Origin of the sequence: Undibacterium sp. CY21W, assembly GCF_014284265.1 — a bacterium.
Lineage (GTDB): Bacteria > Pseudomonadota > Gammaproteobacteria > Burkholderiales > Burkholderiaceae_D > Undibacterium > Undibacterium aquatile.
This window is the reverse complement of sequence record NZ_JACOGE010000003.1, coordinates 461,372-517,871: the sequence shown is the minus strand read 5'-3', so window position 1 is coordinate 517,871 and position 56,500 is coordinate 461,372. Positions and strand designations below refer to the sequence as shown.

The 56,500-nt window shown below is 48.8% G+C and carries 51 protein-coding genes (1 of these 51 only partly in view); 33 read left to right on the top strand and 18 right to left on the bottom strand.

The window, feature by feature from the left end; all coding sequences use genetic code 11:
• The first annotated feature begins 216 nt into the window (after positions 1 to 216).
• The 3 genes from H8K29_RS10285 to H8K29_RS10275 all read left to right on the top strand — a co-directional run bounded on the left by H8K29_RS10285 (position 217) and on the right by H8K29_RS10275 (position 4,281).
• On the top strand, positions 217 to 999 hold the full coding sequence (locus H8K29_RS10285; protein WP_186897500.1) for a hypothetical protein: 783 nt from the start codon (positions 217 to 219) through the stop codon (positions 997 to 999).
• Between the two features lie 218 nt (positions 1,000 to 1,217).
• Entirely contained in the window at positions 1,218 to 3,128 is a 1,911-nt protein-coding gene (locus tag H8K29_RS10280) for a lipopolysaccharide assembly protein LapB (RefSeq protein ID WP_186897499.1), read from the top strand.
• A gap of 145 nt (positions 3,129 to 3,273) precedes the next feature.
• On the top strand, positions 3,274 to 4,281 hold the full coding sequence (locus H8K29_RS10275; protein ID WP_186897498.1) for a DUF3883 domain-containing protein: 1,008 nt from the start codon (positions 3,274 to 3,276) through the stop codon (positions 4,279 to 4,281).
• A 227-nt stretch (positions 4,282 to 4,508) separates the two neighbouring features.
• Here the strand turns inward: H8K29_RS10275 and H8K29_RS10270 are convergent, their stop codons facing one another.
• Complete coding sequence (locus H8K29_RS10270; protein WP_186897497.1) at positions 4,509 to 4,907, bottom strand: hypothetical protein; 399 nt, start codon at positions 4,905 to 4,907, stop codon at positions 4,509 to 4,511.
• A 477-nt stretch (positions 4,908 to 5,384) separates the two neighbouring features.
• Here H8K29_RS10270 and H8K29_RS10265 point away from each other — a divergent pair, with 477 nt between their 5' ends.
• The gene (locus H8K29_RS10265; protein ID WP_186897496.1) at positions 5,385 to 7,571 is read left to right on the top strand and encodes a DUF262 domain-containing protein; all 2,187 of its coding nucleotides are present in this window, start codon (positions 5,385 to 5,387) and stop codon (positions 7,569 to 7,571) included.
• A gap of 513 nt (positions 7,572 to 8,084) precedes the next feature.
• Positions 8,085 to 8,231, top strand: a complete 147-nt coding sequence (locus H8K29_RS18200; protein WP_370527166.1) for an Arm DNA-binding domain-containing protein — start codon at positions 8,085 to 8,087, stop codon at positions 8,229 to 8,231.
• A gap of 594 nt (positions 8,232 to 8,825) precedes the next feature.
• On the opposite strand, the gene H8K29_RS10255 is transcribed toward H8K29_RS18200, so the two are convergent.
• From H8K29_RS10255 to H8K29_RS10245, 3 genes are read right to left on the bottom strand one after another with little or no spacing between them, the layout of a single operon-like run.
• A complete protein-coding gene (locus H8K29_RS10255) occupies positions 8,826 to 9,686 on the bottom strand; it encodes a polysaccharide deacetylase family protein (protein ID WP_186897494.1) in 861 nt (286 codons plus the stop codon).
• 10 nt (positions 9,687 to 9,696) lie between these two features.
• Complete coding sequence (locus H8K29_RS10250) at positions 9,697 to 10,416, bottom strand: SDR family oxidoreductase (protein WP_186897493.1); 720 nt, start codon at positions 10,414 to 10,416, stop codon at positions 9,697 to 9,699.
• A gap of 28 nt (positions 10,417 to 10,444) precedes the next feature.
• Positions 10,445 to 10,990 (bottom strand): ester cyclase, encoded by a 546-nt coding sequence (locus H8K29_RS10245; protein ID WP_186897492.1) that lies wholly within the window; start codon positions 10,988 to 10,990, stop codon positions 10,445 to 10,447.
• A 132-nt stretch (positions 10,991 to 11,122) separates the two neighbouring features.
• Here H8K29_RS10245 and H8K29_RS10240 point away from each other — a divergent pair, with 132 nt between their 5' ends.
• Positions 11,123 to 12,025 carry a LysR family transcriptional regulator gene (locus H8K29_RS10240; RefSeq protein ID WP_186897491.1) on the top strand — a complete coding sequence of 301 codons (903 nt, stop codon included), beginning with the start codon at positions 11,123 to 11,125 and terminating at the stop codon, positions 12,023 to 12,025.
• Positions 12,026 to 12,460: 435 nt separating this feature from the next.
• Here the strand turns inward: H8K29_RS10240 and H8K29_RS10235 are convergent, their stop codons facing one another.
• Positions 12,461 to 13,402, bottom strand: a complete 942-nt coding sequence (locus H8K29_RS10235; RefSeq protein ID WP_186897490.1) for an alpha/beta fold hydrolase — start codon at positions 13,400 to 13,402, stop codon at positions 12,461 to 12,463.
• A gap of 123 nt (positions 13,403 to 13,525) precedes the next feature.
• Between H8K29_RS10235 and H8K29_RS10230 the strand changes: the two genes are divergently transcribed.
• Positions 13,526 to 14,374, top strand: coding sequence for an AraC family transcriptional regulator (locus tag H8K29_RS10230; protein ID WP_186897489.1), 849 nt, complete (start codon positions 13,526 to 13,528; stop codon positions 14,372 to 14,374).
• Positions 14,375 to 15,257: 883 nt separating this feature from the next.
• Here the strand turns inward: H8K29_RS10230 and H8K29_RS10225 are convergent.
• Genes H8K29_RS10225 through wrbA form a run of 4 tightly spaced genes read right to left on the bottom strand, consistent with a single transcriptional unit; the run spans position 15,258 to position 18,112 of the window.
• Positions 15,258 to 15,707 carry a DUF4124 domain-containing protein gene (locus tag H8K29_RS10225; protein WP_186897488.1) on the bottom strand — a complete coding sequence of 150 codons (450 nt, stop codon included), beginning with the start codon at positions 15,705 to 15,707 and terminating at the stop codon, positions 15,258 to 15,260.
• 14 nt (positions 15,708 to 15,721) lie between these two features.
• Positions 15,722 to 17,128 (bottom strand): FAD-binding oxidoreductase, encoded by a 1,407-nt coding sequence (locus tag H8K29_RS10220; RefSeq protein WP_186897487.1) that lies wholly within the window; start codon positions 17,126 to 17,128, stop codon positions 15,722 to 15,724.
• On the bottom strand, positions 17,121 to 17,504 hold the full coding sequence (locus H8K29_RS10215) for a DUF2069 domain-containing protein (RefSeq protein WP_186883475.1): 384 nt from the start codon (positions 17,502 to 17,504) through the stop codon (positions 17,121 to 17,123). The genes H8K29_RS10220 and H8K29_RS10215 overlap by 8 nt, the downstream gene beginning before the upstream one ends.
• The gene (gene wrbA / locus H8K29_RS10210; protein ID WP_186897486.1) at positions 17,501 to 18,112 is read right to left on the bottom strand and encodes an NAD(P)H:quinone oxidoreductase; all 612 of its coding nucleotides are present in this window, start codon (positions 18,110 to 18,112) and stop codon (positions 17,501 to 17,503) included. The genes H8K29_RS10215 and wrbA overlap by 4 nt, the downstream gene beginning before the upstream one ends.
• Positions 18,113 to 18,187: 75 nt before the next feature.
• Here wrbA and H8K29_RS10205 point away from each other — a divergent pair, with 75 nt between their 5' ends.
• Positions 18,188 to 19,447: a YihY family inner membrane protein gene (locus tag H8K29_RS10205; protein WP_186897485.1), complete on the top strand. Its 1,260-nt coding sequence runs from the start codon at positions 18,188 to 18,190 to the stop codon at positions 19,445 to 19,447.
• Positions 19,437 to 20,492 carry a GNAT family N-acetyltransferase gene (locus tag H8K29_RS10200; RefSeq protein ID WP_186897484.1) on the top strand — a complete coding sequence of 352 codons (1,056 nt, stop codon included), beginning with the start codon at positions 19,437 to 19,439 and terminating at the stop codon, positions 20,490 to 20,492. Before H8K29_RS10205 ends, H8K29_RS10200 begins: the two co-directional genes overlap by 11 nt.
• 17 nt (positions 20,493 to 20,509) lie before the next feature.
• Here H8K29_RS10200 and H8K29_RS10195 read toward each other — a convergent pair whose 3' ends face one another.
• Positions 20,510 to 21,928, bottom strand: a complete 1,419-nt coding sequence (locus H8K29_RS10195) for an undecaprenyl-phosphate glucose phosphotransferase (protein ID WP_186897483.1) — start codon at positions 21,926 to 21,928, stop codon at positions 20,510 to 20,512.
• Positions 21,929 to 21,943: 15 nt separating this feature from the next.
• On the bottom strand, positions 21,944 to 22,903 hold the full coding sequence (locus H8K29_RS10190; RefSeq protein ID WP_186897482.1) for a glycosyltransferase family 2 protein: 960 nt from the start codon (positions 22,901 to 22,903) through the stop codon (positions 21,944 to 21,946).
• Positions 22,904 to 23,115: 212 nt separating this feature from the next.
• Between H8K29_RS10190 and H8K29_RS10185 the strand changes: the two genes are divergently transcribed.
• Genes H8K29_RS10185 through H8K29_RS10165 form a run of 5 tightly spaced genes read left to right on the top strand, consistent with a single transcriptional unit; the run spans position 23,116 to position 28,491 of the window.
• Positions 23,116 to 24,069 carry an SLBB domain-containing protein gene (locus tag H8K29_RS10185; RefSeq protein ID WP_186897481.1) on the top strand — a complete coding sequence of 318 codons (954 nt, stop codon included), beginning with the start codon at positions 23,116 to 23,118 and terminating at the stop codon, positions 24,067 to 24,069.
• Complete coding sequence (locus tag H8K29_RS10180) at positions 24,069 to 25,520, top strand: Wzz/FepE/Etk N-terminal domain-containing protein (protein WP_186897480.1); 1,452 nt, start codon at positions 24,069 to 24,071, stop codon at positions 25,518 to 25,520. The genes H8K29_RS10185 and H8K29_RS10180 overlap by 1 nt, the downstream gene beginning before the upstream one ends.
• The gene (locus H8K29_RS10175) at positions 25,513 to 26,454 is read left to right on the top strand and encodes a polysaccharide biosynthesis tyrosine autokinase (RefSeq protein ID WP_186883467.1); all 942 of its coding nucleotides are present in this window, start codon (positions 25,513 to 25,515) and stop codon (positions 26,452 to 26,454) included. The genes H8K29_RS10180 and H8K29_RS10175 overlap by 8 nt, the downstream gene beginning before the upstream one ends.
• Positions 26,455 to 26,475: 21 nt before the next feature.
• On the top strand, positions 26,476 to 27,414 hold the full coding sequence (locus tag H8K29_RS10170; protein ID WP_186897479.1) for a glycosyltransferase family 2 protein: 939 nt from the start codon (positions 26,476 to 26,478) through the stop codon (positions 27,412 to 27,414).
• Between the two features lie 27 nt (positions 27,415 to 27,441).
• Positions 27,442 to 28,491 (top strand): acyltransferase, encoded by a 1,050-nt coding sequence (locus tag H8K29_RS10165; RefSeq protein ID WP_186897478.1) that lies wholly within the window; start codon positions 27,442 to 27,444, stop codon positions 28,489 to 28,491.
• Here the strand turns inward: H8K29_RS10165 and H8K29_RS10160 are convergent.
• Positions 28,488 to 29,831: an O-antigen ligase gene (locus H8K29_RS10160; RefSeq protein WP_186897477.1), complete on the bottom strand. Its 1,344-nt coding sequence runs from the start codon at positions 29,829 to 29,831 to the stop codon at positions 28,488 to 28,490. The genes H8K29_RS10165 and H8K29_RS10160 overlap by 4 nt on opposite strands.
• A 68-nt stretch (positions 29,832 to 29,899) precedes the next feature.
• Here H8K29_RS10160 and H8K29_RS10155 point away from each other — a divergent pair, with 68 nt between their 5' ends.
• Positions 29,900 to 32,323, top strand: coding sequence for a cellulase family glycosylhydrolase (locus H8K29_RS10155; RefSeq protein ID WP_186897476.1), 2,424 nt, complete (start codon positions 29,900 to 29,902; stop codon positions 32,321 to 32,323).
• Positions 32,324 to 32,381: 58 nt separating this feature from the next.
• On the opposite strand, the gene H8K29_RS10150 is transcribed toward H8K29_RS10155, so the two are convergent.
• Both H8K29_RS10150 and H8K29_RS10145 read right to left on the bottom strand, forming a co-directional pair.
• A complete protein-coding gene (locus tag H8K29_RS10150; protein WP_186897475.1) occupies positions 32,382 to 32,867 on the bottom strand; it encodes a hypothetical protein in 486 nt (161 codons plus the stop codon).
• A 429-nt stretch (positions 32,868 to 33,296) separates the two neighbouring features.
• A complete protein-coding gene (locus H8K29_RS10145; protein WP_186897474.1) occupies positions 33,297 to 33,515 on the bottom strand; it encodes a DUF6500 family protein in 219 nt (72 codons plus the stop codon).
• 398 nt (positions 33,516 to 33,913) lie between these two features.
• Between H8K29_RS10145 and aceA the strand changes: the two genes are divergently transcribed.
• Positions 33,914 to 35,215: an isocitrate lyase gene (gene aceA / locus H8K29_RS10140; protein ID WP_186897473.1), complete on the top strand. Its 1,302-nt coding sequence runs from the start codon at positions 33,914 to 33,916 to the stop codon at positions 35,213 to 35,215.
• Between the two features lie 126 nt (positions 35,216 to 35,341).
• Here aceA and H8K29_RS10135 read toward each other — a convergent pair whose 3' ends face one another.
• The gene (locus H8K29_RS10135) at positions 35,342 to 36,142 is read right to left on the bottom strand and encodes a WecB/TagA/CpsF family glycosyltransferase (RefSeq protein ID WP_255423326.1); all 801 of its coding nucleotides are present in this window, start codon (positions 36,140 to 36,142) and stop codon (positions 35,342 to 35,344) included.
• Positions 36,143 to 36,263: 121 nt separating this feature from the next.
• Here H8K29_RS10135 and H8K29_RS10130 point away from each other — a divergent pair, with 121 nt between their 5' ends.
• The 16 genes from H8K29_RS10130 (at position 36,264) to bamC (ending at position 53,802) form a co-directional block, all read left to right on the top strand.
• Positions 36,264 to 36,947, top strand: a complete 684-nt coding sequence (locus H8K29_RS10130; protein ID WP_186897527.1) for a phosphoribosylanthranilate isomerase — start codon at positions 36,264 to 36,266, stop codon at positions 36,945 to 36,947.
• A gap of 150 nt (positions 36,948 to 37,097) precedes the next feature.
• On the top strand, positions 37,098 to 38,366 hold the full coding sequence (gene trpB, locus H8K29_RS10125; RefSeq protein WP_186897472.1) for a tryptophan synthase subunit beta: 1,269 nt from the start codon (positions 37,098 to 37,100) through the stop codon (positions 38,364 to 38,366).
• Between the two features lie 249 nt (positions 38,367 to 38,615).
• Positions 38,616 to 39,413, top strand: a complete 798-nt coding sequence (gene trpA, locus H8K29_RS10120) for a tryptophan synthase subunit alpha (RefSeq protein WP_186897471.1) — start codon at positions 38,616 to 38,618, stop codon at positions 39,411 to 39,413.
• A 103-nt stretch (positions 39,414 to 39,516) separates the two neighbouring features.
• Positions 39,517 to 40,389 carry an acetyl-CoA carboxylase, carboxyltransferase subunit beta gene (gene accD / locus H8K29_RS10115; RefSeq protein ID WP_186897470.1) on the top strand — a complete coding sequence of 291 codons (873 nt, stop codon included), beginning with the start codon at positions 39,517 to 39,519 and terminating at the stop codon, positions 40,387 to 40,389.
• Between the two features lie 57 nt (positions 40,390 to 40,446).
• Positions 40,447 to 41,736, top strand: coding sequence for a bifunctional tetrahydrofolate synthase/dihydrofolate synthase (gene folC / locus H8K29_RS10110; RefSeq protein WP_186897469.1), 1,290 nt, complete (start codon positions 40,447 to 40,449; stop codon positions 41,734 to 41,736).
• A 66-nt stretch (positions 41,737 to 41,802) separates the two neighbouring features.
• Positions 41,803 to 42,852: an SPOR domain-containing protein gene (locus H8K29_RS10105; protein WP_186897468.1), complete on the top strand. Its 1,050-nt coding sequence runs from the start codon at positions 41,803 to 41,805 to the stop codon at positions 42,850 to 42,852.
• Positions 42,853 to 42,866: 14 nt separating this feature from the next.
• Entirely contained in the window at positions 42,867 to 43,355 is a 489-nt protein-coding gene (locus H8K29_RS10100; RefSeq protein WP_186883454.1) for a CvpA family protein, read from the top strand.
• A gap of 22 nt (positions 43,356 to 43,377) precedes the next feature.
• A complete protein-coding gene (gene purF, locus H8K29_RS10095; RefSeq protein ID WP_186883453.1) occupies positions 43,378 to 44,898 on the top strand; it encodes an amidophosphoribosyltransferase in 1,521 nt (506 codons plus the stop codon).
• Between the two features lie 363 nt (positions 44,899 to 45,261).
• A complete protein-coding gene (locus H8K29_RS10090) occupies positions 45,262 to 47,673 on the top strand; it encodes a TonB-dependent siderophore receptor (protein ID WP_255423325.1) in 2,412 nt (803 codons plus the stop codon).
• A 128-nt stretch (positions 47,674 to 47,801) separates the two neighbouring features.
• Positions 47,802 to 48,656: a 3',5'-nucleoside bisphosphate phosphatase gene (locus H8K29_RS10085; protein ID WP_186897467.1), complete on the top strand. Its 855-nt coding sequence runs from the start codon at positions 47,802 to 47,804 to the stop codon at positions 48,654 to 48,656.
• Between the two features lie 64 nt (positions 48,657 to 48,720).
• Positions 48,721 to 49,596 carry a protease HtpX gene (gene htpX / locus H8K29_RS10080; RefSeq protein ID WP_186897466.1) on the top strand — a complete coding sequence of 292 codons (876 nt, stop codon included), beginning with the start codon at positions 48,721 to 48,723 and terminating at the stop codon, positions 49,594 to 49,596.
• 52 nt (positions 49,597 to 49,648) lie between these two features.
• Positions 49,649 to 50,272 (top strand): L-threonylcarbamoyladenylate synthase, encoded by a 624-nt coding sequence (locus H8K29_RS10075; protein ID WP_186897465.1) that lies wholly within the window; start codon positions 49,649 to 49,651, stop codon positions 50,270 to 50,272.
• A gap of 57 nt (positions 50,273 to 50,329) precedes the next feature.
• On the top strand, positions 50,330 to 50,992 hold the full coding sequence (locus H8K29_RS10070) for a site-2 protease family protein (RefSeq protein ID WP_186883448.1): 663 nt from the start codon (positions 50,330 to 50,332) through the stop codon (positions 50,990 to 50,992).
• 19 nt (positions 50,993 to 51,011) lie between these two features.
• On the top strand, positions 51,012 to 51,584 hold the full coding sequence (locus H8K29_RS10065) for a bifunctional 2-polyprenyl-6-hydroxyphenol methylase/3-demethylubiquinol 3-O-methyltransferase UbiG (protein ID WP_186897464.1): 573 nt from the start codon (positions 51,012 to 51,014) through the stop codon (positions 51,582 to 51,584).
• A 92-nt stretch (positions 51,585 to 51,676) separates the two neighbouring features.
• Positions 51,677 to 52,561, top strand: a complete 885-nt coding sequence (gene dapA / locus H8K29_RS10060; RefSeq protein ID WP_186883446.1) for a 4-hydroxy-tetrahydrodipicolinate synthase — start codon at positions 51,677 to 51,679, stop codon at positions 52,559 to 52,561.
• Positions 52,562 to 52,641: 80 nt separating this feature from the next.
• A complete protein-coding gene (bamC, locus tag H8K29_RS10055) occupies positions 52,642 to 53,802 on the top strand; it encodes an outer membrane protein assembly factor BamC (RefSeq protein ID WP_186897463.1) in 1,161 nt (386 codons plus the stop codon).
• Between the two features lie 119 nt (positions 53,803 to 53,921).
• Here the strand turns inward: bamC and H8K29_RS18195 are convergent, their stop codons facing one another.
• On the bottom strand, positions 53,922 to 54,140 hold the full coding sequence (locus tag H8K29_RS18195) for a hypothetical protein (protein WP_370527162.1): 219 nt from the start codon (positions 54,138 to 54,140) through the stop codon (positions 53,922 to 53,924).
• A 284-nt stretch (positions 54,141 to 54,424) separates the two neighbouring features.
• A complete protein-coding gene (locus H8K29_RS10045) occupies positions 54,425 to 55,558 on the bottom strand; it encodes a cupin domain-containing protein (protein ID WP_186897461.1) in 1,134 nt (377 codons plus the stop codon).
• Between the two features lie 78 nt (positions 55,559 to 55,636).
• Here H8K29_RS10045 and H8K29_RS10040 point away from each other — a divergent pair, with 78 nt between their 5' ends.
• Positions 55,637 to 56,170, top strand: a complete 534-nt coding sequence (locus H8K29_RS10040) for a peptidylprolyl isomerase (protein ID WP_186883443.1) — start codon at positions 55,637 to 55,639, stop codon at positions 56,168 to 56,170.
• Between the two features lie 71 nt (positions 56,171 to 56,241).
• Here H8K29_RS10040 and mutS read toward each other — a convergent pair whose 3' ends face one another.
• On the bottom strand, positions 56,242 to 56,500 hold the end of the coding sequence (mutS, locus tag H8K29_RS10035) for a DNA mismatch repair protein MutS (RefSeq protein ID WP_186897460.1). The gene runs 2,381 nt beyond the window's last position; 259 of the gene's 2,640 nt are visible here — the last part of the coding sequence; its start codon lies beyond the right edge, outside the window; it ends in the stop codon at positions 56,242 to 56,244.

The window sequence follows — 56,500 nt, the reverse complement described above, 5'->3', positions numbered from 1 at the left end:
GTGTCGTCTTGCTTACTCAAAAGTAAGTGATGGCATAAAAATGATGAAAAGTGCCGCTCAGCAAGCAGAGGACAGATATTTTTTGCAGTAAGCAGTACAGAGGGCATCGTTGATAAGCTAACGCTGACGCGGCACACACAAAAAAGGTGTGCAAATGTTATCTCAAGAATTTATGACTACGCCGGCATCTGTTGCCCGGCATTCTGAACTTGTAGAATGATCGAAACAAGTGCAGCAAAAAAGATTGAAATACGGAAGAAGATAAATAAAAACAAAAAGAAATCTCGATCTACCATCACAGAACAAAGTCGATATGCGAAGCTTAATCATTTGAAAGCTGTCGCAGTAACGTTGACTTACTCAGATAGAAACGAATACTCAACGAAGAATATCACTGCATTTATAAATAATTTGCGTCGAATTCTTAAAAACTATGGATGCAGTTTGCCTTATTTATGGACTTTGGAGTCTGCAAGCCATTTGCACTATCACCTTATTTTGTGGCTTCCACGTTATTTCAAGTTGGAGAAAGAGAGATTGTCGAAGTGGTGGAAATGGGGGGGTACGTGGATCGAAAGCTGTAAAAGCCCCATTGGATGGGGGCGCTATATCTCGAAGTTTGATTGTTTAGAAAAATTACCAAACGGAGCCAGATCTTTTGGAAGTGACGGGCTCGATGAAGTGGGAAAAATAGCGGTAGCAAGAGCGAAGTTGCCACAATGGTTGATCAAGCTATTACCAGAGGGAAAGTACGCTGTTCCTTGCTCAGGTGGCGGTTACGTCAACCCATCGACAGGAGAAATTTTCAGCTCCCCTTATGTCTGGACGCCGCGTGGTTGTGTTCTGCGAAAATCTATCAAGAAAGATGGTGACAGTGGAGGAGAGGAACTTGGGCATAGGAAGATGAATTCACTGGAGTTAGTTTCGCGGCCCAGCGCAAAAAAAACTATGTCCCGCAATATGCACGCGTGCTTCCAGAGTGCATTTGCATTTCTGTGATGTTGGGCGTCACTTTAAAATGAAATCTTACATTACGCCTGTGGTGCGGAAAACGCAGAAGAATAGCTCGCAGCATCTGCCGACGTAAATCGGCCAACGGTGGATTGCCACGTCCAGTTCAATGTTGTTTTGCTAATCAATTCATGGCACGATGCCGAAGTAATATTTGATGAGCAACTTCCGTGGCAGTTCTAAGAATTTAACTAGGTAATCGTGGTATGAACATTCTGAAAAAACTTTTTGGCGGCAACAAGGTTCTGAAATCCAGAGCTTCCAATATATCGGAGCCGCCAACAACAACCCCCGCTGACGACCCGAACCTGATTCGAGTATACGACGCTTATGATCGCGAGATGTTCATCACGCGGCAGCAGTGGCATGACAACGTCCTATTAGGCGCAATTGAAAAGCACTGGGACGACGCCGATAAACTTGCTGGGTTTATCATGCAGTCGCTGCATGATAAATTTTTTGAAGAAATGATCAAGCCTGCTGAACGATTGCTCGAATTGGAACGAGATGCCGAGCGCAGTGTTGTATTGCTCGCTATTGTTTACCTCAAGATTGGGCGCCTGGACGATTCTGAACGAGTTTTGCAACAATACATTTCCAGAAACGGGGAGAGTGGGATCGTCTTTACTAATCTTGCCAAGGTTTATGCTGAACGTGGAGACGAAGAGAAGGCGCTTGCAACACTATGGCATGCGCTGGAACTGGACCCTAACCAGGACAACGGTCTTGGTTGGTACGAAGTGATTCATCGCGAAAAAGGTGGCGAAACAGCTGGTATTGACGCACTACGCCGTATCGCGTCAATACCGAGTAGTTGGCGTGCGCAACTCTGGTTAGCGCGAGGCGAATTACGCTCGCAGCATTTGGGTGCAGCGCAAACTCTCTATCGCGAATGTCTTGCACGCGCCGGTAAACCCGCTCCGACGGATATGCTGGTGATGATAAGTGGTGACCTCGGCAACGCTGGTCATCTATCCCAGATATTTGAACTGGTTGAACCCGCATTCGAGCCAGCTGTGCATGGTATCGAAGTGGGCAATAATCTTATTAAGGCCCATGTCACTGTAGGTCAACTAGAGGATGCTCGAAAGATTCTAGACCAACTATACATTTTGAAACGTCCCGACTGGAAAGATGCCCTTGGTTTCTGGGACACAGAAATCGCAAGGACGAAAGTCGCAAAGGTCAACGCTAACAACGTTAAGGAAGAAAAAATAGAGATTGGTCTAATGGTTGATGCCGGTCCTGTCTGGTTGAATTACGACTCTCCGGCTGGAAGTTTATTTCCCGCAAAGGCTGTCGATAGTCCAGTGGTGTCCTTTCTCGGCAGCACTGCCGAAGTTGCTCGTGCCCCTGACCATGTCGAGCAACAACTAGCCGACCCGCCTGGGCGCATGAGCCGCGCTCTACCATTGTTTTTGGCCGAACAAATTGAATTTCGCTCTCACGCACGCTCTCAAACATTGATACCTTGGGTCACCGTTCCAAATGGCGGTTTTGTTCTTGGTGGTGAGGCATGGGAAGATGCTGCGGCGGTGACGATGACCCAGAATTGCGAACAAAAAGCCGACTATTTAGTCGTCACACATCTCAATACCACGACCGACGAGTGGGTCGTAGACCTACGCCTGTTGTGCACAAAGGATGGTCAATGCATTGGTCGAGTTTTTGAATCCTTTTCTTTGGCTGATCCATCGCGAGCTGTGCGGTGTCTCGCAGACAAGCTGCTGGAGTTGCTAAATACCAAAGCCGGTATTGAGATACATGCTGCGACCAATAAATACATACTCACTGAATCCAACTACTTTCCAGCATACCTGCTGCGCCTCGAGCAGCTTCTGGCTGTAAGGTGTAGCAGCATAGACAAAGTCGATAGCAGGTTTCTTAACGGCGAACGCGAAATCCTGGAAGGTAATTTGCTTCAATGTCTTGATGCGCCGACCAGTGTTAATACGCGACTACTCTTTGCGCAAACTCTCCGGGCGATGAAGCGAGCCCGACCAGACATTCTTCCAGAGTTTTCCGAGCGTGTGGCCTTACTGCAGAAAGAGCATCCATTAGCGGCACCTGTACAAAGGGTGGTGCAGGAAATATTTGATGAGGCATTGGCGTTATGAGTGGTATAGCTCAAGGTGCCTTTACGACTAGGCTCACGAACGGGTAGTCGATTTTGGTTGAAGAAAATCTCCAATATCCCTTGTAATCGGGATAGCCCATAATTTAAACATGCACATTGGTGCATATGCAAAAGGAATCATGGTTATGAAGAAAGTTTTATGGGTTAAATTCGGGTGGTCAGAATATTACCGCGGTGGTTCGGTTGATGGTAATTTTGCATGGTTGCACGATAATAAAGAAAAAGGTAGCGAGAGGCGTGGACATGAGGCGTTCAACTTCAATCCAGGACCTGATGGACAATATTATTGTTACGTTCCACCTCAAAAAGGGCAGTATGCACCCTCACACGAGGATCCCCATGGCTGGACAGTAATCTGTCTTGCAAAGAACCCAAAACATACTGGCGTCCACGTCGTCGGATGGTATGAAGATGCCACTCTGCACGGAAAATGGAATGAGCCGCCGCACGGCACTATCAAGAAGCGAGGAGATACCATACACCCAGCTTACGATTGGTCATATTGCATTTCTAGCAAAACCGCATATTTTATTTCACCTGAAGATCGTACCATGCCCTTTTCAGATAGTTCTATCAGACAAGGAAAATATTCATTCCTCGAAGGGCCAAACGTAAATGTCAATGAATCTAAGAAGCGGGTACTCAAACTTTTAGAGGAGCGTTTGAAAGCTCTTCTTCCTTTTGCAATAAAAAATCCGGATGAAAATAAGTTACCCGATCCAGAGTTAGACGCAACTGATCCATTTAAAGGGTTTGGTACGCCGGAGCATCGGAAAAAGGTCGAAATAGCAGCGGAGAAAGCGGTAATCGAATATTACAAAAAGAAAGGATTTGTGCACGAGCGGGTAACTAATCTTCCCTGTGGTTATGATTTCATTTTTAAAAAAGGAAAATTAGAATTTCATGTGGAGGTTAAAGGCACTGCCAGTACTTCACCGAAGTTTTATTTAACACGAAATGAACATGTAAAAGGTCTGCAATCAAACCCCAATTGGCGCCTAGTTATGGTAACTGCAGCGCTGAGCGCAAACCCTGTCATAGCTGAATATAACGCTGCTGAACTGACACGTACCTTTGATCTCGAACCCTATGTTTTTATGGGAACATTTGTTCCTATCCCACATAGTACATAATTACAAAAAAGATCACCTTTTGACAGTATGGGGCCATAGACGAGCTCGAAGATTGTAAGGTTAGTTAGGGTTGGATTGCCAAAGACGTTGCTTTTAAATTTTTCAGTCAAATTAAAAAACACTAATATGGAAATTAAATCTGAAATCTTTGCTGTGTCAATATTCAAGCCTTGGCTACCTTACTCGATTGACGCCTCCAGCTGTAAAATCTCATCCCAATAATTGTTCTACAATCGCAAACGGCTACATTGAACATACTGCAGATGTTCAGCACAGCGTGTAGCAATAATGTTATCAATATTTCTTGTCACTCCAGGCCGACCACAAATGTCACAGATTCGGCTTGATAATGATTCCGCAAGTAAAATTTTACCTCGCTGATTTTCAGAGACTTTACCCACGTAAAACCTTAACGTTCCTAACTTTTCTTTTACTTGCCTCACCGAAATTTGTGGCGATCCATTGTTTTCGATGTCAAGCTGAAGCGCTTCACAAAGCCCGTCAATCAAATCAAACCATCCATCTCCACACGCAAGACCTTCGGACATCCGCGAGTCAGGCGAAGTGTGCAGCCTAAAAATGCTCGGATAGCGCTTGAACAATAAATTACTTAATTGTGGATTCATTGGTATCACCTTGAGCTAGGAAAAATGCAAATAGAAATTACAACTTATCCTGATTAAGAGCCTCACATTTTTAATCGAGTATTCGCATTTCCTCCCAAATTTGAATCATTGTCGCTCAATGCTGCGACAAATAACGTCGCATGTAATATTCAAAATATTGCTTTATATCTGTTTGGCGTTACTGAAAAATAGTCAGTGGATATTTCCTTCATCGATAGTAGTGACGATAAAAGTCAGATCTGTATCGCACGACCCAATATCTTTACACCGATGATCTTGAAGAATACATTCGCCAGTAACTTGTTTTTTTTTGATGTAAGTTTGTTACCGAGAATTAGTTATGGTTTCTGCCTTTAATTTCTATTTCAGCAATAAATTCATTTTTGACTTACGATCTTAAAGTGATCGAGGGAAATATAAGTTATCTTTTTTTTTCTTAAATTAGTTGGTCTCGTACCTAGAAACGAAGGACGTGCAATGATGTTACACGATGAAAAAATTGCCAAATTATTCTCTGGCAATAAAACAGTTGACGCTCTTCGTATTGATGAGTACCTACACTGGGCTGCAAATCTCCAAAGTTATGCATGCGTCTTAGCGATGCCCCCCATACAGCGTGGGTTTGTCTGGAAAGCAAAACAGATTCAAGATTTATGGGATTCAATATTAAGAGGAATGCCTATTGGCAGTATCCTGTTAAAAGCAGAAAAGGCAAATAAACCAGCGTCTGGTATAGACCCTTCTAAACGAAAAATCGAGATAAATATAAAGCCTAGTTTTCATTTAATGGATGGTCAGCAACGTACCTTAGCGATGCTGCTCGGTTTTCCTGGTACCGAAGGGGCAGAGCACAAACTTTGGGTTGATTTCAGCGAGGCGGGAAAAAATGGCTCTTTATTTCAATTACGAGTAACTACGGCAGCTCAACCATTTGGTTTCAATCCGGACGGTAGTCGTTTTTCTGCAGAAGAGCGACGTAAAGCGCGCGACAAGTGGAATTGCGGGGAGGAAAGTAATGAAAAAAAATCAAATTCTGAAATTTTCAAAGATGAAAAAACGAGGCCATGGAAAACTAATGGAAAAAAACAAGAATTTATCTTTGAGATAAAGAGTTTGTGGCAAGAGATTGAGGCGAATGGTCAGCCGATTGAAAACATGAAGGCTATTCAAGAATGTCAGAATTACGAAAAAGAATCTAACGAAGAAATTTATGTTCGTGTTAAAAAATTTAGGTCAGCATTAATCAAGCTAAAGAGTCAATGGCTTGCCTTTATCAAGATACCGGATATTGATGTTCAAGAAAATATTGAGGATCCTAGTCATGATTATTTAACGATGTTGTTTGATCGAATTTCTTCAGGAGGAACTCGATTAAGTCCCGACGATTTATTGTTTTCAATGATAAAACAGAGTTGGCCGGAGGCACATAATGTTGTTTACGCACTGCAACAAAAGGTAGGTGCTCTGATGAAGCCTACTGATTTCGTCATGACGGCATTTAGATTGGCAGCGTTACAAGTTGGTAGTCCAGGTAGCAATGATCCTGAATTAAATGCTAAAACATTTCATAAGCAACTTGGTGGTTTACTTGAGGATGGCTATGGAAAATTGGCAGAGATGCTTGGAGAAAAAGGGGATCTTGTCTGGGCGTTTGAACAGCTTATCGATTTAATTAAATATAGTGATAACAATCAATATGGTATTCCAGTTGCAATGTTTCCCTATTTAGATAATTCAACATTACAAGTTGTTTTATATTGGATCATCATCAATAAAGAAAAAAATTTTAGATTGGATGAGTCCAGAAATGAAATTTTGCGTTTCATCTTATTTTCCTTCGTTTGCCATCAAGGCGCCGAATCTTTAAAAAAAGCCAGTAGGTTGGCAATAGCGAAAATTGCGGAAATTGTGAATATAGAAAAACTTTTTCCTGGTAAAGTTTTATATAAAGAGCTGACTGAACGTTGTGAAAGTCGGGATTTACCTATTTTTTATCCATTAATTAACCCTGTTGAAAAAGAATTAAATATAAATCAATTTCAAAGTAAATTAGAACGTGAAAAATATTACTTTGGAGATAGAGGTGCTTCTTTATATGCAAATTTCACGACAAGAAAAGGATTGTTGCTTTGGTTTCAACGTCACTTCATAAATGCTGAATTTGCAAATGATTTTCAACCAACGGCTGGGCAGGATGACGATAATGTCCCATATGATTTTGATCACCTAGTGCCACAATCGAATTGGTCTTCACTTGCTGGGCTAAACAGGGAGGAGATAAAAGATAAAGGGAATAAAGCGATATTTGAAAATCTATGGCATCGACGTGCACTCGGCAATTCAATAGGTAACTATCGAATTACTAGTAGTTCAAAAAACCGAAGCCGTGGAGATAAACCTCTTGAAGCAGAATTTTGTGATGAAAAGGTAAACTGGATTGACTATGCATTAAATTTGGAAAATGAGCTTGAATTTATAAACTGGATACTTGCTTCACCTGCAAACTGTGAACAGAATCCTGGAAATCAGCAGTGGGAGTGGAATGATCAACGTTTGCTTGCATTTCAGTATGCAGTTGAATCCCGAGTTCTGTATTTATATGAATACTATTTCAATAAGCTCGGATTTGAGGATTGGGTTATAAGTGAAACAACCACAATATAATAAAATTAGCACCAGTGCGAAGCCCGCTTGCCACAGCAATCTTTTTCAAGATATCCAATGACGGCTGCGCTTCACCTGCTTCATGACGGTTGATTTGCGTAATGAGAAAACCAAAACCCGAAACCTGTGCCAAGTTGCTGTTGACACGTTGACCAAACAAAGCGTACAGTACAAAAAATGGTACAAAAAGTCGGTACAAAGGCAAGTTTTGATATGTTGTAAGTCATTGATTTTAAACGTTTTTATTTTGTAAAATAACCTCTCACAGCTTCCGCCAAAAAACATGTAAAAAGGGGTGAAATCAAGTAGGATTTCACCCCTTTTTCTTTGTGTAATCAACCTCTTAGCGTTATGTTTCGCAAACTGACGTAAAGCTATGTAAAAGGTAGGGAGTAGGTAAAAAGTAGGTAACTTAAAAAAGTTACCTACTTTTGCCATGGCACTGACAGCAAAGCAGATTGACGCTGCAAAACCCAAGGACAAGCCCTATAAAATTCGCGACATCGAGGGGTTATATCTCTATATATCTATATCTCTGTCGCCGGATCAAAATCATGGAAGTGCGATGGTAATGTTGATGGCCGGCGCACGACGATCACGTATGGGAAATATCCCGATCTTTCTCTTGCTGATGCCCGCCTGAAAAATCTTGAGCGTTAAAAAGCCCCGGTTGAGCGCGTAAAGATGGCGCCGACATTTCGCGAGGTTGCCCAGGAGTGGCTTGAAAAGAAGGTTCCTTCGCTCTCCAATCCAAAACGTCAGCATCAGACCGTCACATCGCTTGAGCAATTTATTTCTAAAGTTGGTGATCTGGCGATCGATAAGATGCCGCTGGCCGTGCGAATGATGCACTCGATCGCGTACTCGCAACAACACCGAAAGCAAAAAATCGATGCTCATTGAGCAGCCTCTCCATCGCCTTCACACCTCAACTAACGACTCCTGCGTCCGTAGCTTTACTGTTTCCCGCACTAGTGGCTGGAGATCCATTGATAGCCAATAGGTCGAATAAGTAGAAAGGTTTACTATCCACTCGGCGACATTCCACCGTGGGCTATCTCAGCCTAGTTCAGTTTGAAAATCTAAAGTGCGCCTGGCGGAAGTATCTGTGACGTCGGGAAAGGCCAGTTTCAGCATCAACGCAGCTGGGCTGTATGTTATTTATCGTGATTTTATGCAGACCTTGTTAACGTGCGCAGCGCGAAGTTGCCGCTGCGCCTTATTTTGCACGAACACCTTTAAACAGTAGACGACTTAACCGCGATAGACACGTTCTGGTACGTTGGGCAAGGTGAGAGCGAGGTCGGCAATTTGGTCCTTGCGCAGAAAGACGACTCCAGGATGGCTCTTGACGTAGGTGATGAAGTCGTCCAGAGCTTTGACGCGGCCTGGCGTGCCGGCGATGCGGTCGTGGGTGGATATCGACATCATCCGACGCCGGCTGGCAGATTCTGAGTAGAGCTGGTCGAACTCATCACGGAGCTCTTGCCCGAATGCAGCAGCGGTGAGCGGGCCCTCAGCGCCGAAGCGAGCAATATCGTTCATGCGCAGTGTGTAGGGTACGATGGCGAAGGGTAGACCATTGATCTGGGTGCGCATAGGTTCGTCTCGCGACAGATCATCGATGTGGTAGCGAAAGCCGAGTGAGGCAAGGATGCTCAGCGTGTTTGGGGTGCCGCGTAGCCAAAACGCATTGAAGCCAGTAGGACGTGTGCCAGTGGCGGCTTCAATGGCAGCAATATTGGCTTCGTAGGAAGCACGTTCGGTCGCTTGGTCCATTGTCCAATGTGGAGTCCAGGTTTGCCCGTGTGCGGCCGCTTCGTGGCCGCGGGCGACGATTTCGTGCGCTAGTTCAGGATGTTTTCGCACCGCTTCACCCACCATGTGCGAGGTGACTTTAATGTTGTGTTTGTCCCATAAGTTGAGCAGGCGCGGGATACCTTCATAGATGCCGTAGTCGAACCATGTCCGTGCGGGTAGATCTGGCAGGCTTTGCTCCATGGCTGGGAACGGTGAGCCATTGTTGTGTTCGCTTTGGGCGCCTGCTTCGAACTGCATGGAGACGGAAATTACTAGCCGGATGTTATCGGGCCAAAAGGTGTGTGGAGTTGGCATGTATATTTCCTTATCCGGCGATCAATGCGCCGCTGTCGAGATCGATTACCGTGCCGGTGAGGGCACGGGCTTGCATGGCGAAGAGGTAGGCCGCGGCTGTGTCTTCGGGGCTGGCAACAAAGCCAACTGGGAGCGTGCTACTGAGCTTGTCAAATACGGCGGCACGGGAATTCTCGTCCAGATGGACCCAACTGGGAGTGTCGATGGGCCCCGGGCTGACGGCGTAAAAGCGTAATGGAGCGAGTTCCTTTGCCAATTGCCGGACGGCTGCTTCGAGTGCAGCGTTAATGAGCGTTTTGGCGAGGGCATTGATCGTAGGTTTGCGAGCCAACATGCCAGAGGTAAAGCCGATGGAGCCACCGCCACGGATGCGCGGTGCTGCGTACTTGGCCGCCAGCAGGCTACCGTAGAGCTTGCTGTCCACTACATCATGTAGGGCAGAGAAATTTTGTGTGACGAGTGGCGAGGCTCCGATGGGGGCGGCAGCGGTGACGACGAGGTGATCAAACGTACCAATATGCTCGAAGAAATCAGCGACTTGGTTTTCGTCGCGTATGTCGAGCACTTCGGTAATGATTCCAGGGATATCCTGGGCGGCTGCGGTTAGCTTGTGGGCGTCCCGCCCAGCGATGTGGACTTTCCCGCCTTGCGCGGCAGCGCCACGGGCAACGGCCAGGCCGATACCCGAACTGCCGCCGATGACGACAATTCGTTTGTCTTTGAGTGACATGATAGTTCCTAGGTTTTAGTTGTTGGAATTAGTGACCGACAATGCCCAACTGTTGCAACAACGTCAGGTTGTCTTCCAGGTGCCAGTTCTCGGCGATACGCCCGTCGGCAATCCGATAAATATCGGTTGCGATGAAATCTACTTTTTGGCCCTTACCCTGTACGCCGTTGAAGTGCCCGGTGAAATGTCCGGTGAAATGCAGACGGCCCACCACGCGGTCACCGACAAGGAGCATTTCATCGACCGAAGTAACGAGATCGGGTACGGCAGCACGAAAATTGCGGGACGCAAATAAGGGACCTTCAATTCCTTGTGGGCGGCCGGTCGGCAAAGTACGGTCGATAAAGTTGCTGTCAAGCGCCGCTTTGGCGAAACTGGCATCGCCCGTGTTCCAAAAGGCGTAGTAGCGACGGGCGGCGAGGCTCATAGACTCCTGCTGCGAGGGTGCAATGCCCTTATCGACGATAACGGAGGGTGCGTCAGGCAGAGCGGAACTATCGGCCGCACTGGCGGCGTTGCCCATGAATGTGATCGTGACGGCAATGATTAGTTGGTGAAGTTGAAAAGTGGTCATGGATATGTCCTTTAACGATTATTCGTCAGCCACTTGCTGACGTATCGCTATTTTTATCTTTATTAAATTGGAATAAAATTGATGAAAATGCATAAGCATCTGTTCCATTTTAGAAAAGATTGAGAGACTTCCATGGTAGAGTTAGCAGATATGCGCCTGTTTGTGAGCACGGTGGCCTGCGGTAGTTTGTCTGCGGCGGGGCGTGAGCTTGGTTTTTCTCCGGCAGTGGGTAGTAAGCGACTAACCCGTCTGGAGGCGGATTTGGGCGTTCGACTGTTGCAGCGCAGCTCTCGTCGTTTGGCTCTGACGGAGGAGGGGGTAATCTACTACGAACGCTGTCAGGCGATTTTGGCCGATGTAGCTGATGCGGAGGCCGCCGTGGGCAGTGTCCGGCAAGAGGCGCAGGGCGTGTTGCGGGTATCTTCCCCAGTGGCGTTGGGGCGTCGCTGGATCGGACCGGCCTTGGCTGAGCTGGCATTGATGGCGCCAAGGTTGTCTGTTCAACTGACGCTGACAGATCAACTTGTTGATTTGATTGAGGGCGGTCTGGATTGCGTTGTGCGTATTGGCGGTGCACCTGATTCGCGGCTGATTGCGCGGTATCTCACGGATAATCGCCGTATCATCTGTGCAGCACCAACCTATTTGAACCAACGTGGCATACCCCAGACGCCGGCAGAGCTGGTTGCACATGATTGCATCGTAATGAGTCGCAGCAGCGCATCCCATGCAGACTGGCGTTTGGAGCAAAGCGATACGGGGCTGCAGACGACCGTAAGGGTCAAGGGGCGATTTGCGACGGATAATGGTGAACTTGCCCACGACTGGGCGCTTGCAGGCATGGGCTTGGTGCGCAGGTCTTTCCTCGACGTTTCGGACGAGTTAGCCAGTGGCCGTTTAGTGGAAGTGCTGCCACAGTGGACTGGTGAGCGCGCCCCTGTGCAAGTGATGTACGCATCGCGCAGACATTTGCCGGCGAGGGTGCGACTGTTTATCGATCACTTGACGGCGATGTTTGCGCGTGCCGCAATGTAGTACGCTAAGGAACACTGACGAAAAAATCGATGCATGGCACGAAAATTCGTTTCGCTTCTGCCCATAGAAATACCGAAGCCGCCGGAAGGCTTTTGAAACATGCTTTACAGGCCGAAATGAATGAGCGTATGGGTGTCGGCTATGGTGCAAACCCTCATAATTCACTTCTTGCAAGCCTGATTCGCCTTAAATCTGCAAGGTTATCCTTTACCCTCATCGACTGCTTAGTAAAGTAGTCTCTTACAGCGTAACGGCATCGTGCCGATCCGCTCAAATATAGACCAATCGCTCTTAAAATGAATGTTGATGCCTCTGCTTCAAATCTTTTGCGCGCTGCTCGTCGCTCTGACTTGGGGCGAGTGCAAAAGGGGCACTGAAGTCAGCTCTCCAGTGCCATCTAAGTGTCAGTTTACTGACTAATTTTTCTGATCAACATTACTGACTGATGAAATCCAACAAGTCCTGATTCAAGCGGTCTTTGTGCGTGTCTGTGATACCGTGAGGAGCACCTGGATACTCGATGATTTTCGCACCTTTGACTAATTTTACGGTCGCTCGCCCTGAGGTTTGAATCGGAACGATTTGGTCATCGTCACCATGAATGACCAGGGTCGGCACGTCGATGCGTTTCAAGTCTTCTACAAAATTGGTCTCGGAGAATGCCTTGATCGAGTCAAAAGTCCCTTTGTGCGAGGCCGTCATGCCTTGCAGCCAGAACGCGTCGATCAAACCGGCGGAAGCGCTTGCGCCGGAGCGGTTGAAGCCGAAAAATGGACCACTGGCAATGTCTTTGTAGAGTTGCGAGCGGTTTGTGGTTGATCCTTTGCGTAGGCCATCAAACACTTCCAGCGGAACGCCATTCGGGTTCGCCTCGGTTTTCAGCATCAACGGCGTCACTGCGCTCACCAGAACAATTTTGCTGACGCGCTTGCTGCCGTGCCGGCCGACATAGCGTGCCACCTCGCCCCCACCAGTTGAGAAACCCACCAGTGTTACGTCTTTCACATTTAACGTCTCTAGTACGACGCCCAAGTCATCCGCATACTGGTTCATATTGTTGCCATTCCATGATTGTCCAGAGCGACCGTGGCCGCGGCGGTCATGCGCAATCACCCGGTAACCTTTCTCGGCCAGGAACAGCATTTGGGCTTCCCAGCTGTCCGAGTTCAGCGGCCATCCATGGCTGAAGACAACGACTTTGCCCTCTTTCGGTCCCCAGTCTTTGTAATACAGTGGCGTGCCGTCTTGGGCCGTGATGAACATGGAAGACGGCTGGCTCACACTTGGCGCAGCAATGGCGGTGTGAGGTGCGGATATTGCAGTCAGGCTGGCAGCTGCGATGCTTGAAGCGAGGAAGATGTTTTTGAAGACTTTCATGATGTTCACTTTCGAATCTGTAAGTTTGTTTGCCAATCGGCAGAACAGAGTTTGCCTGTCTTTAATGTATGATATGTGGCATTGAGTGCACATTATTTTGCAAACAGTTCAAAGATAACAAATATGACAGATCGTTTAGCTTCACTACTCGCACACTTCAGCATCAGTGCCAAAACCTTTCATGCCGGCGCCTTATGCGGCATCAACTCAATGACCGGTAGTGACGGGCTGGGCCAGTTGCACTTGATCCGACAAGGTGAAGTCAAGGTCATGCATGGCTCAAAGCTCGTTGTCCACATCAATGAGCCCAGTCTGCTGCTGTATGCGCAGCCACTTGCCCGGCGTTTTTTGACTGACAAAACGAAAGGGGCAGAGTTCGTCTGTGCCGACCTCAGCTTCGAAGGCGGGAAGGCTAATCCTGTAAGAGCTGCACTACCTGCTTTTGTCTGCTTGCCCTTATCAAGTTTGCGCGATAGTAAGCCCGTGCTGGATTTACTTTTTGGCGAAGCGGCAGGCACTAACTGTGGACGACAAAAGATGCTCGACAGTCTGTTTGAAGTGCTACTGATACAAATTCTCCGCGAACTCATGGAACACCACCTTGTTCAGTCCGGCATGCTGGCCGGGATGGGACATCCGCGTTTACGCCGGGCTCTGGTCGCTATGCATGACCAGCCAAAACGCGACTGGTCTTTGCATGATTTAGCAGTCGAGGCTGGGATGTCACGGACTTCGTTTGCCAATACCTTCCGTGATGTGGTGGGGGTAACGCCGGTACAGTATCTGCAAAATTGGCGTGTCGGCCTGGTGCAAAAACTACTCGTAGAGGAACATTCAATGCGCCAGATTGCCGATGAGGTGGGTTACTCCAGCGAAGCAGTCTTGTCACGTGCTTTTCGTGCGCAAACAGGAACCTCGCCGCGTGAATGGCGCAAGAATCACGAAGACTCTTGCATAGTGCTGCAATCTTGATGCTATTTATCAAAAGTATGATGACGGGACGGTATTTTGTGTATCGAACAGAATGCAACGTTACACTAACGGTTCACGATCATACGGCGCATTAAAATTGAGCCCAGAGCCAGACGGGATAATCCGAGTCCGATCAATGCTTTCATGACTGGCGTAGTAATCTACCTTGGTGTGTTCGACGAACACAGTGTCAGCGATGCGTGGTGATTAATACAAATCGCGCAGATACCCTGAAATTTTTATAGCCGCTATTCGCCTCAGTCAATTGCGCGCCGCACAGATCAGCGACAAGACCTGAGCGTCCGGCCCGGTTTCATCTATCAACGCCAGTCGGTGATCGGCGAGATCAAACAGGTGGCTATCAATTGCATTCTAGGCTTGCTCAACTTCAGCTGTAAGAAAATGTTCTTCGATACCAATCCATTTCATGGATTACCTTGGATACTCTGTTGTGCCACACGTGGCTGTACCTCCATTCAGTCCAATCTTACCTGGTGCCCAATACCTTCTGCACATTAGCCGGGCGGGTGAAATACCACTTGCGCTTAGGGTGCGACGCAAACGCTGAATGGAGGAGACCTTGCCAGTCAGCTCAAACGTCGCTCCGGCATACTTTGCTTCAGAAAGACCTTGCGAATGGGTTGGTACCAAGTGCTGCATTAGGTTCAAGAGCCGCGTGACCCAACGGAGTAGAGCCCATCTCGATGCGCTGCATGGAATGTAATCAAACTGAGTTTGCATGCACATTCAAAATAAGCCAGAAAAATCAACTCGAAACCTTTGTCTTGATTGAGCTTTCGGCATTCATACTATCGATCAAGTACCCTTAGATCTTGGCACTTCAGATCTGTTTTTTGGGTCGCTGACCTGGCTGGCAATGCCGCTAGTGTTTGCACGCAAGATCTGCTTTTTCCTTTGTGCGTTTCAATTTTTGTCGGGCTTTGGCTTCTGATTTGGGTGATGCATTGCGTGCATCTTCTTCGGCCCATTTCACTTGCAAATGCGCTTTGTCACACTGGCTTTTTTGTTTTTCTGTTTTAGCAGCTTGCCGACTGTTTTCTTTGTCTCGTTTAACTTCTGTTTTGTGCCGTTCTCGTTCTAATCTGGCGGCTTCTTTTTTATCTTGCGCCAACTGGGTGATGCGATGCTGTTTTTCGCTTTCGCTGTCCGTTGAGTCTTGCGTTACTTTTTTCCCCAAGTTTTTTTGATCCTGTGTGCAGGGTGTCTGGCTGTATTGCACCCGCCCATCTTTTTCACATTGATAAATTTCCGCCGCAGACAGATGCTGTGTATAAGAAATGCAGAGTAAGAAAACCATCAGAAAACGTTTCATTTACATCTCCCTGATCAGATAATTTTTCCCGGGTTCATCAGATTGTGAGGATCTAAAGCCTGCTTTATCGAACGCATCAGATTCATTTCGATGGGCGATTTATAACGTAGAATTTCTTCTTTCTTTAATGCACCGAGACCATGTTCGGCGGAGATCGATCCGTGAAAATGATGAACCTGATCATGCACCAGCCGGTTGACTGCTTCCTGGTTCTGAATGAAGACGTCAGCCGATTGAGCATCTGCGGGGGAAACGTTGTAATGCAAATTGCCGTCACCCATGTGGCCGAAACAGACTACTCTGCTTCCTGCGAAATGGTGCGCTAATAATTGATTCGTTGTTGCGATGAAGGCGGGAATGCTGGAAATGGGAACGGAAATATCATGTTTGATATTTTTCCCTTCCTTTGCCTGCGCCATGGAAATGTTTTCCCTGAGGCTCCACAAGGCATTTGCCTGGGTCAGGTTTTCTGCCAGGACGGCGTCAAGGATATGCCCCTGATTTAACTGTGCTTCCAGAAAATCCCTGATGAACAGTGTTGCGCGTTCCGCGGATTGATGCTCGGACGTTTCTAACAACACGTAATACGGATATTGTTGCGTGAACGGATCAGACTGGTTGGGAATATGTTTGATCACCAGTTGCAGGCAAATCCTGGAAATTAATTCGAACCCGGTCAGGGTGGGGCCTAGTTTTTTACTCGCTTCATTCAGTAATGATAAGGCTGCTTCAGGACTTTCCAGCGCGACCATGACCGTCATATTGGCCACCGGTGCAGGATACAATTTGAGTGTCGCGGCGGTAATGATGCCCAGAGTGCCTTCGGCTCCGATAAAGAGATCGCGTAGGTCGTAACCTGTATTGTCTTTACGCAAGCCTCGCAAGCCATCCCAGATATCACCGTTTGCAGTGACGACTTCGAGCCCAAGGCATAAGTCGCGTGCGTTGCCATAGCGCAGTACAGCAGTGCCGCCCGCATTCGTAGCGAGATTGCCGCCGACGGTGCAGCTTCCCTCTGACGCCAGCGACAAAGGGTAAAGCCTGCTCACCTTTGCCGCTGCTTGCTGAATCGCGCTGAGCAGGCAGCCAGCTTCCGCGGTCAATGTATTGTTTGCCGTATCAATTGCGCGGATGTTGTTTAAACGCTTGAGTGAAAGCACCACTGATTTACCGCTACTGTCAGGGATACTACCTAAAACCAGGCCAGTATTACCTCCCTGAGGAACAACAGATACGCCGAAAGATTTACAAATAGTGATCAGACTGGCGACTTCTTGTGTTGACGCTGGCCGTAAAACTGCTAAGGCATTCCCACGCAGACGTTGACGCCATTCCTGCTCGTAGGCAAATGTGTCTTCTTTATCCGTCAGAACATAACTGGCACCGATAGCGTTACGGCATTGCTGGATGAATTCAGTCATTCTGACTCTTTCTGGCTTTTTTTGCTTCCTTTTTAATTGGACGCAGGTAACCCAGAATGCCTGTGACATAGGTGACAGAGAGTATAACTTCCATCCAGGCCAGTTTAACTGACAGCAGATTGATGTCGCTATAGGCGCGGACGATACCTTCAGTGAAATACAGCCAGATCAGCATCGAGGTCCATTGCATCGTGTAATTATCTTTGCGTAAAACGCCGCGCAAAGGAATAAACAAAGGCAATGCTTTCAGCATGAGCCAGAAGCTGCCCGCCCTGACTGGTGCCAGCCAGGCTTCCCATAAAATACACAACAAAATCAGTCCAATCAGACTGACACAGGCGAGCAGGTGAAATTGTTTTTGGCGCGCCGTAATCATGATGCTGTATTGAGTTTGACAGCCGTTTCCGCAAGCCTGCGGCCCAGTGCGATTGCCAGACGGCGACTATCTTCGGAGATCGTGTTTTTTCCATCCAATCCGGACCAGTGGGTGGCGCCGTAAGGGCTGCCGCCTGTGGATGTCGTCATCAGTTCAGCTTCGCTGTAAGGCAGGCCGGTGATCAGCATGCCGTGATGCAGCAGCGGTAACATCATGCTTAATAAAGTTGACTCCTGACCGCCATGCAGACTGCCGGTACTGGTGAATACACAGGCTGGTTTTCCGCTCAGTGTTCCTGAAAGCCAGTCGGCGGCGGTGCCATCCCAAAAATACTTCATTGCCGACGCCATATTGCCGAAGCGCGTCGGCGAACCCAGTGCGATGCCTGCGCATTCCTTCATATCTGAGAGTTCGACATACGGTGCACCGCTGGCGGGAATGTCGGATTCGCTGGCTTCTGTTGTCGGCGACACGGATGGCACAGTACGCAATCTGGCATCGCAACCGGGAACACTTTCAATTCCCTGTGCGATAAATTCTGCCAGTTTTCGTGTGCTTCCATGGCGTGAGTAATATAAAACGAGTAGGGTGAGGTTAGTTGTGTTCATATTTATTATTATATTGGGCTTTATTGTGACTCTCTCAGTAAAATAGAGGACTTGTATTTTTTATTTAAGAAATGTATGCACGGACCGTTGTGGAAGCATTTGCAGAATTTGTTTCAGTTTGCCCGCAAGCGATTGCGGGAAGGGCAGTTGTCGCAGGTGGCAGGCAGTCTGACGTTTACCACCGTACTGGCGCTGGTGCCGATTCTGACGGTTGCGCTAGCTATATTCACGGCGTTCCCTCTGTTTAATACTTTCAGGACTTCGCTGGAAGCCTATTTCATCCAGAATTTAATGCCGAAAGGGATAGCCAACACTATCCTCGGCTATCTCACACAGTTCGCAACAAAAGCGACCCGGCTATCGGCCGTGGGCGGTATTGCACTGATGATCACCGCGATTGCAACGATGGCGATGATAGACAAGACATTTAATCAGATATGGCAGGTTAAGCGTTCCCGCCCCATTTTTCAGCGCATTCTGGTGTATTGGGCCATTATCACGCTTGGGCCTTTGCTGATAGGTGCTTCGATTTCAGTGACGTCTTATTTATTTACGGCCACCAGTGGTGTAGTGAAATCGGTTCCGTTTATCGGTGGATTTTTTTATACCACGATTTCTATCGTCTTTACGATGGGCGCGTTTACCTTGCTGTATCTTGCTGTGCCTTACAGAAAAGTTAATTTGCGTGACGCAGCCTGGGGCGGTCTGTTTGCCGCATGCGTATTTGAAATTTCAAAGCGCGGCTTCGCTGCCTTCATTACGCATTTTTCTACTTATACCGTCGTCTATGGCGCGTTAGCGGCGGTACCTATTTTTCTGATCTGGATTTATCTGTCATGGTTAGTCACCTTGATCGGTGCGGTGATTGCCGCTGCGCTGCCGATTGTGAAATATGAGCGTTGGTGGCATGTACCGACACCCGGTAGCGCGTTTGAAGATGCGATCAAAATATTGCAGGTACTGTTTTTTGCCCGGCACAGCACAAGTAACGCGATTGTTAATGCTGGGCAGATCCGCGCGCAAACAAGGTTCGGGCTCGATGAGATAGAAGGCTTGTTGCAGCGTATGCTGGAAGCGGGATGGGTAGCGCAGGTGTCGTCGCCAACAGTAACTTCCGCTTCAACTTTATGGGCGCGCAACAGCGATGGTGGTGATTTATGGACGATGGCAGCCAATCCTTCTTTATTGACAATGGCCGATGTCTATAAAGTATTTGTGTTTGAGCCCGTGCAAGGCAGCCGCTTATCTGCCCTCGTTGAAGATGTCATCGAAGTGAGTTTGCAAAAAAATCTGCAAGAGTATTTTCTGACGCAAGAGCAAAAAAATGAAATTTAGTCAGATTACTACGTCAGCATTAGATGCAGGTTTGCTCACGCAATGGCAGCAATTGCAGTCTGTATCCACCGTTTATCGCAGTCCTTATTATCATCCGCAATATTCTCAGATTATCGCAGCTGCGCGGCGGGACGTGCGTGTTCTGGTAATAGAAGATGCTGGGCAGGTGATCGGGTTTTTCCCTTATCACAAAACAAATCGTTTCCGTGCTGATGTCATTGGTGGTGGACTCACTGATTATCAGGGGCCAATCTGTTCCTTTCAGTATCACTTGCCTGTCGGTGAGATGTTGAAAGCAATGGGTGTCGCTTATATGGAGTTTAACCATATGCCGCAGGAACGGCTTGATTTCTCTGCGTATGCATGGAGTCAGAGCCGTTCATTGACCCTGAATCTGGAAGGCGGTTTTGCAGCCTATGCTCAACGTCTGAATGATAAACGTGATGCATCTTTGCTCAAAAAAGTTGAAACCAATGAGCGCAAACTGGCAAAGAAATTCGGGGGCCTGTCGTTCACCATGGATTCAAGAAGCGCAACGGAATTTGATGCTTTGTTAGCGGGTAAATCGGCGCAATTCACCAGAACGCTGAGTGCTGAGCATGATATTTTTGCGACGCCATGGATACGTGATGTTGTGTATGGAATTTTTTCGCAGCACAGCACAGATTTTGGCGGAATACTCTCTTGTTTATATGCAGGTGACAAGATGATCGCTGCCCATTTTGGTATGCGGTCCGGTAACGTTTTGCACTACTGGTTTCCTTGGTACGACACGGATTATGCAGAATTTTCACCCGGTTTGATTTTGTTGGCATCCTGCGCCCGAGAGGCGCAGGCGCATCAGATTGATCTGATAGACCTGGGACGTGGTGAGCAAGCGTATAAGCAGCGCTTTGCCACCGGATTCATTCCTCTTTGCGAGGGTGCGGTATCTGCTCCTGCAGTAATAAGTAAAGCGCAGGGCGCTTACTTATCGGCAAGGGCGTATCTGAAAGAATCCAATCTGGGAAAAACGATCCGCGCTTGGAAAAATGCTAAAAAATAAGACGAATGAATGACGGCTCAATAAGCATTTTTATCGCCAAAAACGACTTTCAGAGTGCGCCAGATAATGACGATATCGAGCCAGATAGACCAGTGCTGCATGTAGTACAGATCATAGTCAACACGCGCCTGCATTTTTTCCAGTGTTTCCGTTTCACCTCTGAGGCCGTTAACTTGCGCCCAGCCAGTGATCCCTGGCTTGATCTTATGGCGGAACATGTAGCCAGTCACCAGTTTTCTGTACAGCTCATTGTGCTCAACAGCGTGTGGCCGTGGCCCGACCAGACTCATTTCACCTTTCAGCACATTAAACAACTGTGGTAATTCATCGAGCGATGTTTTTCTGATGAAGCTACCAAATTTAGTGACCCTGGAATCACCGACTTTTGCCTGAATCACCGGAACATCTTTCGGTGCTGTTTTCATGCTGCGGAATTTATACACATTGATCGGTCGCCCGGCGATGCCGTATCTGACTTGCTTAAATAGTACAGGGCCGGCCGAACTCAGACGTACGCCGATGGCAATCGCAAGTAAAACAGGTGCCAATAGAATCAGACCTATCAGTGCCCCGGTAAAATCCAGTATCCTTTTGGGTAGCGCTGCCAAGCCGATGAATGGCGTCTCGGTCGATGCCAGCACGGGCTGACCTGCTAATTCGCGTAGTTGAATGCCAGGCATACCGAAAATTAAAGATTCCGGAACAAAATAAGTCGTCGCCGTGCTGTCATACAAAACTTCAATAATTTCTTCGAGTTCCGGCGACTCTTTACTGCTCATACCTATAAAGACGATATCCACATTCATTTTCCCGGTTTCCTGATCAACGATCCAGTCAACCGCATCTTCGATATTTCCCAGTTTTTTTATATCGATAGGTGGGCGTAACTCATTCCTGTTATCAAAAAAACCGATCAGGTCTATCGCTGCCAACGGCGAATCCCTTAAAGCATTGACTAATCCAGCAGAAGCTGAATTTGACCAGATCAGCACTGCTTTTCTGCGGCGGGCGGGGTTGGAATAGTAAGCTTTGGCAACAGACCGTATCAGCATGGCGACGCTCATCAGAACAAATGGCGTTATCACCAGCCATAAGAACATGACTTTACGAGACAGTTGTTCCGATGCCTTATCGATATAGGCCGTCAGCAACACGACCATGAAGACGATAAACCAGCGCCAGCTCAATTTGGGAAATAAAGGAAGTGCGTCTTTAGCCTGCAGTGAATTGAGTAACTGGTGACTTGAGAAAACGATGATGCTGGTAAAGCCTGCAATAATGATGCGGATGCCAAACACATCCACATCTGTTTCTTCGACCTGATGCAAAATAGCAAACAAGGTCAGGCAAATTGCGGTACCGAATGCTATTCCCGTCAACACAGAGAGCAAATGTGCCGGTTGCGATGAGTTAGCATGCGAGTGAGAATTGAACATAAGTGCTGATTCTTTTTATTTGGTTTTACTTTTGAAAAATAATCTTTTGATTTGTGCCAACTGCCATTGATGCAGGTGTTTTCTGAATTCCGGATTGTCATATCTGGGAGCATGCTTCAAGGCTGCTTGCAGATAACCGGCGATAATCAGCAAACCACCGATGATGAAAGGCTTTTCGCGCATCCTGAAGATGCCGGATGCAATTGCATACAGCGGGTGATATCCCATAAACCAGATGCCTCGGCCCCAGCGCAGGCGTCCCCGATAGACATTTTTATCTGAGGAACCCATCAGCCTGTGGTGCATCAGGATGGCTTCCGGATGATAAAAACTCAGAGTATTCCACCCCTTCATCCGTGCTGTGTGTACATCAATTCCATCCCACAATACTTCTTCGACGAAGCCGCCTATCTGTTCGAACGCGACACGTCGGTACAACTTAAACTGACCTGCGACATGTTCGTCGATGATGATTTCTTCAATTTTTTTCCCATCTTCTTCGCGAAAGACTTTGCCGGAAACGGCGGCTAATTTTTCATCCTTCGCAAACTGATCAAACATCATTTCTAGGTAGTGCGGTCCAAATGACATGTCGCCATCTAATTTCGCGACGTATTGATAATCTTGGTGTTTGATCTGCGATACGCCGTACTTGAAGGCGGCAACAACGCCGCCACCGACTTTGCGGAATCCCCGGTCTGGTCTTTGCACCAGACGGATGAAATCATATTTCTCTGCATATTCACGAACTATGTCTGGCGTTGCATCTTGTGATCCATCATCGACGATGATCCACTCAACAGGACGTATGGTTTGGCGAACCATAGAATCGAGAGTCAGACGGATTAAGTCTGCTTCGTCGCGAACAGGAGCGATAATGACCAGCGGCACGGTCTGATAGCCACTGGAGTCAACCTTGATGTTGTTATTCAAAACGGGATGCTGCGGGACTTGCTCTGTTGTGGATGGAACCATAGTTTGCTTTCATTCATTTTGTGCAATATTAACGTAGCGAGTGTCGTGCGAACAATTGTTAATAGTTAATAATTGTTATGTTTGTGTTTTAAGTCATGGATATGCGGATGCATTTCAAACGCAAGATATTTTGTGTGTATGACAAAAATTTGCATCTTTATTTACTCTGGCAATATAAAATAAAACGGTTTTCCCTCTAAGCTTAGGTTTAAATGATTTTTACTTCTATTTTGAAATTTGAAGCAAAATTTTTAAGGCGTTTTTGCGCCGGAATTCTGCTGATTTCATTATTTGCTAATGTTTTTGCACAAGAGGCTGAGCAAGCGATCAGTCCAAAGCTGAAGGTGGAAAGCCAACTCTCCACTTTGCCCGCAGAGAAAACACCCGCCATTCAGCAGGAACAATCTGCTTTATCTGTACCTGATTTCTCTTCCGACCTGGTAGGAGAAGGCGATCAGCTGTTGATTACCGTGTTCGGACAACCTGACCTGAGCGCTGATGTGATCGTTGGTCCTACCGGTATTATCACCTTGCCTCTGGTGGGAACGATAGACATAAAAGGAAAGACGGCGAATGAGGTAGCCAGTATTTTTTCCCGCAAACTGGAACAGGGCCAATACTTACTGAATCCGAAAGTTTCAGTCAAAATCAACCAGCAAGTCAGTCGCAGTTTTTCAGTGATAGGCGAAGTGCTGCGTCCCGGGCGCTTCCCCCTGCAGGGGCAGATGAGTATTGTAGAAGCGTTGAGTCTCGCTGGTGGCGTTACTCCCAGAGCGGATAAACATCTGAAGGTATTGCGCAGGGCTAGTCAGAATGGTCACACAGAGTTGCGCGAGTTTACTTCGCTGAAGCTCGATTTTGACGATGAGAAAAACAATGACAGTCTGATGCAAAAAATTCTGCCGAATGATGTGCTGATCATCGGGCAACAAAAGAATTTCTATGTGTACGGAGAGATCCGCCGTCCCGGAATGTATCCGATGGAGGATGATCTGAACATCGTGCGCGTATTGTCTATCGGCGGTGGCGTTACCGAGCGTGGCTCTGCTTCGAGAATTATTATTCATCGAAAATCAGATAACGGAGAGTTGAAAGAAATTCCGGCACAGATATCAGATACTGTATTGCCGGGTGATGTGGTCATGATTAAAGAACGGATTTTTTAATGAATAAGATGAAAAATCCTTCGGTTGAATTAATACTTTCATTTACACAAATAGGCGCGATGCTGCGTGCCCGTCGCTATTTGATTTTCATTGTGACGATGATTGCGGTGCTCGGCGCAGGTGTCACCAGCATGTTACTGCCGAAAACGTATGTGGCGACAGCAGATATTTTCATTGATTACAGAGTTAATGATCCTATCGGCGGCCGTCAGTTTCATCCTTTGCAGGATGAAAGCTATTTGCAGACGCAGTTTGACGTCATTAAAAGTGTGCAGGTGGCTGAACGTGTGATTGCCGAGTTACATCTGCAAAATTCAGCAGACAGCCAGCGTCTGATTGCCCGATATGGCGAGCAGGGTGGCTTACGTGCGCTGGCAGAGTCGATCGCTAAAAATATCGAAGTTGCGCCGCATAAAAATAGTCGTGTCATTGGTATTCAGTATTCCGCCGGTACACCGCAGCATGCAAAAGAAGTCGTGAACGCGGTGGTGAAATCATATATTGATTTATCACTGGAAATGATGAACGCACCGGCGCGTGCGCGCAAAGATCAGTACAACGCTCAGTTGGAAACTTTAAGTCGTCAGATGGATGAGATACAAAAAAAACTGACCGCATATCAACAGGAATTCCAGATTGTTGATGTTGATGAACGTGCCGATCTCGAATCCCGGCAAATGTCAGCGTTGAGTACCAAGCTAATGGAAACACAGCTGCAAAAGCTTGAGGCGCAGGCAAAGCGACAATCTTTAGAAAAATTACTGAAGCAGGGTAATTTAAATTCTGATATCCCCGAAATCGCAGGTATTGGTCATATATCTGGCCTGAAGGCCGCCCTGATTTCTCTTGATACGCAACTGGCTAACGCTAAAACCACTTTGGGCGTCAGACACCCCCGTTACATCGCGATTCAGGATGAACGAAAAGCTTTGATGGATAAGCTGGAAAAGGAATCGGCAACGGCGTTTCAATCCCAGTTGACTGTTGAAAGCAGGCTGGCACAACAAGAAAAAGTAATGGAAGCAGAATTAGCGGGCTATCAGAAAAAAACTTTTGAAAACAAAAAGCACCGCGATGTCATCAGCTCCTATCAACGGCAATTAGACAGCGTGCAGAAAGTTTATAACGCTGCGATACAAAAATTTGATGAGTTGTTGATGACGAGTAATGTTGTCATCTCGAATGCAACCGTCATGCAATGGGCGGAGCTGCCAGAGAAGCATGCGAAACCTTTACTGAAAAATAATCTGGTATTTGGACTGATCGCAGGCCTGATGCTGGGTTTGAGTCTGGCTTTTTTACTTGAGTTGATGCATAGAAAAGTTCGTTGTCTGGAGGATCTGGAGCGGGAATTTGATGTTCCCGTGATGGCGCAGGTCGGCTTTCATGAAAGGCTGCTGGATAAAGATGTAAATATCGGTCGTATTGCTGAGAGGAAGACGCATGCCTGAATTGAATGAGGCGCAATCGGGCGCAACAAAAATTGGGCGTCTTGGTGAATTGTTTTTACAAAAAGGCTTGCTGACCGAAGCGCAGGTTGAACAGATATCTGTCGAACAGCGAGAAAAAAAATTGCGTTTTGGTGATGCTGCGCTTGCATTAGGCTTACTTAGCCAGGCAGAAATTGATTCCGCCCTGGGTGAGCAGTTTGGTGTTGGCAGCAAGGACCTTTATAACGGTAGTGCAGATAAGAAGCTGCGTTTTTTTCACGCGCCTTTTTCCAAAGAAGCAGAAGAAATCCGCGGCTTACGTAGTGAATTGCTGTTGAAGTATGGGGCGCAGGAAAAAATCAAATTTGCGTTGATCAGTCCGGGTGCCGCCGAAGGTAAGACATATATGGCCGCCAGTCTTGCAATCGCGTTGTCGCAAGTCGGACGAAAAACGCTACTGATTGACGCGGATTTACGCACCGGTAATTTGCATGAATTGTTTTCGTTGGGGGTTCGCGACGGCTTATCATCCGTCTTGATAGGTCGCCTGGCAATGAGTGACGCCTTAATTCCGCTGATGCCCAATTTGCATATTCTGCCTGCCGGCCCACGTGCGCCGAATCCGCTGGAAATTTTGCGGGCACCAAGACTGCGGGAATTGCTGGATTCATGCCACGACCAGTTTGACGCTTTTGTATTCGATACCTGCGCGGCGTCTGAAAGTTCGGACGCGCAGATGGTTGCACATCAGATCGGCGTTGCTTTACTGGTCGCGCAGAAAGACCTGACGGTATTAAGCGATTTACGTCAGACCAGAAGCGACATGCAAGCAGCAGGGGTCAATGTGATTGGGACGATATACAATCAATACGCGCCGCAGGGCGACAGCACAGGGTTGCGCGCAAGAATATCAGCAGTTCTGCGTCGCTTGCCCTTCTTCCGACGCGCTGTTTAAGATGACGGACGGATACACCAGATGATCGATGTCAGTGTCTGTATTTGTACTTTTCGTCGCCCTCAGTTATTGCGCCGTTTATTACTCGCTGTTTTTTCGCAGAATATGCCAGATTGCCGGATTGAGGTCGTCGTCGTCGATAATGACCCGCAACAGTCGGCTGCAACTGTGCTGGCGGAATTCAAAGCAGAGCATCACGATCGATTAATCGTTCTTAATTTAAGTCAGCCGAATATTTCCCTCGCGAGAAATGCCGCGATCCGCGCCGCAGGTAGCGAATGGATATGCATGATCGATGATGACGAGATTCCCCGGCGTGACTGGTTACTGAATTTGTTCAGTACGCAAAAAAAATATGCAGCAGACGTCGTGTTTGCGCCGGTGTTGCCCGAATATCAGGATGGTGTGCCTGAGTGGATTAAAAAGGGTGGCTACTTTGACCGGCGTCGTTTAGCGACAGGAACCGTGATCGATCATCGTGATGCTCGTAGTGGCAATGTGCTGGTTCGTCGCTCCGCGCTTGCGCAGATTACTCAGACACAAGGTGGCACAGAGGGGCCGTTTGATCCGGCGTTTGGCCGCACTGGCGGTGAGGATTCCATGTTGTTCCGTCGTCTCGACGAGTCCGGTAGTCGTATGGTCTGGTGTGACGATGCTCCTGCGCTTGAATTTGTTCCGTTGGATCGTGCCAGGGCAGCATGGTTGTTGCAAAGATCGTTTCGCACCGGGCAATTGTTTATGCGTACAGAGCTGGCAATGTGCCCGCCATCGGCGCGTTCAGGGCATGCGCTCTGGTTGTCTTTCCGCGCAGTTGTGCAGACGGGTATTGCCTCTGTTTTTGTTGTCGCGCTGATGCTTTTCTCTCCCCTGAAAGCGTTTCATTGGGCGCGTGTTGCAGCCTCTCAATTAGGTAAGCTGAGCCATTTCCGTGGCAAGGCGTCTGAGGCTTATGGTGATTAATAAATAAAATAAAGTAGCGGGTTTCTTATGAGTTCTTTGCATCAACAGCGACTTTTGGCATTAGACGGCCTGCGGGCAGTGTCGATCTTGCTGGTGCTGGTATCACACGCATGGCTGGGGCACATCGTCCCCGGCGGTTTAGGCGTCACGATTTTTTTCTTTATCAGTGGTTTTATTATTACCCGCCTGATGATTTCAGAGTGGGATAAGACGGGCACGATCAGCATTAAAAAGTTTTATATACGGCGCTTTTTCCGGCTGATGCCAGCATTGATTGTATTTGTTGTGCTCTCACTCATCACGATGCAGTTAGCTTATGTGAACTGGACATGGACAGAGCTGAGTTCGGTATTTTTTTATTTTGCGAATTATTTTGGTATCTTTGTTGGCTTCAGTGGTGAAGTGTTGCCACCGCCTTTATCGATCACCTGGTCACTGGCGGTGGAAGAACATTTTTACATGATCTTCCCGGTATTTTTTCTTGCAGTGATTGCTGTACCCAAGCGGTTTTATCGTATCGCGATTTGTTTGTTGATTGGCGTGCTGCTCTGGCGCATCTATCTGGTCTATGGCGTCGGGCTCGACAATCTGCCGCATTACCGCATTTACAAAGCCACCGATACCCGCGCAGATTCAATTGTGTACGGCACCTGTTTTGCGTTTTTACTCGCACGGACAGAGTGGGTCTTAAAATTTTTCAGTCAAAAGAAAGTGATTTTGACTGGTGCAGCGTTAATGCTGTTTTCCTTGCTGTTCCGCGATGAAAACTTCCGCGAAAGTTTTCGTTACTCGATACAGGGTATCGCTTTGATGTGCCTGTTTCCGGTGCTGGTCCTGAATACTACCATTGCCAGCCGTATCCTGAGCACGCCGGTATTTGTGTACATCGGGCGCGTCAGTTATTCGCTTTACCTGTATCACTGGCTGGTTTTCGGCATCATCACCATGTGGCTGCCCGATCTCAGTTTTGCGGTGAAATTTCCATTGATGATCGTGCTCTCGTTCATTCTTGCAGACTTGTCGTGCCGTTGGGTGGAAACTCCGTTTCTACGCTTGGGGCGCCAGTTTGCGCATTAAGAAACAGAATCCTGATTTGATTCTGAATCAGGATTCTCTTCGTCCTGATTCAGTCTGCGCGTGGCCGAGGTAACGGCAACCAGCGCAAAGATAAAAAACACATTCTGAAAACCAAACCCGCGGAACAAGCTGCTTTCCGTAAAATTCGTGACCACCACAACGAGCAGCATCGCACTCCAGAATGCTGCCTGTATTCTGTCTTTATGTGACAGAAGAACCAGCATTCTGACCTGCACCAGCAAGGTTAATATGCAGAGCGCCAGTCCTATCAGCCCTTGTTCATTCAATATATCGAGATAGCCATTGTGCGATTGCAGCGGAATCCAGTTCAGCGCATCAATCACGAATTGCGAGAGACTGTCCGGCCCCAACCAGAAAGCGCCATAGCCCAGGCCAAGCACCCAGTGTCGCTCAATTTCCAGCCAGACCAAGTCCCAGATATCAGTGCGGCCAGTCAGATCCGAGCCTTTGCCGAAAATACCTGCGATTGGTGCAGAGATTTCCGGCCAGGTCGGAAAGCGCGATTCCTGCATATAAAAAATATAGACTGCAATCAGAATCACACACAGCAAGGACAGCAGAACACGTGTAATCGAATAATCAGAACTTAAGCGGCGTTTTCTGAGTAAATGAAAAATACCGCTGGTCGAGAGCGTGATGATCATACTGGTCGAACTTTTACTCATCACCAGCATAAAAAAGCTGAACATAATCACGAATAACAGCAGCTTGAAATCAACTTTTTCCAGACATGCTTTTACTTGCCATAACAAGATCGCCATCGCGGCGACCTGGCCTAATTCATTTTTTTGCGAGAGTGCGCCACGCCACGCACCGCCCAATTCATAATCGATACCTATGCTCGGCACGGCCACCGCCATCACCAGCGAGAGCGCCAGCATGCTCATCAAGGTATAAATTAAACAGTTCACAATCAGATGCAAAGGGCGCGGTGCAAGCTGTATGCTGAGACCGATCAGGACAATGCCGTAAAGCTGTATCGCCCGCTTGAACGTGACGGCAGGCAAGGGCGACCAGATGCTCGACAGCACGCACCAGACCAGCACCAGCACCAGAAAAGGATTTAAGGAACGAAGGTCTTTCAATACTTCCGGCAGGTGTTTCGATAAAACGAACAGCGCAACCAGAAACAAACTCCCCCATTCTAATTTCGTGGTCAGCGACCCTTCCATCGTCAATGCAGATGTACCGGCATAATCCCAGGAGATACCGTAAGGCAGCAGTGAAAAAATCGCAAATAAGACCACCATGGCCCGTATGAGCAGGATTTCATAGTCTTGCATGGGCTTAAATTGATCTGAAACCGGCGGAATTGTCATTGACTCATATCTTTGTCATTTGTTTGTGCGATATTCTAATGTCTTGCTCTGTTGTCGCGATTTATTTCATGAACTATTTTCTGTATTTGTCCAAACACGGTTGGCGGTCATTGATTTTTCAGTTAATGCTGATGTCCGTTGCATGTTCCATCTCTGCAAGACCTGCCTATGCCGCTGTTCCAGAATGGTTTCCGTTCAGTGTGAATGAAGATCAGCTCTCTGCGGTGACTGATTTCAGTGCGATGAATAACCCGCTGACGCACAGCGATCGTTTGTTTGTGAAGCAGGCACATTTTTATCGCATCGGTGCCGACAATAAAACCAACACCGCAGATGATCAGCGCATACGCCTGTTCGGTATCAGCCTCAGCGGTGCCGCGAATTTCCCGCCGGAAGAAGACGCCCCGAAAATCGCGCGGCGTTTGCGACGTCTGGGTTTTAACGCAGTCAGATTACATCATCTGGATTCTGTGCTGAGTGACAGCGATGCACAGCCACAGGGCATATTAAACAGCGGCGCATTTCCCAGCTTTAATCCAGTTGCTTTGCAGCGCTTGCATACCCTGATCGAAGCTCTCCGGCAGGAAGGCATATACGTTAATCTGAATCTGCATGTCGGCTACACTTTTCGCTATGCAGTTGACCGGCTGACACCGATGTTGCCGGGCGAGACCATGCCGCATGCGAGCCACCCGCTGCATGTATTTGAACCGCGCATGATTGCGTTGCAAGTCGAATATGCGCAGCAGTTGATCCGGCGTTTGCAACTCAATGATGACCCCGCGCTGGCAATGATAGAAATTAATAACGAATCTTCGCTGGCAGGCGCTTGGCAACGCAAGGAGCTCGACGGTTTATCCGGCGAATACGAACGTTTGTTGCAGCAGCAATGGCAGCACTGGATTACCCGCCAGCACGGCAGTCTGAAGCAGGCATGCGAACTCTGGCGCAGTTGCGGTCTCACCAAGCAAGGTGCCTTACTCGTCAAAAGTGGTGAAGCGCGTGTTCTGGCGCATGGCGAAGGCTGGTTTGCGCGGTTCAAGTATTTTTTGCAGCGTGTTGCCAGTAAATTAGGTTGGTCTTCGTCTGCGTTCTTTGAGCAAGAGTATGAAATGCATGAGCAGGGCGCTGGTCGTCGCGTTCTGGATTTCACCCGCTTTCTGGTCGAGATGGATAAGCAATATCTGGATACCATGCGCAAAGCGATACGCGCAGAGGTGGGCCCGAATCTGCCGCTGACCGGCACGCAAGTGTACTTTGGCGGATTACTGAATACCGATGCCCAGCAAGAGATGGATTACGTCGACGAGCATTTTTATGTCGATCATTACGATTTTCCGCATCAGGCCTGGGATAGAAACGACTGGCGCATCCGCGATCATTCCGCCTTGCGTGAAGGCTGGGAACCCTTGTTGAAAAGGGCGTTTTATCGCGATGCCAGAAAACCATTTGTGGTCAGCGAATTTAATCAGGCGTATCCGAATCGCCAAAGCGCAGAAATTATTCCCGTCATGACCGCGATCGCCAGTGCGCAGGATTGGGATGGATTATTTTTCTTCCACTATGTCGATGGCAATAGCTGGCAAGCCTTGCCGGATAGCTTTGGCCTCAGCGGGCAGAGCGGGCAACTCGCTACGGTGGGCATGTCTGCCGCCATGTTTCGTTATTTTCAGATTCCGGTGTTGCGCGAACAGTTGCGCATTCCCATCAGCGCAGAACAGCGACAACTGTTTGGCGCACTGGGCGATGGTGTCTCGTCTACGGCGTACACCGATTATTTAAAAAGCAAGCGCAACATCGATATCAAAGACGCTTTTTCCAAACGCATTGCCGTCAGCGATGCGTCGCATAACAACGAACAAGCCTTGCAGTCGAAAGAAGAAACGCAAGCGTCGTCAACGGATAATTCAGCAGTCTGGTCTGCCGCTGGTGGCGCTATGCAGTTCCACACTGACGGCCCGAATTTGCGCGTCACAACACCATACAGCGGCCTGTTTGCCGGGTTTGGTGTGGCAACGGATAAGCCAGTCGCAGAACAATGGATGTCGCCTGTTTTTGCTAAAAATACGCGACAGTTTGGTGTGATGCTGGCGATGAGCCGAGATGGCAAGCCTTTAAGCGCATCGCGCCGTGTCTTGCTGAACCTGAGCGGCGCAACGATGGGCAGCCAGCCGGACGAGATACCTACCCGACCCAAAAAACTGGTGCCGTATGCCGGTGACCATCAATGGTGGACGCTGGAGCCGGACAGCCGCAATGCAGGCAAACCCTCAGGCCCGCGCGATGCAATCGGCCCGGTCTGGCAGGAACGAATCGCAGCAAGCATTTTTTATCCGAGCAAGGCACATAAAATCCAGATTTACCCACTCGACGGTCAGGGCCAGCGCCTGAGCGCGATTGCGGCAAGCGACATCAGCCGTGTCGCTGGTGGCTTTCAGATCACGCTGGATAAACCGACGGTTTGGTATGAGGTGTTGATTGAGGGGCGGTGATGTCGTACTCTTTGGCAGACGATTAAAGCGAAGCTAAATCGTCCCGTTGCACCACAATTCATTGTGTTTGCTTTACAAGCTCAATGGTGACGGTGTCTTTGCTGGTTGACCCCGCTGTATATCCAATAAAAGCCACAATAATGACATTGATAAGTGTGCCAACCGGGAAAATTGGAATCATAAAAACCCACGGTAGTTCAAAGAGCATTAGATACATTCCTGCAAATGAGTTATCACCGCTAGGGTTGATGATCGTTGCATAGGCTACGATAAGCGCAGCACAAACAAGCCAGATCAATACAAATCTGAGTACATACTGCACGGCTTTCTTGGCTGGATTGGGGGGCTCAGTGATAGTCGTAACCTTGAATTGCCAATGTTCTTGCGAATCTGCAAGGCTTTTTGCTTTATCTTTCCACTCAACACGAGCTCTCGAAAATTGTTTAGCTGTTGCTAGTGCAGGAAATTGGCAGCGAGAGCATCTGTCTGCATTCTCGTGATTAGTTTCGTCACATATCGCGCACTTCCATGAGTAATTCTGCATACGAGTTGTGGCCTAATGAATGATTTAATTTGCAAAAGTGAAGATTAACTCTGAATGTCAAAAAAGATAATTTTCGTCAAATTTCGTGAAAGCTCCATGGAGCTTTGCTGTATTGGTTTATATCGAATATATCTCCAATCTGATTAAACGAAGAAAAACATCGCTCCTCCGGCGCGATGGCAACATTCCTGTGTTCGGCCTGTCTGTTTAAGCACGGCTACCGCCTTTAAAAACCATCATATTAATAAAAATAGAGGAGTATGTGCCAAAAAGCCACTATTTTCAGCGTATTCATTGGGCTTTTAAAAATACTCCCCCCAGTATATTTTGGCTGTTAACAGCCAAAAAACGATGAAGTCGGTGCCATTGTCAAACTGAGCGGCTTTTCAGGCTGGTGTGTGGACAGTGGGTTGGCAAGCGCAGGCGTACTCAGAGTGTTGCCTCGACCATGCGCCTGATCTTTGTTGCTTTTTCAAAGTGATCTAGTTTGTTTTCCAGTATCCACCACCTTGCTGCCTCCATGAGCAGTTCAGGGTCATCGTTTTTGTTGGCAAAGAAAGCATAAAAAGACAGGCCAACATTGTCGCCTTTACTCTCGATTTTCTCATCACAGACTTTGATGATCTTTCTTTTCAGTGTGTCTCTCATGTGCTCAATATTCCTGCGTGTGTTTGGCTGGTCGGGATAACCGTGAAGAGATCGACGTTAACATGCTTGTGTGAAATTGACAACGCAGCCCTCACTGATACAAAAAGCGGACACGCATTACTTGCTGTTATTTCGTTGAGCGCACGATTTTCTGCCCTAAAAAATACCGTGATATGAAATCAGCTTGCCGCATTATGAGAAATCTTGTTTCGGCGCATCAATCTGCTTTCTCATTTTAAGAAAAACACTTCCGCATCGCGAAATAAAAAATGTAGATCCTTGATTTTAAACGGTTAAATATCTGTTTTCTGTCTTATATAAGACATTGTTGCTGCGCAAAAAAACTCCTATGATTTATATCAATAGAAATCGAATTTAATTGATCAGCAGGGGATAGTATGAGTACACGCGAACAGCAAATCGCTGCTTTACAGGCAGACTGGGATGCCAATCCACGTTGGCAAGGTATCAAACGCAATTACACGGCAGCGGATGTGGTGCGGCTGCGCGGATCGGTGCAGGTGGAACACACGCTGGCGAAAAACGGCGCGCTCAAATTGTGGGATCTGCTGCACCGTGAGTCGTTTATTCATGCACTCGGCGCGATGACAGGTAATCAGGCGATGCAGCAAGTAAAGGCGGGTCTGAAAGCGATTTATCTGTCTGGCTGGCAAGTGGCGGGTGATGCGAATGTTGCAGGCGAAATGTATCCGGATCAATCGCTGTATCCGGCGAATTCTGTGCCACTGGTGGTGAAACGCATTAATAACACCCTGACGCGTGCCGACCAGATTCAGTGGGCGGAAGGCAAAGACGAAATTGATTATTTCGCGCCCATCGTTGCTGATGCGGAAGCCGGTTTTGGCGGTGTGCTGAATGCGTTTGAATTGATGAAGGCGATGATCGATGCCGGCGCGGCGGGCGTGCATTTTGAAGATCAGCTGGCGTCGGTAAAAAAATGCGGCCACATGGGTGGCAAAGTCCTGGTGCCGACGCGCGAAGCGCTTGAAAAGCTGAATGCAGCGCGGCTGGCGGCGGATGTGATGGGCATACCGACGCTGATACTGGCGCGCACCGACGCGGAAGCTGCCGATTTATTGACATCGGATATCGATCCCAACGATCAAACCTTTTGTACCGGTGAGCGCACGGTCGAGGGCTTCTATAAAACCACGCCGGGACTGCAACAGGCGATTTCCCGTGGTCTGGCGTATGCCGAATATGCTGATCTGATCTGGTGCGAAACCGGCAAACCCGATCTGGCTTTTGCGCGAGCGTTTGCCGAAGCGATACACGCGAAATTCCCCGGCAAATTACTCGCGTATAACTGCTCGCCTTCGTTTAACTGGAAGAAAAATCTGGACGACATCACGATCGCCAAGTTTCAAAAAGAACTGGGCGCGATGGGTTATAAATTTCAGTTCATCACACTGGCCGGATTCCACGCGCTGAATTACGGCATGTTCCATCTGGCGCATGGTTATGCGCGCCGCCACATGTCGGCCTTCGTCGAATTGCAGGAGCAGGAATTCGCTGCCGCAGCCAGAGGTTTTACTGCGGTCAAACATCAGCGTGAAGTGGGAACGGGTTATTTTGATGCAGTGACGCAGGCGATACAACAAGGGCAGTCGTCAACAACCGCTTTGCATGGCTCGACTGAAAATGAGCAGTTTTTGGAGCCGCTGAAACAGACTGCCTGATTCATTACGACAAAAGCTGAGGGCGATAAAATCCGGAAAATCTCAGGCTTGCATGAAAAAAGACCGCGCTTCTCATGATGCGCGGTCTTTTTCTTTGCGATGTTTGTCAGGACTGGCGTCGCTGCCTTATTGCTGTCGCTGTGCACGGCGCTCCCGCAGCAGGATGCCGATATATTTTGAGCCTTGCGTCGTGTAACGCTGCCACAAGCGACGAGGTTCGCTGGCGAGACGCCAGAACCATTCCATGCCGATTTTTTGCATCCACAGCGGTGCGCGTTTTTTCTGGCCGAGCGCAAATTCCATCGCCGCACCGACGCACAGCAACAGCGGGGCATTAAGAGTGGTTTGTTCGCGGCGATAGCGAAAGGCGAAGTATTCCTGTTTCGGCATACCGAGGCAGATGAATACGATATTCGGTTGCGCCTGCTGTATCAAGTCAATCGCGGTATCAGCTTCGCTACCATCCGGTGTGAATTGCATTGACGGGCAGAAGATCGAGACTTGTAATCCCGGGTAGGTCTGTGCAAATGCCTGCAGTAGCATGTCTTCCTGACCCGGCATGCCGCCGACGACAAAGATGGACATGTTTTTTTCAACGCAGCCCTTGCATAAAGAGACAAATAAGTCAGCACCGGTGACGCGTTCTGGCAGTGGGTTTGCAGACATTTTGCTGGCCCAGACGACAGGCATACCATCGGCAAAAATGTAATCAGAGGTTGAATACACCTGTTTGAATTCAGGCTGACTGTCGAGCCGCACCACGTGATCGACATTCGGTGTGACCACCACCCGCGCTGGATGCTGGCGATCAGCGGCAACGTTTAACAAATGCTGATTTGCCTCTGCAAACGACATATTGTGGATGTTGAGCCCGAACAGGTGTGTGCAGGAATTGCCGATGTGGGATTGCGATGCGGTGTTTGTCATAGTGCTAAGCCTGAAAAGATGGTCTGATTATCGCAGAACTCTGGTGTTTTGCCGCGTTATCGCGGGTGAAAAACATGAGCGAAAGGGTAAAATAAGTTTTCCTCCATTTTGCGGGCAGATGATGCAACACAGAACCAGAATTAAAATTTGCGGGCTGACTAATCTTGCGGACGTAAACACCGTCGTTGCCAGCGGTGCTGATGCGCTGGGATTTGTGTTTTACCCACCCAGCCCGCGTTATGTCGAGCCGGATGTAGCAGCGACGTTGTTGCAGGCGTTGCCGCCGTTTGTAGTGTCGGTGGGTTTATTTGTGAATGTGACTGAACAGGATTTGCAGGCCACGATAAAAAAAGTGCCGCTGCAGCTGTTGCAATTTCATGGAGATGAAACGCCGCAGCAGTGCGCTGCGCTGGCGGCCAGTGTGCAGCGGCCGTTTATCAAAGCTTTTCGCGTCAGACCTGACACGAGCGCAGATGATTTGTTAGAATGTGAGCGTTCATATCGTGACGCAAGTCCTTTATTTAACGGTTTGCTGCTGGATACTTTCGTCGAAAGTTACGGTGGTAGTGGAAAGGTTTTTGATTGGTCTCTCATCCCAAAAGAGCTCGCGCCTCGGGTCGTTTTAAGTGGTGGCTTGAGCGTTCAAAATGTGACTGGCGCAGTTAGTCAGGTGCGTCCGTTCGCGGTCGATATCAGCAGTGGTGTCGAGTTATCGAAAGGGCGCAAGGATGAAGTCAAAGTACAAGCGTTTATCGCTGCGGTGCGTAGCGCTGATAACGCTGATATCGAGACTCAGCGAAACTGATCAGTAATCTGCTGACAGCTATGCTGCACATATTGATGTTGCGCGTATCGCTGAAAAAACTACCATGAAGTCCGGTGCTGGTTCTGACTCTGACGTGATGAATCACGAGGAATGCATGACCGGGCTCAGCAAAAGAAATAAAGGAATGACATGAAAAACATCGTACCGGGCAGTGCCCATTCTGAATATCCTGATGTCGCCCGTCAGGCGATTTACCAATCTTCCGGTTACCATTTACCCGATCAGCGCGGTCATTTCGGCCCGTATGGCGGCACTTTCGTTTCTGAAACGCTGACGCATGCCTTGAATGAGTTGAAGGATGCGTACGCGAAGTTTCACAATGATCCGGATTTCATTGAGGAATTTCGCAAAGAGCTGAAATATTTTGTCGGTCGTCCATCGCCTGTGTATCACGCTAAACGCTGGTCTGATCTGATGGGCGGCGCGCAGATCTATTTCAAACGTGAAGATCTGAATCATACCGGTGCACACAAAATCAATAACGTGATCGGTCAGGCCTTGCTTGCCAAACGCATGGGAAAACCGCGCGTGATTGCGGAAACCGGCGCTGGCCAACATGGCGTAGCGACTGCCACAATCTGCGCCCGCTTTGGCCTCGAATGTGTCGTGTATATGGGCTCGGAAGATGTGAAGCGGCAGGCGCAGAATGTGTATCGCATGAAATTGCTGGGGGCGACGGTGGTGCCGGTGGAATCCGGTTCCAAAACCCTGAAAGACGCGCTGAATGAAGCGATGCGCGACTGGGTTGCGAATGTCGATAACACGTTTTACATCATCGGCACGGTGGCTGGCCCGCATCCTTATCCTATGATGGTGCGCGATTTCCAGTCGGTGATCGGTGAGGAATGCCTGTGGCAAATGCCTGAGCAAACCGGTCGTCAGCCTGATTATGTGGTGGCGTGCGTCGGCGGTGGCTCGAATGCGATGGGGATTTTTTATCCTTACATCGATCAGAAAGATACAAAGCTGATCGGCGTGGAAGCGGCAGGTGAGGGCGTTGACACCGGCAAGCATTCCGCCTCGCTGACCGCCGGTTCGCCTGGCGTTTTGCATGGTAACCGCACCTATCTGCTGCAGGATGAGAATGGTCAGGTCATTGAAACCCATTCTGTTTCCGCCGGGCTGGATTATCCCGGCGTTGGTCCTGAGCATGCCTGGTTAAAAGACAGTGGCCGTGCTGAGTATGTGACGATTACGGATGACGAAGCATTAAAAGCCTTTCACGATTGCTGCCGCATCGAAGGCATCATTCCGGCGCTGGAATCGAGCCATGCGCTCGCGTATGGCGCGAAACTGGCGGCGACGTTGCCAAAAGATAAGATCGTGCTGGTGAATTTGTCGGGACGCGGCGATAAAGACATGCATACCGTGGCTGAACGTGCCGGGCTGAAGTTTTAATGCAGTCTTTGTCAGTAGCGTATAACCGGGCGTAAAAAAGGCAGTAAATGAGGTAAACGACAGATACTCCCCCATAAATTTTGATTTTCTCGCTTGAAGTCAGCATAAGTAAAGGGCTTCAGGATATACCCCGGGGAGTATCTGGATGCCTGTTTTGAGTGCCCGGATTGCGCTATCTTTTGTCCGGGCGGCATTGCTGGTCAGTGATGTTTTGACGTGATGCCGCCGTACACTTTCTTATTTCATACTATGTCAAAAATTCAAGCTACTCTCGCAGCGCTCGCGGCGCAGCAAAAAAAAGGTCTGATTCCGTTTATTACCGCCGGTGATCCTGCGCCCGCCATGACCGTGCCGCTGATGCATGCGCTGGTTGAAGGCGGTGCCGATATCATCGAACTGGGTGTGCCGTTTTCTGATCCTATGGCCGATGGCCCGGTGATTCAGCGCGCTTCTGAGCGGGCGCTGCAATTTGGAATTGGCTTGCGTGATGTATTACAATTCGTCCGCGAATTTCGCCTGAGCAATCAGACCACCCCGGTGGTACTGATGGGATATGCGAATCCTATTGAGCGTATGGGACAGGATGCTTTTATTGCGCAGGCGGCCGATGCCGGTGTCGATGGCGTGCTGGTGGTGGATTATCCACCCGAAGAGTGCGAAGACTTTGCCGCCAGAATGCAGCAAAAGGGCATGGATACGATATTCCTGCTGGCACCGACCTCGACCGATGAACGCATTGCGCAGGTTGGGAAAATTGCCAGTGGCTACGTGTATTATGTTTCGCTCAAAGGCGTGACCGGTTCCGGTAATCTGGATCTGGATGCGGTGGCGGAGATGATTCCGCGTATCAAAAAACACGTCAAAGTACCAGTGGGCGTTGGTTTCGGTATCCGCGACGGGGCGACGGCCAGAGCGATTGCCTCGGTATCGGATGCGGTGGTGATCGGTTCGCGTATCATTCAGGAATTAGAGAATACGCCGCATGAAAACGGTGTTGCGGCTGTAAAAAGTTTTATTTCTGGTGTCAGACAGGCCTTGGACGAGTAAAATACGCGCCGAACGTACCTGAAAGTACACCATGGTTCCTGTATCAGAATGAACCAGATGCCGGTTTGCAGCGATTGCAGACTGGCTGTTACGAGGAGAAAACATGAGTTGGTTAGAAAAATTGTTACCACCGCGCATACAGCGCTCGGAATCTGCAAATCGCAAATCTATCCCCGAAGGTCTGTGGGTAAAATGCCCCTCTTGCGAGGCAGTGCTGTACAGATCAGATCTGGAAGCCAATGTTCATGTCTGTCCTAAATGTAGCCATCACATGCGTATCGGCGCACGTGAACGCCTCGATTCCCTGCTGGATGCCGGCGGTCGTTACGAAATCGGTCAGGAAGTTTTGCCTGTCGATACTCTGAAATTTAAAGATAGTAAGAAATACCCGGATCGTCTGAAAGACGCGCTCGAAACAACGGGCGAAACCGATGCGATGGTCGTTATGGGTGGTTCGATTATGTCGATTCCCGTTGTCACCGCTTGTTTTGAATTCCAGTTCATGGGCGGCTCTATGGGCTCCGTTGTCGGCGAGCGCTTTGTGCGTGGTGCGCAGGCAGCGTTAGAGCAAAAAGTGCCGTTTATCTGCGTGACAGCCACTGGTGGCGCGCGTATGCAGGAAGGTTTGCTGTCGCTGATGCAGATGGCGAAAACAACTTCGATGCTGACAAAATTATCTGAAAAGCGTTTGCCTTTCATTTCTGTACTGACTGACCCGACGATGGGTGGCGTTTCCGCTTCATTTGCCTTCCTCGGTGACGTTGTGATCGCTGAGCCAAAAGCGTTGATCGGTTTTGCCGGCCCGCGTGTGATTGAAAATACCGTCCGCGAAAAATTGCCGGAAGGTTTCCAGCGTGCGGAATTCCTGCTGCAAAAAGGCGCGATTGATATGATCGTTGACCGCCGTAAAATGCGCGAAGAAATCGCCCGTTTGCTCGCGTTGCTGCAAAATCAGTCGGCCGATGCAGTTGCTTAATTAATTTAAATTTTCTCTATAAGCCCGACATCATGTTGTTCGGGCTTTTTTTATCCTATGTCCAATTTGCCTGCGAGCTTGCCTGAATGGCTGGCTTTACTCGAAACGCGCCACTCCAAAGAAATCGATATGGGGTTGGAGCGCGTTGCGTCCGTTAAAAACCGTCTGGGTTTGCAGTTTTCCTGCCCGGTCATTATGGTCGGCGGTACCAACGGTAAAGGCTCCACTTGTGCGATGCTGGAAGCGGTGTATCTGCAGGCGGGTTATCGCGTCGGTTTATACAGTAAGCCACATTTTCTGGATTTCAACGAGCGCGCCCGGATCAATGGTGAAAACGTCAATGACGCCAGTCTGATCAAGGCTTTCACCGCCGTTGAAAAAGCCCGCGAATCGACCTCGCTGACCTATTTTGAATTTACCACGCTGGCGATTTGCCAGTTACTCGCCGAAGCGCCGCTGGATGTCGTGATACTGGAAGTCGGTCTGGGTGGACGTCTGGACGCGGTGAATGTGATTGATGCCGATGTCGCGATTGTCACCAGTGTTGATATTGATCACACCGATTATCTGGGTGATACGCGGGAAAAAATCGGCTTTGAAAAAGCGGGCATTTTCCGCCCCGGTAAAGCTGCAATTTGCAGCGACCCGGTACCACCCCAATCCCTAATCGATCATGCGAACGCGATAGGTGCAGATTTATGGCTGTTTGGGCGTGACTTTAATTACGCTGGCGATAAGCAACAATGGAATTTTGGTGGTCGTACCCAGCGTCGCAACTCTCTTGGTTATCCCAGCTTGCGTGGCGCGAATCAGTTGTTGAACGCATCCGGTGTACTCGCGGCGTTAGAGGTGCTGCGCAATGAATTGCCGGTCGGGGCGCAGGAAGTGCGTACCGGGTTGGTGATGGTGGAATTGCCAGGTCGTTTCCAGGTGATGCCGGGGCGTCCGGCGGTGGTGCTGGATGTTGCGCACAATCCGCACGCAGCGGCAACGCTGTCGCAGAATCTCGATAACATGGGCTTTCACGCCTACACCTATGCTGTGTTTGGCTCCATGCTGGATAAGGATATTGACGGTGTGATCGCGCAATTGAAAGATAAAGTCGATCACTGGTACGTGACTGGCTTACCTTTGCCGCGCGCTGCGACTGCTGCACAATTGAAACAAAAATTGCTGGATGCCGGTGTGTTAAGTGACCCTGAAAAAACCATCGTCGCTTTTGAAGCGCCGGAAGCTGCCTATACAGAAGCCATCAGCAAGGCGGGTGAAAATGATAGAATAGTGGTCTTCGGTTCTTTCCTGACGGTCGCCGGTGCAATGCGCGCCAGAAGGACTGCACTGCATTGATGTGATTTTGTCGGTTTGCTCCGGATTTTCCGGGCAAACAACACTAACTAACCAGATTATTTGCACATGGGTTTGCTCTCGCGCTTTAAACAGAAGCAAGAAACTTCCGACAGTCAGGACAGCGGTGAATTCCGTTCCCGTTCTGAGGAGGACAGTGTTCAGTCCCGGGCTCGCAGTAAAAAGACAGAGAGTGCCCGTAAAAATAAGATCAACGACCCGATACTTCCGGAAAAAAAACGTGCACGTCGCCGTCTGATCGGCGCGATGGCATTGGCGCTGGCGGCGATTATCGGCTTACCGATGATTCTGGATTCCGAGCCTAAGCCGCTGGCCGACGACGTTAACATCCGTATTCCTGCAAAAGATAAAGTGACAGATATCGCTGCGAATCAGGTCGCTGAGCCAGTGGCGCCGCGTAAATCGGCTGTCACCAACAGTGATGCTGTAGAAGAAATCATTGAGCCTGTCAGCAATGCGAAAAGCAAGCCAGCAACTGACGTCGTCAGCAAGGTCGCGCCAGCGAAAACCGATGTGGCGACGGTAATTGCTAAATCCGACAAGCCAGCCGTTACAGAGCCACGGCCCGAGCGCAAAGTCGAAGCGAAAACGGAAGTTAAGCCAGAAACGAAGTCAGAAACTAAGTCAGAATCCAAGCCGGAAAGTAAGCCAGAATCTAAGCCTGTAGCGAAACCGGCAGAGAAAGATGTGGCGAAAGCTGAGCATAAAGCAGAGCCTAAGCCTGAACGTAAAGCCGATACCAAACCGGAACCAAAAGCTGAAACCAAACTCGTGAAAACGAACGGTAACGATGATGATGCAGCGCGTGCATTAGCGATTCTCGAAGGCAAGGCACCACCCAAAGTGGCGAAGCCTGAAGCCGCTGATAAATCCTCCTTCGTCGTGCAGGTTGCGGTCTTGTCCACCCAGGAAAAAGTGGATGAATTGCAAGCCAAACTCAAGAGCGGTGGCATCAAATCTTACACACAAAAGGTACCAACCGCCTCTGGCGATAAAACCCGTATTCGCATCGGTCCGTTTGAATCCAGAGACGAAGCAGAAAAAATGCGCGCCAAACTGACGAAATTAGGTTTAAGTGGTTCGCTGGTGCCGAACTAAGCGGGGCGCGGATCTTGACTCTGTTTGACTACGTCGTGCTGGTGATATTGATTTCCTCGATTGTGATCAGCACGATGCGTGGATTAATCAAAGAAATTTTGTCATTGGTCAGCTGGGTCGTCGCCTTTGTGGTCGCCAATGCATACAGTGAAACGCTGGCAGGGTGGTTGCCCGCCGTGTTTCCGGGGCAGATTATCAGGCTGATCGTGGCTTTTCTGGTGTTGTTCATCGGCGTGCGCTTGCTGATGGCGCTGGTGATGATGGCGGTGGACGCGGTCATTAAAGCCAGCGGCTTATCGCTGGCGGACCGTGGACTCGGTGGTTTATTTGGTCTGGCGCGCGGTTGTGTGCTGGTGTTGGCGGCAGTGCTGGTGTGCGGGATGACAAGTATGCCGCAGCAGGCATTCTGGAAAGATGCCTTGTTCAGCCCGCTGGCAGAAACCGCGGCGCGTACGGTGATCCCGTTTCTGCCTGCGTCGGTTTCAGACCATGTCCGGTTTTAATTTGTCTTTTTAGGAGTCCACCATGTGTGGCATCGTAGGTGTAGTTTCAAATAGTCCTGTCAATCAGCTCATTTATGACGCATTGCTGTTACTCCAGCATCGCGGTCAGGATGCTGCTGGTATTGCCACCAACCACGGCAATAAATTTGCCATGCACAAAGCGAATGGCCTGGTGCGCGATGTTTTCCGTACCCGCAACATGCGGTCTTTGCCGGGGAATGTCGGTATTGGTCAGGTGCGTTATCCGACCGCTGGTTCGACCAGTGAAGAAGAGGCGCAGCCGTTTTATGTCAACGCGCCGTTCGGTATCGTGCTGGCACATAACGGTAATCTGACGAATGCGGTTGAACTGAAAATCGAATTATTCAAAAATGACCGTCGTCATCTGAATACCGATTCCGATTCGGAAGTGTTGCTCAACATTCTCGCGCATCAGATTCAGGAAGTGACCAGCGGTTATTCGCTCGACCCTGAAGGCTTATTCCGCGCGGTGTCCATGTTGCATCGCCGGGTGCGCGGCTCGTATGCTGTCGTGGCGCAAATTTCCGGCTACGGCTTGCTGGCTTTCCGCGACCCGCACGGCATTCGTCCTTTGTGCCTCGGTATTTCTGAAAATGCCGGTGGCACCGAATACATGATTGCCAGCGAATCCGTGGCGCTCGAAGGCTTGGGCTTTAAGTTTGTGCGCGATGTCGAGCCTGGCGAAGCCTTGTTCATCGACCTCGATGGCAAGCTGTATCAGCAGCAATGCGCAGATAATCCCAGCCTCAATCCATGCGCGTTCGAATACGTGTATTTGGCGCGTCCGGACTCCATCATCGACGGTGCATCGGTTTATCTGACCCGCCTGAAAATGGGTGAATATCTGGCGGAAAAAGTCCGCAAGCAATTCAACCTCGGCGACATCGATGTCGTGATGCCGATTCCCGATTCTTCGCGTCCATCGGCGATGGAGCTGGCGGAAAAATTGAATCTCGATTATCGCGAAGGCTTCATCAAAAATCGCTACATCGGCCGTACTTTTATGATGCCGGGACAAGCGGTGCGCCGTAAATCTGTGCGTCAGAAACTCAATGCGATCAGTTCCGAATTCAAAGGCAAGAGCGTGTTGCTGGTGGATGATTCCATCGTGCGCGGCACTACCAGCCGTGAGATTGTGCAGATGGCGCGTGAATCCGGCGCGAAGCGTGTGATCTTTGCATCCGCTGCGCCACCGGTGCAATTCCCTAACGTCTATGGTATCGATATGCCGACTCGTAGCGAACTGATCGCTTTTGGTCGTTCCGAAGAAGAAGTCTGCCGCGAAATTACGGCCGATGCGCTGGTGTATCAGGATGTGGATGCGATGAAACGTTCTATTTCTGACGTTAATCCTTTGCTGAAAAACATCGAAGCATCTTGTTTTGATGGTTTTTACATCACCGGCGACGTGACACCGGCTTATCTCGATAAGCTGGAAGCGGCGCGCAACAGCCCGCGTCCGGATACGGAAGATTTGCTGCGCTCACAACTCAATCTGAATCTGGCGGCGCGCGCAGACTGATCATCTGTTTTCATCGTTGTGCCGTTTCAAAAAAGCCTGCCCGGATATTCCCGGCGGGCTTTTTTTATGGGATTTATCTGCTTTTCAGGGGAGTATGTGTCAAAAATGCCTTTATCTCCTTATAAATAAAGGGCGTGTAAATATACTGGGGGGAGTATATTTTTGCCGGAAAACGCTAAAAAATGTGCTTCTGTATGCTTGCCGTGCGTTTGTCAGTTGCTGTTGGCGGAGGCCGGGGCGGGTGTGAAATTCGTTCCGGTACATTGCTTACGTATCGCAAAGTATCAGTGTCGGCGTTGGTGTTTCAATTCCATACAAAACTGGCCCGGCTGCGGGTGGCGTGCGAGGCGGTATAAAAATACAATGATCCCATCTCGTCAGTGTCTTGCGCAGCGTTATTTCCTGATTTTTTTGCTGACCTTGTTGCCTATTTTGTTGCCGACCTCGTACGTTCCGTTTCACACCCATTTACGCCCATTCACGCCCATTTTTGACATCATGCTGATACCTTTCCGTTTTTCTCCTGTTGCAGCGGTCGCTGCTGCTGTTGCGTCTATCGCATCGGTTGCATCTGTTTCGTCGGCTTATGCGCAAACAGAGGTAGTCAAGCCCGCCAGTGCTGAGGAAGCGGCAAAAACACCAAGCGTGCCACCGTCCAAAAAAGCGGATGCGCCGTCTAAAGAGAACGTGCAGAAAGTGACGATCAGCGGTGGCCGCTCGGATATCGATGAGCGCCGTCAATCCACGGCGGCAAAGCTGATTTTTGGCCGTGAAGAGCTCGACAGAAATGGCGATACCAATATCGGTGATGTGCTGAAACGTTTGCCCGGTGTGACAATCGGTGGGCGTCCCGGACGTGGCGGCGATATTCGTATGCGCGGCATGGGCAATGGCTACACACAAATTCTGATCAACGGTGAACGTGCGCCGCGCGGTTTCTCCATGGATTCGCTGACGCCCGATCAGGTGGAGCGCATAGAAATCGTTCGTGGTGCGGTGGCTGAATTCAGCACGCAGGCGATTGCCGGCACGATCAACATCGTTTTGCGCGAAGAATATAAGCAGAAAACGACGGATCTGAAATTTTCGCTCGGTTCAGAGCAAGGGCGGTTGGCACCGAATCTCTCGATCACCATGCCGGGTGAAATCGGGAGTCTCAGTTACGCTTTCAGTGGCTCAGTTTTCCAGAATCGTCAGCATGATGAGAGCGCAACCTACACCACTGAAAAAGACGTGAATGGGCAAGATGCCTTAATGCAGAATCAAGCTGATCAGACGAACCGGCAAACCACCGGTATCAATCTGGCGCCGCGTTTGAACTACCGTTTTGAGAATGGCGACACGCTGATGTTGCAACCGTTTTTAATGCACTCACGCAGCGATTCTGATAGTCGCAGTGAAGTCGATCAGCTATTCCGTTCTGATACCTACAGAGGAACGACGCCGTACGCACTGGCAAATGCAAATGCGCACGCTGAAACGACTTTTTTACGTGGATTCGGTAACTGGCAACATCGCTTTGAAAATAATGCCAAGCTCACTGTACGTTTTGGCGGCGGCTTGGGGAAAATGGATAATTCCTCCACCCGCACGCAGTTTGACACGACGGGTAAGCAGATTGATCTGATTACCGATGTCAACAATACCCGCGATAGCAGCCTCAATACCGGCGGCAAATACATGCTGCCATACGGTGAAGGGCATACGCTGGCAGCCGGTTGGGATATGGAATTCGGCAGACGCGAACAGACGCGCGTGTCTTTGGATAATGGCCTGCCGCAATTTGCTGAGTCTGGCGACAATCTGGATGCGCGCACCCGCCGTCTGGCCGCTTTTGTTCAGGATGAATTTGATATCAACCCGCAGTTCGCTGCGTATGCCGGTTTGCGTTGGGAAGGCATCCACACATCAAGCACGACCGCCAAAGGCGTAGTGACGAATGACAGCACCGTGGTGAGCCCGATTTTACAAGGCGTCTGGCGCATTCCGGATTCAAAAGATCAGATCCGTCTCGGTTTCAGCAGCACCTATCGCGCACCGGCATTGAATGATCTGATTGCCTTGCCCAGCATCTCAAATCTGAATACGCCGACGCGTCCTGATCGTACCGGCAACCCGAATCTGAAGCCAGAATTATCGAAAGGCATCGATCTCGCATTCGAACATTATCTGAGTCGCGCCGGTATCGTCAGTGCAAATCTGTTCGTGCGAAATATTGATGATCTGATTCGCCGCACTACCGAACAAGTGGTGACTGCACAGGAAACGCGCTGGGTGTCGTCACCGAAAAATATCGGGCATGCTGTCACCAAGGGAATAGAACTCGAAGCGAAATTCCAGTTGCAGGAATTTTTCCCGGATGCGCCGTCTGTCGATTTCCGCAGTAATTACAGCCGTTTCTGGTCTAAGGTCGATGATATCCTCGGTTCCAATAACCGCCTCGATCAACAGCCGACCCAGACCGCGAATTTTGGCGTCGATTATCGCCTGAGTGGCATACCGTTGACGCTGGGCGGTAATGTTAACTGGACGCCAGCGTATTACACCCAGACCACGAATGCGCAGTTAAATTACACGGGCATCAAACGCCAGCTGGATTTGTATGCGCTGTGGACGTTCAATCCGAACCTGCAAATACGTTTGTCAGCGAATAATCTGACGGCGAACGATTCCATCAGCAATAGTCTGGTCACTACAGGCGGCATCAATCATATCGATTACAACGATGCCAAGACCTATAAAACCCTGACTTTGCGCGTGGAGATGAAGATTTAATTTGCCCGGGTATTTGCGTCATCAGGCAGGAATGCGCATATATTTTGCATCGCAGCAGTTTGCGTAAGCTGAGAGTACAATAAGACGATGATTACATCGGATGCTTCTTGTTACGCTGGCTGAATATTATGTCCATTCTTACTCTCAATGCTGATTTACACAGTCACTCCACCATATCGGACGGCGTGCTGACGCCTGCCGCCCTGGCCGAAAGAGCGAAAGCGAATGGCGTTGATGTCTGGGCGCTGACGGATCACGATGAAGTCAGCGGCGTGGCTGCTGCTCGTGCAGCGGCACACGAGCTTGATATGGGCTTTATTTCGGGCGTTGAAATTTCCATCACCTGGGCTGGCAAGACCATCCATATCGTTGGCTTGAATATCGACGAAAATAATCCTGATTTAATAGTCGGGCTGGCAAAGACGCGTTCAGGACGTGAGCGCCGGGCGCAGGATATGGCCGCCGATCTGGCGAGTAAAGTCGGCATTACTGGCAGCTTTGAAGGGGCGCTGAAATACGTTGGCAATCCGGATCTGATTTCCCGTTCGCATTTTGCCCGTTATCTGGTGGAAATTGGTGCTGCGCCTTCGGTTTCTGATGTGTTTAAACTCTATCTGGCCGAAGGCAAGCCGGGTTATGTGCCACATCGCTGGGCGACGCTGGCAGAAGCCGTCAGCTGGATACGCGGCGCGGGCGGTGCTGCAGTCGTCGCACATCCGGGGCGTTATGATCTGAGCCCGCTTGCATTCGATAGTTTTTTCCGCGAATTTAAGGAATATGGCGGCATTGCGATTGAAACGGTGACTGGCAGTCATACCGTAGATCAGTATGATGAATACACCAAAATTGCAAATCAATATGGCTTTCTGGTATCGCGCGGTTCAGACTTCCATTCTCCGGAAGATGCGGAAGTGGATATCGGTAAACTGCCTTTGCTGCCGAAATTTTCCAAACCGGTATGGGAAAACTGGCTGAGCGCTTGAAATTGACAATATTGCCTATATCTTCCAAAAAGATTAACTTCTTTCCCCTGGCTGGAGATTCTGTATGAAACGTATCGTCTTATTTTTGCTGACTAATCTGGCGGTGATGGCCGTGATGTCTGTCGTCCTGTCTGCATTGGGCGTCAATCGCTATCTGACAGCAAACGGCCTGAATATGGGCATGCTGATGGTGTTTTCGCTGGTGGTTGGTTTCACCGGTGCGATTTTCTCTCTGTTGATCAGTAAGCCGATGGCAAAGTGGTCAACTGGTGCCCGCGTCATTGATGCGCCGTCTTCTTCGACCGAATTGTGGCTGGTGAATACTGTGAAAACACTGGCGGATCGGGCTGGTATCGCGATGCCTGAAGTTGCTATTTACGACGGCGAGCCCAATGCGTTTGCAACTGGCGCATTTAAAAACTCTGCTTTGGTCGCGGTGTCGACAGGCTTGTTGGAAGGAATGACAAAAGAAGAGGTTGAGGCTGTTCTTGGTCATGAAATCGCCCACGTTGCCAATGGCGACATGGTGACGATGACGTTGATACAAGGCGTGGTGAATACCTTTGTGGTCTTTCTGGCGCGTGTGGTCGGTTACGCGATTGACAAAGCCGTGTTCCGCAACAGCGATGACGACAGGCCAGGTATTGGTTATATGATTACCGTCTTTGTTTGCGAAATTATTTTCGGTATCGCCGCATCCATGATTGTGGCCTGGTTCTCGCGTCAGCGTGAATTCCGTGCAGATGCAGGCTCAGCGCAATTGTTAGGAAATCGCCAGCCTATGATTCATGCCTTAGCGCGCCTCGGAGGTATGGAGCCGGGCGAGTTGCCAAAGTCGATTGCTGCTGCGGGTATCAGTGATAAACCGGGATGGGGTGCTTTATTTTCCTCACATCCTCCGATGGAACAACGTATCGCTGCGTTGCAAAATCTGAAATAATGTTGCACTTATTTATATAGCGGTAGCGGTTGCTACCGCTTTCTTCTTTTTTATGACCCAATTTTTCCAGATTCATCCAGAAAACCCGCAATTGCGTTTGATTAAACAATCGGTGGAATTGGTGGAGAAGGGCGGCATTGTCGCTATCCCTACCGATTCCTGTTATGCGCTGGTATGTCGCCTTGACGATAAAGACGCGGTGACGCGTTTGCGGCGCATCCGTGGTGTCGACGAAAAGCATCACCTGACCTTGTTATGTCGTGATTTGTCTGAAATCGCCTTGTATGCGAAAGTCGATAACCGACAATACCGCTTGCTGAAAGCAGCTACCCCAGGGCCGTACACGATGATATTGGAGGCGACTAAAGAAGTGCCGCGGCGTCTGAGTCATCCTTCCCGTAAAACCATAGGTTTGCGGGTGCCGGAAAACAATATCACGCAGGCTTTGCTGGAAGAGTTGGGACAACCTTTGCTGGCAACGACGCTGATTTTGCCAGACGAGGACGAACCATTGACTGATCCTGAGCTGATCCGTGAAAAGCTGGATAAAATAGTTGATCTTGTGATTGACGGCGGCGCATGTAGTCTGTCGCCAACCACGGTGATTGATATGACGGGCGAGATGCCGGAATTGGTCAGACAGGGCAGAGGCGATGCCAGCCTGTTTGGTTTGTAATTTTCATTCACGCGAACGCAGATGTAAGCTGAGTGACAGAATATTTAAAAGACTTCCATGAATGAATTAATACAGACGGTACTGATTTACGCTTTGCCCGTGATCTTCGCAATCACCTTGCATGAGGCCGCGCATGGCTATGCTGCTAAATATTTTGGTGATACGACCGCTTTTAGTCAGGGGCGTTTGAGTCTGAACCCCTTGGTGCATATCGATCCCATTGGTACGATTTTGATCCCAGTTGTTTTGTATTTTGCGACCGGCGGATCATTTTTGTTTGGTTACGCCAAACCGGTTCCTGTAAATTTTTCGCGACTGAAAAATCCTAAGCGGGATATGGCGTGGGTGGCGCTGGCAGGCCCGGCAGCCAACTTTGCGATGGCATTTGCCTGGATGTTGTTCGGCGCGGTGCTGCAGGCGGCAGATATTGATGAAGCCTATTTCAATAGCATGGCTAAAGCGGGTTTGCTGACGAATCTTGTGATGATGGCGTTTAACCTGTTTCCAGTCCCGCCTTTAGATGGTGGCCGGATTTTGGTCAGTTTATTGCCTTACAAACTTGCCTATAAATTTGCCCAGATTGAACCCTATGGTTTTTTTATCGTCATGGGGCTGGTCGTTTTACACGTGCTGCAATTCTGGATGTTGCCAGTGATGGTGTTGACAAGCAGCTTCTTGTCTCTATTACTGACGCCGTTTTCTTTCCTATTGGGTTTGTGAGTTGATCGAAGCCTTGCTTATGTCGAATTCCATGCTCGCAGAGCCGTCACCCTGGGTCAAAAAATTTACATCGCTGATTCCTGCAGGTGAGGTGCTTGATCTCGCTTGTGGCGGCGGCAGAAATTCCCGGTTTTTACTGGCTGAGGGCTTTACCGTTACCTGCCTCGACAGGGACGACAGCTCTTTTGCTGATCTGGCGTCTCGCGGAGCTAAAACGATCCTGCATGATCTGGAGTCTGATGCAGAAGAATGCGACTGGCCGTTTCCTCCAGCGTGTTTTGCGGCAATAGTCGTCTGCAATTATCTGCACCGCCCCTTGTTTCCTCGCTTGCTGGAGAGCTTGCAGCAAGGCGGATTGCTGATCTACGAAACCTTTGCGATGGGGAATGAGCAATTTGGAAAACCATCTAGCCCGCGTTTTCTTTTGCAAGCCGGAGAACTGTTGCGGCAAGTACATGTCAATCCAGAATCGTGTATGCATGTGATCGCGTATGAAGAAGGTTTTATTGCCGAACCAAAGCCTGCAATGGTGCAGCGTATATGCGCCAGAAAAGCAGTTGGATCTGCACCGGAAGATAAGCTCCCGTTTTAGTTGAATGAGGATGAAATCTAATTCCATCTATTTGCGCCCCGACTGTCGGTCTATCCGCTACAATCAGGGTTTTACTTTTTTCTTGCACTAACATGACAAAGATACAGGGTAGTCTGGTCGCGATTGTGACCCCTATGCATGAGGATGGCAGTCTTGATTTGCCATGCCTGCGCAAATTGATTGACTGGCATATTGCTGAAGGTACCGATGGTATCGTCATCGTCGGTACGACCGGTGAGTCGCCGACTGTCTCTGTTGAAGAGCATTGCGAACTGATCCGTGTCGCTGTAGAGCACACGAATAAACGTATTCCTATCATTGCCGGTTCTGGCGGTAATTCGACCGCAGAAGCGATAGAGCTGACCCGATTCGCGAAAGACATCGGTGCTGACGCCTCATTGCAGGTGGTGCCGTACTACAACCGCCCAACGCAAGAAGGCATGTATCAGCATTTTAAGAAAATTGCCGAGTCGGTTGATATTCCGGTGATTTTGTATAACGTTCCGGGTCGTACGGTTGCCGATATGTCGAATGACACGATTTTGCGACTGGCACAAATTCCAGGCATTATCGGCGTCAAAGATGCTACTGGTAATATTGGTCGTGGAACTGATTTGATTCGTCTGGCGCCGTCTGATTTTGCTGTGTATTCAGGCGATGATCCGACAGCAATGGCGTTGATGTTCTGCGGTGGTAAAGGCAATATTTCTGTGACTGCCAACGTCGCGCCGAAAGCAATGAGCGAGTTGTGTGCTGCTGCGATGCGGGGCGACATTCAAGGAGCGATTGCGATTAACAATCGTATGCTGCCGTTGCATAATAAGTTATTTGTTGAACCGAATCCACTGCCAGTAAAGTGGGCGATGGTTGAAATGGGATTGATTCCTGCTGGCATCAGATTGCCTCTGGTACCGATGGCCGCCCCATATCATGAAGTGGTTCGGGCAGCTTTGCGCGAGTCAGGTGTATTACAATAAGCACCATTCTGAGCGGGTCAGTGACAGACCCGCTTGCTCCACGTAGTTTTTGATTGACGATAATGAGTAGGGACTTTCACATGGCAAAAAGCTTTGTTGCTAAAAATGGGATCATTGGCGCAGTAGCGTTAGTTGGATTGACTGGTTGCAGCTCTATTAGCAATATGATTGAGCCGAACAAGATTGATTACAAAAGTGCAGGTAAGGTAACAACCGCGTCCCTGGAAGTCCCTCCTGATCTGACTCAGATCCGCCGCGATAACCGCTTTGCCATTCCTGATGCCAATAAAAGCAGCGCGACTGCATCGGGCTACAATCTTGAAAAAGGTGTAAAAGCCTCCTCTGTTGCCGCGACGATTGCGCCAACGCAGATTAAAGGTATGCGAATCGTCCGTGACGGCTCGCAGCGCTGGTTGGTTGTTGGCCAGACACCTGAAGTACTGTGGCCACAAATTAAAGATTTCTGGCAAGAATCTGGATTTTTGATTAATGTCGAAAATCAGGAAGCTGGTGTGATGGAAACTGATTGGGCTGAAAATCGCGCCAAAATTCCTCAGGATATTATCCGCAGTACTTTAGGTAAGGTGATTGACTCCTTGTATTCGACTGGTGAACGCGATAAATTCCGTACCAGACTGGAGCGCGGAGCTAATGGCGAGGTAGAGATTTACATCAGTCACCGCGGCGCGCAGGAAGTGTTGACTGGGGCGCAAAAAGACAGCGCTACCTGGACATCCCGTCCTGCTGATCCTGATCTGGAAGCGGAGTTCTTATCCAGGCTGATGGCGCGTCTGGGTACTGACGCTGAAGTTGCCAAGGCGGCGGTCAAGGCACCGGCTGCGAATGTTAAACCGCGTGCTCAGCTGTTGAAGGCTGGTGAATCAAGTTATGTTGAGGTTGATGAAGGATTTGATCGCTCCTGGCGTCGTGTCGGACTGGCACTGGATCGCGTCGGCTTCACTGTGGAAGATCGTGATCGTTCACAGGGATTGTATTTTGTTCGCTATATCGATCAGGATATTGATGCAAAAACCAAGGGTGCAAGCGAAGGTTTCTTCTCTAAATTATTCTCTTTTGGTTCCAGCGATAAATCAAACGATGCTAAAAAATATCGCATTCTGGTGAAGAACGCATCGAACGGAGCTGTCAGCCATATTTCTGTGCATAACAACGAAGGTAAAGTTGATTCGTCGCCCGTCGCAACCAAAATATTGCAGTTGTTAAACGACCAGTTAAAATAATTCTGTTCTTTATTCAACAAAAAAAAGCACAGGAAATCCTGTGCTTTTTTTATGCCTGCGAAAAAAATTTAGGCATAAAAAAAGCCGACCCGAAGGTCGGCTTTATAAGTAATTAAAAATTACTTAGATGCTGGAGCTGCTGTAGCGGAAGCTGCTGGAGCTGCTGCTGCATCAGATGCTGCTGCTGGAGCTGGAGCTGCTGCTGGTGCTTCTACTGCTGGTGCAGATGCTGGAGCTGCTGCTTCAGTTGCTGCTGGAGCTGGAGCTGCTTCTTCTTTTTTGCCGCAAGCAGCCAAAGCGATTGCTAACAGGGATACGAGCAAGAGTGATTTTTTCATGTTTTACTTTCAAATAAGTAGATCAAAAATGAGATCAAAATTTTGCGATGAATAATTACCGGTAATTATCGCTCTATAGGCTTACCCGAAGGCTCCGAAATACTACTCGTTACCTTCGAAAGTTTCCTAACCCATGATTATAATGATTTTTCCGGTAATGGAATAGGTCTTGCTGTCGAATTGCACTTAATTTCCTGAATATTTGTAATAAAGAACTAAATTCAGCGATATTTTTTGACGAAATTTTCATTTCTCTGACTTTAGTCAACGCCGAAAAAGATCAGTTATCGTAATTCTAACCATCCGTCTTCGTACCACAAGCAAAACGCCTCCATGACGTCTGCCGAAGCGGAAGATAACTCGTCGCCGTCAAGGAAGCGCTGATTCGCCAGTTTATTTAAAAGGATTTTGTCATCTTTGCTGACTGCAAATGACTCGCCGTTTATAAAAACGTGCTTACCTTTGTATAACATCGAAGACTTTAACGATAACTTAATTCCCCTTTTTTGCGCTGCCTGCTCAAAGCGCTTAGGAGATAAAGGTTTTTCCGGGGATGTGAAAAATACCGAAGGCTTTGGTTCTGATAAATATTCACCCAGAAAAATAGTGATATCGTCAGCGGTAAACTGAACTTTGGCGATTTGTTCTGCCACTGTTTCCAGTAATTCATTACCGATTTCGGCAGGTTTTGTTGTTGCTTTCAAATCCGGGTCGCTATAACGACCGGGTAAGTCTATCGATTCAGACATGAAGTGAAGGAAAGCTTCACCCAACTCCTGAAACGCCGGAGCACGGAAACCAACCGAATATGTCATGCACTCGCCGATGGCAACGCCATCGTGCGCATATTGCGGCGGCAAGTACAACATATCTCCTGGTTCGAGAACAAATTCTTCTTCAGGTTTAAAGTTGCTAAGAATTTTGAGCGGCATTCCTTCGACAAGAGATAAATCTTGCTGCGCACCGATTTTCCAGCGCCGCTGACCATGCGCTTGTAATAAAAAGACATCGTAGGAATCATAGTGCGGGCCGACGCCGCCACCATCTGCTGCATAGCTGATCATCAGATCATCAAGGCGCGCATCTGGTATGAAACGGAATTGTCGCAACAGTTCATCGGCTTGTTGATTGTGCAGATTGACACCCTGAACTAATAGCGTCCAGTCTTTCTTTTCTTTGATCGGAACCTGTTTTATCGGGCCGGATTTCATTTCCCAGTGTTTCTTAAAGAAGGTAATTAATCTTGACTCGGTATCTTCTTGCGATGCGAGTGCAAATAATTCTTCCGGGGGCAGCAGGGCTTTAAATCCGGGGATCGCCTGGCGGATAAGTAATGGCTTTTTATGCCAGTAGTCACGCAGGAATTGTTCCGGGCTGATGTTGCCCAGCAGGGCGAGGGGGGAGGTGGTTTTTTTCATTCCGGCATTATAGGCTTGCCTGCGCCGCTGTTCCAGACAGGTATAATCGTGTATGAATATATTTTTTAAGGATATCGTATGAAGATTGTCAAAAATTCGGTTGTTACTGCGCGCTATACATTAAAAGACGCACAAGACAATCTGATCGAGGAAGGTCAGGAACCTATGGTTTACCTGCACGGCGGCTACGATAATATCTTCCCGAAAATCGAAGAGGCATTAGAAGGCAAGGAAGCTGGTTTCAGCACCATTATTCAATTAAATCCTGAAGATGCATTCGGGGACTATGATGCTGCACTGGTCAAAGTAGAGCCGCGTAACCGCTTTCCATCACCTTTAGAGGTCGGTATGCAGTTTGAAGGTATGCCGGAAGAAACTGAAGAAGACGAAGCACTCATTTTTACCGTGACTGATATTGCTGAAGATAAGGTTGTTCTGGATGGCAATCATCCGCTTGCAGGGATTGCGTTGCGATTTTCGCTGACAGTTGAATCTGTGCGTGAGGCATCGGATGAAGAGGTCGCGCATGGTCACGTTCATGGCGCTCATGGGCATCATGACGACGAGGATGATGGTATGGGTGATGAATACCGTAGTCATCAGATACATTAATCATTGCATCTCGCTGGCGCAGATTTTTTTCTGTTGGCGCATAAAAAAAACCGCACCTGAGTGCGGTTTTTTTACTTGGCTTGTCTGATCAGTGATTTGAGTTCGTAGAGTGCATCGAGCGCTTCTCTTGGCGTCATTCTGTCAGGGTCTATTGATTCTATCGTATCCTGTAACTCTTGCAGCGCCGCAGGAATCACCGCGACCTCTGTCTCCGTTTCGACTGAAACGGATGATGAGGAAAATAAATCAAATTGTGATGTCGATTGTATCGAGTGCGCTTCCAGTTCTGTCAGGTGTTTGCGGGCAGAGCGTATAACGCTTTGTGGAATT

What these genes read in the sequence shown, in the direction of transcription:
- H8K29_RS10145 (WP_186897474.1), bottom strand. Translation starts at nt 33,515, where the DNA reads ATGAGAGACACACTGAAAAGAAAGATCATCAAAGTCTGTGATGAGAAA.
- H8K29_RS10175 (WP_186883467.1), top strand. Translation starts at nt 25,513, where the DNA reads ATGCCTGAATTGAATGAGGCGCAATCGGGCGCAACAAAAATTGGGCGT.
- H8K29_RS10130 (WP_186897527.1), top strand. Translation starts at nt 36,264, where the DNA reads ATGCAACACAGAACCAGAATTAAAATTTGCGGGCTGACTAATCTTGCG.
- H8K29_RS10265 (WP_186897496.1), top strand. Translation starts at nt 5,385, where the DNA reads ATGATGTTACACGATGAAAAAATTGCCAAATTATTCTCTGGCAATAAA.
- H8K29_RS10225 (WP_186897488.1), bottom strand. Translation starts at nt 15,707, where the DNA reads ATGAAACGTTTTCTGATGGTTTTCTTACTCTGCATTTCTTATACACAG.
- H8K29_RS10185 (WP_186897481.1), top strand. Translation starts at nt 23,116, where the DNA reads ATGATTTTTACTTCTATTTTGAAATTTGAAGCAAAATTTTTAAGGCGT.
- H8K29_RS10200 (WP_186897484.1), top strand. Translation starts at nt 19,437, where the DNA reads ATGAAATTTAGTCAGATTACTACGTCAGCATTAGATGCAGGTTTGCTC.
- htpX (WP_186897466.1), top strand. Translation starts at nt 48,721, where the DNA reads ATGAAACGTATCGTCTTATTTTTGCTGACTAATCTGGCGGTGATGGCC.
- bamC (WP_186897463.1), top strand. Translation starts at nt 52,642, where the DNA reads ATGGCAAAAAGCTTTGTTGCTAAAAATGGGATCATTGGCGCAGTAGCG.
- H8K29_RS10090 (WP_255423325.1), top strand. Translation starts at nt 45,262, where the DNA reads ATGATCCCATCTCGTCAGTGTCTTGCGCAGCGTTATTTCCTGATTTTT.
- accD (WP_186897470.1), top strand. Translation starts at nt 39,517, where the DNA reads ATGAGTTGGTTAGAAAAATTGTTACCACCGCGCATACAGCGCTCGGAA.
- trpB (WP_186897472.1), top strand. Translation starts at nt 37,098, where the DNA reads ATGAAAAACATCGTACCGGGCAGTGCCCATTCTGAATATCCTGATGTC.
- H8K29_RS10045 (WP_186897461.1), bottom strand. Translation starts at nt 55,558, where the DNA reads ATGAAAAAAACCACCTCCCCCCTCGCCCTGCTGGGCAACATCAGCCCG.
- H8K29_RS10250 (WP_186897493.1), bottom strand. Translation starts at nt 10,416, where the DNA reads ATGTCACTCAAAGACAAACGAATTGTCGTCATCGGCGGCAGTTCGGGT.
- aceA (WP_186897473.1), top strand. Translation starts at nt 33,914, where the DNA reads ATGAGTACACGCGAACAGCAAATCGCTGCTTTACAGGCAGACTGGGAT.
- H8K29_RS10085 (WP_186897467.1), top strand. Translation starts at nt 47,802, where the DNA reads ATGTCCATTCTTACTCTCAATGCTGATTTACACAGTCACTCCACCATA.
- H8K29_RS10150 (WP_186897475.1), bottom strand. Translation starts at nt 32,867, where the DNA reads ATGCAGAATTACTCATGGAAGTGCGCGATATGTGACGAAACTAATCAC.
- H8K29_RS10180 (WP_186897480.1), top strand. Translation starts at nt 24,069, where the DNA reads ATGAATAAGATGAAAAATCCTTCGGTTGAATTAATACTTTCATTTACA.
- H8K29_RS10170 (WP_186897479.1), top strand. Translation starts at nt 26,476, where the DNA reads ATGATCGATGTCAGTGTCTGTATTTGTACTTTTCGTCGCCCTCAGTTA.
- H8K29_RS10165 (WP_186897478.1), top strand. Translation starts at nt 27,442, where the DNA reads ATGAGTTCTTTGCATCAACAGCGACTTTTGGCATTAGACGGCCTGCGG.
- H8K29_RS10255 (WP_186897494.1), bottom strand. Translation starts at nt 9,686, where the DNA reads ATGCCAACTCCACACACCTTTTGGCCCGATAACATCCGGCTAGTAATT.
- H8K29_RS10135 (WP_255423326.1), bottom strand. Translation starts at nt 36,142, where the DNA reads ATGACAAACACCGCATCGCAATCCCACATCGGCAATTCCTGCACACAC.
- H8K29_RS10215 (WP_186883475.1), bottom strand. Translation starts at nt 17,504, where the DNA reads ATGATTACGGCGCGCCAAAAACAATTTCACCTGCTCGCCTGTGTCAGT.
- wrbA (WP_186897486.1), bottom strand. Translation starts at nt 18,112, where the DNA reads ATGAACACAACTAACCTCACCCTACTCGTTTTATATTACTCACGCCAT.
- H8K29_RS10070 (WP_186883448.1), top strand. Translation starts at nt 50,330, where the DNA reads ATGAATGAATTAATACAGACGGTACTGATTTACGCTTTGCCCGTGATC.
- H8K29_RS10160 (WP_186897477.1), bottom strand. Translation starts at nt 29,831, where the DNA reads ATGACAATTCCGCCGGTTTCAGATCAATTTAAGCCCATGCAAGACTAT.
- H8K29_RS10220 (WP_186897487.1), bottom strand. Translation starts at nt 17,128, where the DNA reads ATGACTGAATTCATCCAGCAATGCCGTAACGCTATCGGTGCCAGTTAT.
- H8K29_RS10075 (WP_186897465.1), top strand. Translation starts at nt 49,649, where the DNA reads ATGACCCAATTTTTCCAGATTCATCCAGAAAACCCGCAATTGCGTTTG.
- H8K29_RS10155 (WP_186897476.1), top strand. Translation starts at nt 29,900, where the DNA reads ATGAACTATTTTCTGTATTTGTCCAAACACGGTTGGCGGTCATTGATT.
- H8K29_RS10235 (WP_186897490.1), bottom strand. Translation starts at nt 13,402, where the DNA reads ATGAAAGTCTTCAAAAACATCTTCCTCGCTTCAAGCATCGCAGCTGCC.
- folC (WP_186897469.1), top strand. Translation starts at nt 40,447, where the DNA reads ATGTCCAATTTGCCTGCGAGCTTGCCTGAATGGCTGGCTTTACTCGAA.
- H8K29_RS10270 (WP_186897497.1), bottom strand. Translation starts at nt 4,907, where the DNA reads ATGAATCCACAATTAAGTAATTTATTGTTCAAGCGCTATCCGAGCATT.
- H8K29_RS18195 (WP_370527162.1), bottom strand. Translation starts at nt 54,140, where the DNA reads ATGAAAAAATCACTCTTGCTCGTATCCCTGTTAGCAATCGCTTTGGCT.
- H8K29_RS10275 (WP_186897498.1), top strand. Translation starts at nt 3,274, where the DNA reads ATGAAGAAAGTTTTATGGGTTAAATTCGGGTGGTCAGAATATTACCGC.
- H8K29_RS10195 (WP_186897483.1), bottom strand. Translation starts at nt 21,928, where the DNA reads ATGTTCAATTCTCACTCGCATGCTAACTCATCGCAACCGGCACATTTG.
- H8K29_RS10280 (WP_186897499.1), top strand. Translation starts at nt 1,218, where the DNA reads ATGAACATTCTGAAAAAACTTTTTGGCGGCAACAAGGTTCTGAAATCC.
- H8K29_RS10065 (WP_186897464.1), top strand. Translation starts at nt 51,012, where the DNA reads ATGTCGAATTCCATGCTCGCAGAGCCGTCACCCTGGGTCAAAAAATTT.
- dapA (WP_186883446.1), top strand. Translation starts at nt 51,677, where the DNA reads ATGACAAAGATACAGGGTAGTCTGGTCGCGATTGTGACCCCTATGCAT.
- H8K29_RS10205 (WP_186897485.1), top strand. Translation starts at nt 18,188, where the DNA reads ATGCACGGACCGTTGTGGAAGCATTTGCAGAATTTGTTTCAGTTTGCC.
- H8K29_RS10230 (WP_186897489.1), top strand. Translation starts at nt 13,526, where the DNA reads ATGACAGATCGTTTAGCTTCACTACTCGCACACTTCAGCATCAGTGCC.
- H8K29_RS10040 (WP_186883443.1), top strand. Translation starts at nt 55,637, where the DNA reads ATGAAGATTGTCAAAAATTCGGTTGTTACTGCGCGCTATACATTAAAA.
- purF (WP_186883453.1), top strand. Translation starts at nt 43,378, where the DNA reads ATGTGTGGCATCGTAGGTGTAGTTTCAAATAGTCCTGTCAATCAGCTC.
- H8K29_RS10285 (WP_186897500.1), top strand. Translation starts at nt 217, where the DNA reads ATGATCGAAACAAGTGCAGCAAAAAAGATTGAAATACGGAAGAAGATA.
- H8K29_RS10190 (WP_186897482.1), bottom strand. Translation starts at nt 22,903, where the DNA reads ATGGTTCCATCCACAACAGAGCAAGTCCCGCAGCATCCCGTTTTGAAT.
- H8K29_RS10105 (WP_186897468.1), top strand. Translation starts at nt 41,803, where the DNA reads ATGGGTTTGCTCTCGCGCTTTAAACAGAAGCAAGAAACTTCCGACAGT.
- H8K29_RS10245 (WP_186897492.1), bottom strand. Translation starts at nt 10,990, where the DNA reads ATGACCACTTTTCAACTTCACCAACTAATCATTGCCGTCACGATCACA.
- H8K29_RS10240 (WP_186897491.1), top strand. Translation starts at nt 11,123, where the DNA reads ATGGTAGAGTTAGCAGATATGCGCCTGTTTGTGAGCACGGTGGCCTGC.
- trpA (WP_186897471.1), top strand. Translation starts at nt 38,616, where the DNA reads ATGTCAAAAATTCAAGCTACTCTCGCAGCGCTCGCGGCGCAGCAAAAA.